We start from the raw sequence: 57,671 nt of genomic DNA, 5'->3' as shown, positions 1-57,671 counted from the left end.
GCTGAAGGAAGGCGTCGTCGAGCAGGTGGGCACGCCGATGGAACTCTATAAACGTCCAGGCAATCTGTTCGTCGCCCAGTTCATCGGCTCGCCGGCGATGAACATATTGCCGGCGAAGATCGAGAAGGCCGGCAATCCGACCGTGGTCAGCCATGTCGGCGGCCGCAAGGCGACGGTGCCGATCGCGACGCCTGCCTCGGCGAATGGCGCCGCGGTCAGCTTCGGCGTGCGGCCGGAGGATCTCGCGATCGCGACCGGCGCGGACTATCTGTTCGAAGGCAAGGTCGACTATATCGAGCAGCTCGGCGAGGTTCAGCTCGTCTATGTCGATATCGGCCGGACCGACCTGCCGCTGGTGGCCAAGCTGCCGGGCAATGTCGAGGTCAAGCGCGGCGAGACGCTGCGGCTCAACGCCGGCGGCGGCGATCTGCACATCTTCGACGCCGACGGCCATTCCTTTACGCTGCATCGCGAGGAAGCGAAGGCCGCCTGACACCTCTCGGATGACTGGCCTTTCCCAGCAAGTAAAAAAGCGGCGGGGCAAAGCCCGCCGCTCCTTCCTTCAAACCACAGTCGACTGGTTACCGGTTGCCGAAGTGGTCCCGGTCGCTACCCTGAGGGGCCGACTTCTGCGCGTCGCGCGACGAGTTCAGCAGCTTGTAGACAGGCGAATCGGTGCCGATCGACGACGTGCGGGTGGTGTCGACAGCCGGGGCCGGCTGGTTGACGCCGCTGTTGCCGTAGTTGTCGCTGCCGGCAAAGGCGGCGCCCGAAACGGCCAGCAAGGCCGCAGTGGCAAGAACAATCTTCTTCATTTTAGTACTCCTGAATTTCAAATCCGACCGATGCGGCGGGTAAGCCCGCCGCCGGTTCAAGGTCGGCTGTTAGTTGTTGCCGAAAAGGTTGTGGTCGGCGCCCGTGGTCGCAGACTGCTGAGTCGCCGGCGCGGACTGGTGGACCGAAGCCGTGTAGGACGAGTCGACCTTGGCGGCCGCCTGATTGGCTTCGTTCGGGTTGTAATGGTCGCTACCAGCGAAGGCGCTGCCGGAAATTGCCAGAAGGGCTGCGGCAGTGAGAACAATCTTTTTCATTTTTTGCTACTCCAGTATCATTATTCAGTCCGTCTAGCGGCGTGTCTTGGGAATGAAATCGCGTCGTTCGGACAACGCTGATTTGGGTGAACCGGCTGCCGGATTCCAATCACGAAGTTTTTCCGTCTGGACCATGATTCCGCATCTTGAAATTTTGATAAGCATGCCTATGACTTTATTTTTATTTAATAAAATCAAACCCTTATGCGCATTCTGCAGTTGGCTCACCAAATGTATCGGAGGCTCGACGTTCACACCTTCCTGCACGCACCGTCAACAGAAACGAACCGTTCAGTTCGATTTTAGAATCTCCTAATAGTCACTTTTCGATACTGTTAATCATCCTACCCCCTGTTTCAAAGGCCGATTCGGCCCGCTGCAGGACCGTGTTCTGGCTGAGAGCCAAGAGCGCGTTCGCGCCGGAAGAGGTTGCAGCCCCTGCTTGTCCATGCTGGAAATCAAGTCTCGATCCGCCAACCAAACCCCAAAATGGTCGAGACGGCGCCGGCACCCCTTGCCTTGCCAAGCAAGGATCGACCGTTTACAGGCGTTGTCCAGGGGTCAGGCAATGATACGACCGGCGCAGCCGGCCGGCTGGAATTGCAGAGCGGGGTCAAGGACATGCCTCTTTCCGACGTCTATGCCGTTGCGAGCAGGGACATCGTCTTCGAATCCTTCGACGGCGAAGCCGTCGTGCTCGACCTCTCCAATGGCAAGTATTTCGGCTTCTCCGATTCCGGCAGCAAGGTGTGGCAGGCGCTGTCCTCGGGTGTTGGCACCGAGGCGCTGATCCGATCCGCGGCGGGCGCTGCCATGATCGACGTCGCAACGCTCGAGTCCTTCATTGGGCAGCTGGTCGAGTTTGGGCTGCTGGCCCCTTCCGACGCAACGCCGCTGCCCTCTTCCGACGATTTGCCGGCGGCGCTGGCGTCGGCGCGCGAGCCGCTCAATGTCAGCGTCCACGACGATCTTGCCGACCTCATCACCGTCGACCCGATCCACGAAGTCGAGGAACCGCTCGGCTGGCCCGCCGTCAAGCAGGTTTCCTGAGCGACCGGCGACGGGCCAGGTCAGGCTGGAACAGACCATGCCACGCGTCACGATCGAGACCCTGCCGGACTACGCCCGCTTTCTCCTCGCCGCCGCCGAAAGCGCGGCCGCGCAATTCCCGGTCCAGCGAACCATCCGCCTGCCCGGGCTGGAACTGATCGCGCACCTCGATTCCGGCACGCTCGCGGATGCCCTTGGCCACGCGTTCGTGGAAGCCGACGGCGGTCGGCGGGACTTGCGCCAATGCCGCATTTTCATCGGCCATCCGGGCGTCGGCGACATGCCGGTGCCGGCAAGCTGGGGCGATGCGCATTTCACCGAACATGGCTTTGCCCAGAAACTCGCCGAGGCGGGGCTGCGCGGCCATCATTTCCACGATCTGGATTTCTGGCAGGTCTATGATCCCGACCGACGGGTCGGCGTCCAGCTGATGCGGTCCGCCGACGCGTTTCCACCCTGGGAGCAGGGGGCGCCATTGCGCGCGTTCCTGCACTGGGAATACGCCGCACGCGGCATGCGCCTGGCCCATGCCGGCACGCTGGGCCTCGACGGCAAGGGCGTGCTGCTGGCCGGCGCCGGGGGCGCGGGAAAATCCGGAACCGTCGTTGCCGGCCTGCTCAACGGGCTGGACAGCGTCGGCGACGACTATGTGCTGATCGACCTCGATAACGGCGTGACCGCGCGGCCGCTGTTTTCAGTCCTGAAGCAGGACCCGCAAGGTTTTGCCCGGCTCGGGTTGGAAAGACGACTGGGCGGAGACCGCCCGATCAACTGGCAAGGCAAGCACGCCTTTCACATTAACGAGATAGCACCTCGGCCAATGCGTGCGACTCTGGACATTTCTGCGTTGATGGTGCCACATGTCAGTGGCGGAAAGACGAGTTCGATCGCACCGATTTCGCGCAAGGATGCCATCATCGCGCTGGCGCCCTCCGGCATTGCCCAGATGCCTGGCGAGCGGGAAAGCGGCTTTCGCTTCTTCAGCGATCTCACACGCTTGCTGCCGTGCTACCGGCTTTTCCTCGGGACGCATCCCGAGGAGATTGCCGGTACGATTGCGAATTTCCTAGCGCGGGCGCCCGATGAAGCTGAGCGTGATCATGCCGGTCTATAACCGCGAGCGCTTCGTCGTCCCGGCCCTGCGCTCGCTGCTGCGGCAGCGCGACGCCGCCGACCTCGACATCATCGTCATCGACGACGGGTCGACGGACGGATCGGCCGAGGCGGTTCGCGCCATGATGGACGAGAACAACTGCATACGCCTGTTCCGGCACGCTCATACGGGTGTTGCCGGCGCCCGCAATGCAGGTCTGCGGCAATTGCCGGCGGATGCCAGCTTCGTGTCCTTCCTCGATTCCGACGACATCTCGCTTCCCGGCCGGTTCAAGGCCGACCTCGTCCATTTCGAAACGCATCCCGCCCTCGACCTGACTTACTCGCTTATGACGCTGGCCGACCGGATCGACGACGAGACATTGGAGCCGGCCGCGAACAGCCGTATCATGACGCTTCGCGGGCTCTCCTTGAGCACCGCCCTGTTCAGCCGGGCGCTTGTCGATCGCATCGGCTGGTTCGACGAGGAGTTCGAATTGTCCGAGGACACAGACTATCTGCTGCGCGTCTTCGAAACGGGCCCCCGTTACGAGCTGCTGGATAGCGTCGCGATCTACTACCGGCGCCATGCGGGAAACGCCACCAGGGAGAATGACGGCAGGTTGCGCGACCACCTGCGGGCGATCCACAAATCGATCAGACGGCGCAGGGCGGATCCTTCGCTGCGCGAGGCTCCGGGAATTTTCGAATTCAAGAGCCCGCCCGACTGGCAGGTCATGTGATGAGCGCCGGGGGGCGAGACAGCGCAAGACCAACGAGGAGCTTCGGATGAAGCTCTCCGTGATCATGCCGGTCCACAATCGCGAGACCTATGTCGGCGCGGCGCTTCGCTCGCTCATCAGGCAGCGCGACGCCGCCGACCTCGACATCATCGTCATCGATGACGGCTCGACCGACGGTTCGGCCGAAGCGGTGCGCTCGATGATGGGCGAAGCATCTTGCATCCGGCTGTTCCGGCAGGAAAACATGGGCGTGACCAGGGCGCGCAACAGCGGGCTCGGGCGGCTCAGGCCGGAGACGGAACTGGTGTCCTTTCTCGATTCGGACGACATCTCGCCAGCCGGGCGCTTCGCGGCGGACCTCGACCTTTTCAGGCGGGATCCCTCGCTCGAGCTCACCTATTCCAGGATGATGTTGGTCGACAGGCTCGACGACGAGACGCTCGAACCAACCCGCGACAGCAACAGCATCACCGTGCGCGGCATCCATCTCTCGGCGGCGATCTTCTCGCGCCGCCTGGTCGACCGGATCGGCAGTTTCGACGAGGACTTCGCCCAGGCCGAGGATACGGACTTCCTGCTGCGCAGCTTCGAGGTCGGCCCCCGATACGTGCTGCCGGACACGCTGGCGCTTTATTACCGGCGGCACGCCGGCAACATGACAAGGCAGGAAGACGTCCAGGCGCGCGAGTTCATGCGCGCCATCTACAAATCGATGAAGCGCCGCAGGGCCGACCCGTCGCTGAAGCCGATCGAAGGCATCTTCGAACTGAAGAAACTCGCGGACTGGCGGTTCATGTGATGAGCGGATACGGCGTCGTCATTCCGGCCTACAACGCCAGCGCCACGATCGCCGAGACGCTGCGGTCGGTAGCGGCGCAGACGGCGCGCCCAGAGCTGGTCGTGGTGGTCGATGACGGCTCGACGGACGATCTCGCCGCCGCGATCGGCGGCATCGACCTGCCGCTCAAGCTTTTGCGCCAGGACAATGCCGGGCCGGGCAGCGCGACCACGCGCGGCATCGCCGCGCTGTCGACGCACTTCATCGCCACGCTCGATGCCGACGACCTTTGGCTGCCCGGAAAGATAGCGGCGCAGCTTGCCCATCTCGAACGGCTTCCGGCGACATCCGGGGTCTTCACCCATATACGCAGTTTCCGCGATGGAGAGCCCGCCGCGATGGCCCCGACCGCGACGCCCGGCTGGTCGCGCTCGACGATGCTGATACGCCGGGCGGCCGCGCAGAGCGTCGGACCGATGGTCGACCCGCCAGGCGGCCGTGGCGAGATGATCGACTGGATCGCCCGTACGCGGGAAAGCGGTTTTATCCTCGACATGATGCCTGACGTCCTGGCGCTGCGGCGCATCAGGCCGGGAAGCCTGTCCTACGGGCGCGATGCGGCACGCGACCGCGGTTACCTGGAAGTGGCACGGCTCGCCATGCTGCGACGGGCGCAAAGCAAGGCCGGCTCCAGCTGATGGCGAAAATCCGCCGCATCGGCAGGCGCTTTCCCGACTATGGCTGGTCGTGGCCGACCGGCTCGCTCGACCAATTGCTCAAGGCAGCGCTTCTGCCCGACGAAGAGGCGGCGCGCCTTTGCGCCGAACGCTGGCTGGACGAGAACGACATCGACCATGTCTCCTTCCGGGAACACCGGTTGCTTGCCGCGATCTCCGACAGGTTCGGACGCAAGCTTGCCGGCCACGCCGCCTATCCGCGCCTGGTCGGCCTGCAGAAGATGCTGTGGACCAAGTCGCGCATGGCCATGCGGGAGGCCGAGCCGGCGCTGAAGGCGATGGTCGATGCCGGTTGCACGGTGATGCTGATCAAAGGCGCCAGCCGCATCGCGCTCGACGCCGCCGCGCAGCGCGGGCGCGTGGCGCATGACATCGATATCCTGGTACGGCCCGACGATATGCAGCCGGCTTTCGACGTGCTGCGCGACCGCGGCTGGCAGATCGCCACCGGCGTTTCCCCGCAATATCTGCGCACAAGGCTGGCGTCGCTGCGCTCGATGAATTTCTTCAAGGGCAATTACGGCGACATCGACCTGCACCAGCTCGCCTATGATGGCTCGCAGCAGAATGCCGAGGACGACCTGGCGATCTGGCACCGCGCGATTGCCGCCAAATTCAGCGACGTCGGCGTGGTCGTGCCCTCGCCCGCCGACCGCATCGCTTTGGCCATCGCGCATGGCGGCCTCGACGCGCATACGCATAGCGACTGGCTGGTCGACTGCGCCGTGGCCATCGAAGGCGGCGATGTCGACTGGGGCATATTCCTCGATGTCATCGCCAGGCGCGGCCTCGCCGTGGCCGCGGCCGTGGCGCTTTCCTACCTTGCGCTGGAGATCGGCATCGCGGTGCCGGAGGCCATCCTGACCAAGGTGGTGGATATGGCCGACCGGCGCGGCGCCGCGCGCCTGTCGTCGGTCCTGCAGGCCAAGCCGCGCACTGATTTCGGCCCGCTGACCTGGCTGTCGCGGGGATTTGCGAAGCAGTTGCGCCTGCGGCGCAAGAAAGGCCGGCTGAAGCAGACCGAGCCGGACATCGTGTGGCGCGGGAAGTCCATGACGGCGAAGGCAACCGGCGCGCCGGCTCCGTTCGTGCTTTCCCAGGCGCTGGATGAGCCGCAGGGCGAAATCAGCGAGATGATGCTCGATCTCGTCGTGCGCATCGTCGTCCCGCCTGTCAGGCGACGCATCGAAATGGAGATCAATGCGGGCGACCGGCACGTGGCGCGGCTGCGCTCGATGATGATCGGTCGTTCCGGTGGGGAGCGGATGTTGCGCTTTCGCGGCAAACTGATGCTTGACCGGACGGGACAGGCCCTGGTGCTGGAGGCACGGCCGTCACGGCAGTTTCGCGTCTGGGACAACGAGCAGGCCGTCGCCACCTATGGCGCGCTGCCATTCCAGCTCGTTTCAGCAAAATTTTCTCCGACCGGATAAGCCCTGGCGGGCCGCTGGCGTTGATTACGGCGTCGGCGGCTCGGCGAGGGCAGCCTGGCAGTTGCTCAGGAGTCTGGAGTGATCAGTTCCAAGGAGGGGAAATAGGTCCGATATCGGCCGACATCGCGGGTCAGAAGCGGGAGGCGGCCGACCGCAGCATGAGCACCGATGAAGAAGTCAGGCAACAGGCTGGTTTTGTGTCCTCCTGACCGGCGGTACTGTGTGAATGCCTTTCCGGCAAGGAAAAGAGCCGCTCTTGGCATGGCAGTCATCTCAAGACCGGCCACATCAAGAAACGCCTCAAGATCCTCGATGCGGGCGTAGCGAACGGCAAGCTCGGCATAGATCACGTCGTTGATCAACAATGGTCCATTGAGACTTGCCGCCTCAAGCTGCGCAACAGACCAATCCGCCCAGTTTGGATCGTCCGAAACGAGGTCGAGCAGAACATTGGTATCGACGAGCGTCACGTTTCGCCGCGCGTCAGAGCCATGATCGCGTCGGTCGTGAGTCCCCCACCAGCATGGCCGCGCAGCTTGGCAAAGCGGCTCACCGGCCGTTTTTTGTCGACACGAGCCAGCACGATGCTTCCATCGGCGGCGCGCCTGAAATCGACCCTGCTTCCGGGAACGATCCCCAGCAGGTCGCGGACCGGTTTGGGGATGGTCACTTGCCCCTTTGCTGTAACGGTGGTGGCCATCTTCGCCCCCTCGGTAATACCAGATACAAGTAAGGTATTACTTTCTGGATCGAATTTCAACGGCTCGCAATTGCAATTCAAACTCCGTAACGCTCGGTACGGATGATTTCCGCCGGAACGCCGGCGCCGATCAGGGCATTGGCGGCGGCCGACACGAACGCGTTCGAGCCGCAGACATAGGCGAGCTTCGGCGCCTTCGGCAGGCGCTCGATAGCCTGCGCCATCATGCGGGCGTCGACGCGCCGGGAATAATCGGACGGCCGCCTCGCCGGTTCGCGGGTCAGCGTCAGCACCAGATCGAACCCGTCGCGGCGATCGTCGAGGCCGATCAGCTCGTCACGGAAAATCACCTCGTCCCAGACCCGCGCCGAGAACACCAGCGCAACGGGCACCGCATTGTTGCGCAGCGTGCGATGGCGCACCATCGCCATCAGCGGCACGACGCCCGAGCCGCCGCCGACCAGGAGGATCGGCCCGCCGTCGCTCTCTTGCCAGATGAAATGGCCGCCGAGCGGCCCGCGCAACTCGATCTCGTCGCCGACGGCGGCCACGTCATGGAAAAAGGGCGAGACCTCGCCGTCGTCTAGCCGCTCGATCGCCAGCTCGATAGCAGCACCTGCTTCCGGCGCCGATGCGATGGAATAGGAGCGGCGCGCCTGATAGCCATCCGGCGCCGTCAGCCTGATGTCGACGTGCTGCCCGGCCAGATGGGCGACGGGCCGCGACGGTCGGAACCAGAAGCTGGTGACGCGCGGCGTGCGCTTTTCGATGCGGGCGATCGTGGCTGCCTGCCAGGGCGATTGCGGCGATGGCTCGACGCTCATCGATTGCTGCTCACGGATCGCTCGAATAGCGCTGCTCGCGCCAGGGGTCACCATACATGTGATAGCCGCGCAGCTCCCAGAAGCCCGGTTCGTCGCGCTCGGTGAACTGCAGCCCGTTCACCCATTTGGCCGATTTCCAGAAATAGAGATGCGGCACCAAAAGCCGCGCCGGCCCACCATGGTCCGATGTGATCGGCTTGCCCTCATAGAGCAGCGCCACCATCGCCTTGCCGGTGACGAGGTCCTTGGTCGGCACATTGGTGGAATAGCCGTCGAAAGACAGCGCCAGCGTGTAGGCAGTCGGCGGCTCGACGCCGGCATCGGCGAGGATGTCGTCGACCATTACGCCTTGCCAGGGCGTGTTGAACTTGGTCCAGGCCGTGACGCAATGGATGTCGCGCGTCATCTTGCTCTGCGGCAGGGCGTTGAACTCTGCCCAGTTCCATTTCTTGATCGGCCGCGGCCCCTGCTTGAGGGTGAAGGACCAGTCCTCGGTGCGCACCCGCGGCGTCGGCCCGGCCGACAGAACCGGGAAACCCTGCTCCAGATACTGGCCGGGCGGAATGCGCGCGTCGGTGTCGGAAGGAGGACGCCGTCCGGAAAAGAAACCACGGGTCACCATCGAGACATCTCCTGCGCCGGCGGAAACGATCGGCGCAGTGTTCTCGAAGATGTCGCCGCGGGCAACAGGAATCGTGGCGACCCGCCAGTATCCGGCGGGTCGCCACGCGCGCTCAGCCGGCGGCGAAGGGCACGGCGACGAATATCTGCGCATCGCCGCGATCGACCAGCAAGAGCACCGACTTCTTGCCGGACTTGCCTGCCTCGGCGATCGCCTGGTTGGCCTGCCGTGCATTCTTCACCGGCGTCTGGTCGACGGCGACGATAAGATCGCCGGGCTGGAGGCCGGCGGCCGAGGCCGCCTTGTCCGGATTGACGCGCGCGACCACCGCGCCGTGCTGGTTGTTGGCAAGATTGAGCTGGTCGCGGATATCGGGCGTGAGGTCGGTCAGGCCGAGGCCGAGCGAAGGAACGCGAAGTCCTTGTTCGGCCGATGGGCTGCGGCCTTCATTGCCGTTCGAGGCGGTCTTCTGATCATCGGCGTTGCGGCCGACATCGGCGGAGATCTGCATCGCCTTGCCCTTGCGCCAGACATCGACGGTTTCCTTGGCGCCCGGCGACACGTCGGCCACGGCGCGCGACAGGTCCTTCGGATCCTTGATCTCCTGGCCGCCGAAGCCGGTGATGACGTCGCCGGTTTCAATACCAGCCTTGGCCGCCGGCGACCCGTCGGTGACCTGGGAAACCAGCGCGCCGGCCGGATGATCGAGGCCGATGGCGCTGGCGACATCCGGGGTGACCGGCTGGATCTGCACGCCGAGATAGCCGTATTCGATGTCGCCGCCCTTCATCAGCTTGGCGACGACCTTCTCAGCCTGGTCCGATGGGATGGCGAAGCCGACGCCGACACTGCCGCCATTGGGCGAATAGATGGCGGTGTTGATGCCGATGACATTGCCGTTGACGTCGACAAGCGGACCGCCGGAATTGCCGTGGTTGATCGGCGCGTCGATCTGGATGAAGTCGTCGAACGGCCCGCTATGCAGGTCGCGGCCGCGCGCCGAAACGATGCCGGCGGTGACCGTGGTGCCGATGCCGAACGGATTGCCGATCGCCAGCACCTGGTCGCCGGTCATCAGTCTGTCGGAATCGCCCCATTTGACGGTCGGCAGCGGCTTGTCGGCCTTGATCTTGAGCACCGCCAGATCGTTCTTGGCGTCGTGGCCGACGAGCTTGGCGGGAAGCTCGGTACCGTCGTCGAGCGTCACCTTGATCGAGCTTGCGCCGTCGACGACGTGGTTGTTGGTGACGATGGTGCCGTCAGCGCCGACGATGAAGCCGGAGCCCAGGGCCTCCTGCCGCTGCGGCTGCTGCTGCGGCGGCGTCTTCGGCATCGGCATGCCCTGGTCGCCGAAGAATTGCTGGAAGAACTGGTCGAAAGGCACATTGCCGCCCATCGGCGAACCATCTTCGGCCTGCGCCTTCATCACCGAAGTGATGGTGACGACGGCCGGCTTGGTAACGGCGATGACCGGCGCAAAAGAGCCGTTCGGGGCCGTGATGCCGGGGACGGGGGTCTGCGTCGTCGCGGCCACGGTGCTGAGGCCGGCATTGCTTTGGGCGAAGGAAACGACGACGGGCGAAATGATCAGCGCGGCGCCCAGCAGGGCGGCGACGCGATGTCTGCGAAGAATGCTTGAGGGTGACATGGTCGTTCTGTCCGGGCGAGAGTTGATCCAGCGTCGCGGGCGCTCCCACGGGATCGTCCGTCGACGTGCCGATGGCCGGATTTGCCTGTCTCGCCGTGCATGGCAGCCGGCCGTCTCGACAGACAAGCATCTAGGTCGTGGAATGGCCCGAATTAGGGTTTTTGGGCGACCTTACGAAGATTTAATTCAGAGGGCGCTTACGAAACGCTCCCGCCGACGCAGGTAGGACGAAGCCATTTCGCGCATGCGGGCGGCATCGAAGCTCGGGCCATGACCGCCATGGCCGATGCGGATCGGCAGGTCGAGCAGGCGCTGCATGGTGCGGCAATAGGCCGTACGATCCGAATCCGGCAGATCGTCGATCAGCATGCCGTCATAGATGGCATCACCGGCGAAGAAGAGGCCGTCGGCTTCGTCGAAAAGCGCGATCGAGTCCGGCGAATGTCCAGGCAGATGCAACACGCGGAATTTTCTGTCGCCGAGATCGACGATATCGCCCTCGTCGAGCGCGCGGGTCAGCGGCGCGGAGGGAATGCGGTAGTCGGCCGCCTTCCAGTCCGGCGCCGGCAGCTTCGAGACGGCGCCGTCGAGATTGTGGAACATGTAGGCGTAGGTGACGGCATCATCCATGTCGTCGAACCGCGCCGCGCTCATCTTCGGCCCCATGCGCAGCGGGAATTCGTGCAGCGAGCCGACATGGTCGAGATGGATGTGCGTGGCGACGACGATGAGCGGCTTGCCGGACGGCGTGTCGATCTCGGGTGCCAGCGGACGGATGCCCATGCCGGTGTCGACCAGCAGGTCGGCGTCGCGACCTTTCAAGTGCCACATGTTGGCACGCACGAAATCATGCACGAAGGGCTCGGTCAGCATCGTCGTGCCGGCATCGACTTTCGCCTTGCCGAACCAGTCGCCAACCTCAAGCTCGGGCATCGGGCCACCGCCCATCAGACGAACGGCTTCCCGACCTTGTATTTTTCCGGCACCAGCCGCTTCAGATAGGCCATGCCGGCTTCCGAAAGCTGGTTGGCGTCCGGCTTCATGAAATCGTCGGGCATATGCCGTGTCTTGCCGGCCACCGCCTTCAGCGGCACCTTCTTCAGCACGGTCTTCGACCCGTCATACTGGATCGCGACCGAGCCGCCGCCTTCACCGGCGACGGCAACCGCGAAGGCGCCGGCATCGAAGGCTTCCCTGGCGTCGACGGCGCTGATCGCGCCGACATAGCCGCGTGGCATGTAGCCCAGCGCGTCGACCCGCGCGCGCTTGCCCGGCAGGCCTTCGGCCAAAGCCCGCTCCAGCGCTGCCGGCAGGTCGCTGCCGGACAGCTTGACATTGCCGTGCTGGTCGCGCTCGAGCTTTTCCGGCGGCACCAGGCTCTCGACCAGCGCCTTGCCGTCGGCGGTGCTGACGCCCTCGGAGACGGCGACGATGCAGCGTTTGTGGCGGTCCAGCTTCTCGCGCACGTCATCGATGAAGCGCTTCGCCGAGAAGGCGCGCTCCGGTACATAGACCAGATGCGGGCCGCTGTCGGGGTCGAGCTGCCAGGCGGCCGCGGCGGCGGTGAGGAAGCCGGCATGCCGGCCCATGACGATGCCGACATAGATGCCGGGCAGCGCGCGGAAATCGAGATCGACCGAGAGGAAGGCGCCGGCGACGAATTCGGCGGCCGAGATGAAGCCCGGCGTATGGTCGTTCTCCTCGAGGTCGTTGTCGATGGTCTTCGGCGCATGCACGAAGGCGATCGAGCCTCCGGCTGCATCGGTCAGGATCTGCTGGGTGCCCGACGTGTCGTTGCCGCCGATATAGATGAAGGCGTCGGCGCCGGCCTTTTTCAAGCCGTTGAGGATGACCTCGCAATAGGCGGCGTCCGGCTTGTCGCGGGTCGAGCCAAGCGCTGCGCTCGGCGTGCCGGCGATCAGCCGCAGCCGGTCCTCCGGGATGCCTGACAAGTCGACATAATTGCCGTCGCGGATGCCGCGCACGCCGTGGATCGAACCCAGCACCTTGGCGCCGGGATGACGCTTGCGGATTTCCAGTGTGGCGCCGACGACCGTCTGGTTGATGACGGCGGTCGGGCCGCCGCCCTGCGCGATGACGAAGGTTCCAGCCATGCTTTTTCTCTCCCTAGAGCATGATGCCGAAAAGTGAGAAGCGGTTTTCGGGCGACATCATGCTCTATCTCTTTGATGTAGAGGCGGATTCAGATTTCAGGTCCATTGGACCTGAAATCATCCGGCTCCAGGCGAAGGTTTTCATGGCACCTTCGCCTGTCTTGCGGCATCGCGCAACGGAAGAAACTCATGCCTGCCGCGCAAAAATGCTCAGCGGTTTTTGGGCGGCACGCGCCAGAAGAGACGACCGACGGCGTGCGTCAGACCACGACGACCGGGTTCTTCTTGGAGACGCGGCTGTAGAGGTCGATGATGTCCTGGTTGATCAGGCGCACGCAGCCCGACGACATCGCCTGGCCGATGCTCCACCATTCGGGCGAACCGTGGATGCGGTAGCCGGTGTCCTTGCCGTTCTGGTAGATGTACAGCGCCCGGGCCCCAAGCGGATTGGTGAGGCCGCCGGGCTGCCCGCCCTGCCATTTCACCAGTTCGGGCTTGCGCTGGATCATTTCCGGCGGCGGCGTCCACACCGGCCATTCGCGGCCGTACTGGATGTTGGCGCGGCCCGACCAGCGGAAGCCATCCTTGCCGATGCCGACGCCGTAGCGGATGGCGTCGCCGCCGGGCTGGACCAGATAGAGCATGCGCTCCTGCAAATGGACGACGATGGTGCCGGGCGCCTCGCCGGTCTTGTCAACGACGATCTGACGGCGAAACTGCGGCTTGACCTTCTGCCACGGCACCTCCGGCACCTGGAAGCCGCCATCGGTGAGCGAGGCGTACATGACATCAGGGCCGGTGATGTTCTTGTCGACGCTGATCGCCGGGCGCATGGGCGGCACGGAACCGGTGACGGTGTTGTCGAGCTGCATTTGCGGCAGGTCGAGCGTGTCGGTGGTGCTGCAGCCGGCCAGGCCGAGCAACGCCATGGCGCCGGCGCCCGAAAGCACGGCGCGGCGGGAGAACTGAATTTCGGTATCGATTGCGGCGCCGTTGGAAGGCGGCGTCAGACGTTGCGGCAACTCGCGCATGCACCAAACCCTACGCTGCCGGCGGGAAGCACGGTCCGGCCGGATCGCAGGCATTTTCGCCACGCATGGTTGAAAAAGGGTGAAAGAGCGGAAGCCGGGCTTAACCCTAACGGATCGTTGCGGCGGCCAGTGGGCCTGCGGCACGGCCCCCGAAGATTTTTCCAACAGGCCCTTTACATTACCGCCGGCCCCAGGATTTATCCTTTTCTTTGCGCTCAAGGAGCAGGGAAATGTCCTTCGAAAACTGGGCCGCCTTCGCCGCCGCCTCTTCCATCCTTCTCGTCATTCCAGGCCCGACGATCCTGCTGGTCGTCTCCTACGCGCTTGGGCAAGGCTGGCGCACCGCGCTGCCGATGGCGGTGGGCGTGGCGCTGGGCGACTTCACCGCCATGACGCTGTCGATGCTCGGCATCGGCGCGCTGCTCGCGGCTTCGGCCACGGTGTTCACCATGCTTAAGGTGATCGGCGCCGGCTATCTCATCTATCTCGGCATAAAGCTGTTCCGGGCCGGCGGCGCGCTGAAGGCGGAGCCGCGCACCGACGCCGTGTCGGCGGCAAAGATGATGGCGCATGCCTGGCTGGTGACGGCGCTCAACCCGAAGAGCATCACCTTTTTTGTCGCCTTCCTGCCGCAGTTCCTCGACCGGCACGCCGACTTCTGGTCGCAGATGCTGATCTTCGAGACGACGTTCCTGACCTTGGCCTTCGCCAACGCGTTCGGCTACGCGCTGATCGCATCGAGGGCCCGCGCGATCGTGCGCAACCCAAAGGCGATCCGCATCTTCAACCGCACCGGCGGCACGCTGCTGGTCGGCGCCGGCATCGCTACGGTGGCGATGCGGTCGGCCAACTGACGCTATGAAGGACGCATTCGGCCTCACCTATTCGGGCGCGACCGAAGCCGGGTTTTCGTCCTACGCCCGGGCCGTGCATGAACTGCAATGCTTCATCGGCGATCCGGTCGGCTCGATCGACCGCGCCATCGCCGACGATCCCGGCTTCGTGATGGCGCATGTGTTCAAAGGCTATCTGTTCGGCCTAGCCACGGAGAGGGAGGCGATGGCCGTCGTGCGATCCTGTCATGTGGCGGCGCAGCCGCTGGCCGGCACCACGCGCGAACAGGCGCATGTCGCGGCGCTCGGCCATCTCGCCGAAGGGCGTTGGCATGAGGCCGCGCGCATCCTCGAGGATATCGCGATCGACAGTCCGCACGATGCGCTGGCTTTGCAGGTGGGGCATCAGATCGATTTCTTCACCGGCAACGCCCGCATGCTGCGCGACCGCATCGGTCGGGCGCTGCCGGCCTGGCAAAAGGATATGCCGGGCTACCACGCCATTCTCGGCATGCAGGCCTTTGGGCTGGAGGAAATGGGCGACTATGGGCGCGCCGAATCGCTTGGACGGCAGGCCGTCGAGATCGAGCCGCGCGACGGCTGGGCGCAACACGCGGTAGCCCACGTCATGGAAATGCAAAGCCGGCAACAAGACGGCATCGCCTGGATGCGGGCCAATCCCAACGCGTGGTCGAAGGACAGCTTCCTCAAAATCCACAATTGGTGGCATCTGGCGCTGTTCCATTACGATCTCGGCGAAACCGACGAGGTGCTCAAGCTCTATGACGGGCCGATCTATGGCGACCGCTCGACCTTGGCGCTCAACATGGTCGATGCCTCGGCGATCCTGTGGCGCCTCAGCCTCGGCGACGTCGATGTCGGCGACCGCTGGGCGACGCTTGCCGCCAACTGGATCCCGAAAGCCGCCGCCGGCAATTACGCCTTCAACGACGCGCATGCGATGATGGCCTTTGTCGGCGCGGGGCTGGAGGCGCCAGCCAGGACGCTGCTCGAGGCGCAGCGCGAAGCGATGCGCGGCAGCGACGACAATGCCGCCTTCACGCGCGATGTCGGCCATCCGCTGACGCTTGCGATCAAGGCCTTCGGCGAGGGCAAGCACGACGAGGCGGCACGGCTGATCCGGCCGATCCGCTCGATCGCGCATCGTTTCGGCGGCAGCCACGCGCAACGCGACGTGATCGACCTGACGCTGATCGAGGCCGCTCTGCGCGCCGGCGATACCGCGCTCGCGCGGGCATTGACCGCCGAACGGCAACTGGCCCGGCCGGACAGCCCGCTGTCGGCGCTGTTCTCGAGGCGCGCCGCCGATTTGTCAGAGAATTGACCCGGGACGGATCTTGCCCTAAAAACTGGCCAAGCCAGATTTTTTCGAGATCCGAAAAAATTAACGGCATTGGGAGGAAATCATGTATCTCGGCCTCGACCTGGGCACTTCGGGCGTCAAGGCGCTGCTGATCGACGACGGCCAGAAGGTCATCGGCTCCGGCCATGGATCGCTCGACGTCTCGCGGCCGCATCCGGGCTGGTCGGAGCAGGATCCGGCGCATTGGATCGAGGCCTGCGAGACGGCCATTGCCGAACTCAAGGCTTCTCATCCGAAAGAGCTGGCCGCGGTCAAGGGCATCGGCCTTTCCGGCCAGATGCATGGCGCTACCCTGCTCGATGCATCGGACAAGGTGCTGCGCCCCTGCATCCTGTGGAACGACACGCGCAGCCATGTCGAGGCGGCCGCGCTCGATGCCGATCCGCGTTTCCGCCAGCTCACCGGCAACATCGTTTTCCCGGGCTTCACCGCGCCGAAGCTTGCCTGGGTGAAGGAACACGAAGCCAGGATCTTTGCCGCTGTCGCCAAGGTGCTGCTGCCCAAGGACTACCTGCGGCTCTGGCTGACTGGCGAGCACATGTCCGAAATGTCGGATTCGGCCGGCACCTCGTGGCTCGATGTCGGCAAGCGCCGCTGGTCGCCCGAACTGCTTGCAGCGACGTCGCTCGACGAAAAGCACATGCCCTCGCTGGTCGAAGGCACTGAGAAGGCCGGCGGCTTGCGCGGCGAGCTCGCCTCGAAATGGGGCATCGCGGCGGGCATTCCAATTGCCGGCGGCGCCGGCGACAACGCGGCTTCGGCCTGCGGCATGGGCACTGTCGGCGCCGGCCACGCCTTCGTCTCGCTCGGGACGTCGGGCGTGCTCTTCGCCGCCAACGCCTCCTATCTGCCCAATCCGGAAAGCGCGGTGCACACGTTCTGCCATGCGCTGCCCAGCACATGGCACCAGATGGGCGTGATCCTGTCGGCCACCGATTCGCTCAACTGGCTATCGGAAATCACCGGAAAGAGTGCAGGCGACCTGACCGGCGAGCTCGGCGATACGCTGAAGGCGCCGACGGGCGTCACTTTCCTGCCTTATCTTTCGGGCGAGCGGACGCCGCACAATGATTCCGCCATCCGCGGCTCCTTCACCGGGCTGGCGCATGAATCGAGCCGGGCCGTGCTGACGCAGGCGGTGCTGGAAGGCGTCGCCTTCGCCTTCCGCGACAGTCTGGAAGCGCTGAAGACAGCCGGCACGACGCTGACACGGGTGACCGCGATCGGCGGCGGCTCGCGCTCGCGCTACTGGCTGAAGGCGATCGCCACCGCGCTGCAGGTTCCGGTCGACATTCCCGCCGACGGCGATTTTGGAGCCGCGTTCGGGGCGGCGCGGCTCGGCCTGATTGCCGCGACCGGCGCCGATCCGCTCGGCGTGTGCACCGCGACGGCGACAGACGCCACGATCGAGCCGGATGCGGGGCTTGGTGGGGCTTTCGCGGATGCCTATCAGAGGTATCGCGCGCTTTATCCGGCGGTAAGGTCGGTAACTGCGTGACTATGCGCGAGGCCCCCCTCTCTGCCCTGCCGGGCATCTCCCCCTCAAGGGGGGAGATTGGCAGCTTCAGCGCCGCCTCCTTTTGTTCGACGTTGGTGGTTGGCGAAGGCCTGCGTGACGATCAATCTCCCCCCTTGAGGGGGAGATGGCCGGCAGGCCAGAGAGGGGGGCCTCACGCCTACCTTAACGGCAAAGCCTCACTGCGCCGGCACCTTGTCCAAAAATCCGGTGACGCTCTTCAACCGGCCGTTCTCGATGACGCCGATATCGGTGCCTTCGATGACGGACTCGACACCCTCCGGCCCCAGGTTCCACGAGAAGCGGATTTGGTCGGCAAAACCGTCCGGCTCACCCTTCAGCGAGAAACGGAAGCCGGCAAAGCGCTGCTGCACGCCGTCGATAAGCGCCGCGACGCCGGCATGGCCGTCGCCCTGCATGACCGGGTCGCGGTAGCTGACATCCTCGGTGAAGGCCGCTTCGAGCAGCGCCTTGCGGCGCGTCGCATCGCTCTCGTTCCAGGCGGCGATGTAGTTGCGGGCGATCGTGGTGAGGTCGGTCATGGTCTTGGTCCTTCGTTGGATCGTTTCGACATGACGCTTTTCGCGCCCCGCAAGAGCGAAACCAATTACGCCTGAGGTAATCGGGCGAAGCCATCTTGGAGAGGAAGGAAACCATGAGCAGCGGATTTTTCGGCGACATCGAGACAATCAAATATGAGGGGCCGGATTCGACCAATCCGCTGGCCTATCGCTATTACAACCCTGATGAGGTGGTGGCCGGCAAGCGGCTGGAAGACCATCTGCGCTTCGCCGTCGCCTACTGGCATTCCTTCGCCTGGCCGGGCGGCGACCCGTTCGGCGGCCAGACCTTCGACCGGCCCTGGTTCGCCAAGCCGGGCGGCGTCGACACGATGGAACTGGCCAAGCTCAAGGCCGACGTCGCCTTCGAGATGTTCTCGCTGCTTGGCGCGCCCTATTTCTGCTTCCACGACGCCGACGTGCGCCCGGAGGGCAAGGATTTTTCGGAGAGCGCCGCGCGGCTCGACGAGATCACCGACTATTTCTCAACCAAGATGAAGCAGACCGGCGTCAAGCTGCTCTGGGGCACGGCAAACCTCTTCTCGCACCGCCGCTTCATGTCGGGCGCGGCCACCAATCCCGATCCGGATGTGTTCGCCTATGCGGCGGCGACGGTGAAGAGCTGCATCGACGTCACCAAGAAGCTCAAGGGCGAGAACTATGTGCTGTGGGGCGGGCGCGAGGGCTATGAGACCTTGCTCAACACCGACCTTGCGCGTGAGCAGGAGCAGGCCGGCCGTTTCCTCAACATGGTCGTCGATTACAAGCACAAGATCGGCTTCAAGGGCACGATCCTGATCGAGCCGAAGCCGCAGGAGCCGACCAAGCACCAGTACGACTACGACGTCGCCACGGTTTACGGCTTCCTCAAGCGCTTCGGGCTGGAGAAGGAAGTCAAGCTCAACATCGAGCAGGGCCACGCGATTCTCGCCGGCCATTCCTTCGAGCATGAGCTGGCCCTGGCCAATGCGCTTGGCGTCTTCGGCTCGATCGACATGAACCGCAACGACTACCAGTCGGGCTGGGACACCGACCAGTTCCCCAACAACGTGCCGGAAATGGCTTTGGCCTATTACCAGGTCCTGCAGGGCGGCGGCTTCAAGACCGGCGGCACCAATTTCGATGCCAAGCTCCGGCGCCAGTCGCTCGACCCGGACGATCTCCTGATCGGCCATATCGGCGGCATGGACGCCTGCGCTCGCGGTCTCAAGGCCGCCGCCAAGATGATCGAGGACAAGGCGCTGTCCGGCCCGCTCGCCGAACGCTACGCCGGCTGGAACACGGCCGAAGGCAAGGCGATGCTGTCCGGCAAGCGCACGCTTGAGGAGATCGCCGAACGCGTGGTGAAGAAGAAGATCGAGCCGCAGCCGCGCTCCGGCCGGCAGGAATTGCTCGAAAACATCGTCAACAGGTATGTCTAAACAACGGCAGGCCGCCTCGCGCCCGAGCAATCGGGACGCGGGGCAGGCCTGAAAATTGCATTCGCGAGGGCGGAATCACGCGACAAAACTTTGCCCCGCCCTGCCCCTCAATCGCCTCGCTCTTGCCTTCAAACAGCCGTCACGGAACTCGTATAAAAGAGGCTCCTGTGGCGGGTGAAGAAGAAGGAGGCGAACCGATATGCAGCACGAACGCGAAATCGACGCTCTGCTCTCGCCCGGCGAGACTGGTTCGATCATCGATCGGCTGATGGCGCTGCCCCATTCGAACGACGGCGCCCGCAAGACAAATGAATGGGACCGCGCGGTCGCCGCGCGGCTGGAGACGGCACTGGCCAGGAGCATGCGCTCACACATTGTCGGTGAAGGCCGCGACGCCGCCTGACTCTTCCATGGCCTGATTCTTCAGTGACCTGGTTCTTCCTTGGTTTGACGAAGGGAGACTGTTTCTCCATCCTGCATTGATGATACGCGCGGTGCTGCTCGATCTTCTGGGTGTCGTCTACAACGGCGACACCCCGGTTCCCGGCGCTGCCGCAGCTATCGAGCGTCTGCGAAACGCAGGCTTGCCACTGCGTTTCGTCAGCAACACGACGCGCTCGCCGCGTGACGTGATCATCGCTCAGCTGGCCGGGCTGGGCATCAAGGTAGAGGACGAGGAATTGCTAACGCCGGCGCGCGCCGCCGTCGAATGGCTGCGCAAGCATGACCGCCAGCCACATCTGCTCGTTCATCCCGATCTCGAGGTCGAGTTCTCCGGCCTTGAAGGCGGAAGCGGCCGCGCCGTCGTCGTCGGCGATGCCGGCGAGGCCTTCGACCATGCCAGCCTCAACCGCGCCTTCCGTGAACTGGTCGCCGGCGCTGATTTCCTGGCGCTTGCCGTCAACCGCACCTTCAAGGACGCCGATGGCCTGCTCAGCCTCGACACCGGCGCCTTCGTCGCGGCACTGGAATTCGCCAGCGGCCGCAGCCCTGTCGTGCTCGGCAAGCCGTCGCCGGATTTCTTCCTGTCGGCGCTTACCGGTTTGAACTGCCCGGCGGCCGATGCGGTGATGGTCGGCGATGATGCGGAGAGCGACGTCGCCGGTGCGCTGCGCGCCGGGCTCGGTGCGGCACTGCTCGTGCGGACCGGCAAGTACCGCCCGGGCGACGAAACGCGCTTCGATCCGGCGCCTACCGCTGTGGTCGACGATCTTGCGGCAGCGACCGACTGGATACTTAAAGCACGTCGCGCTGAAGCGGATTCAGGCGACGTGCTTTAAGCCTTTGTTTGATGCATGTCGTTGTCCCAAAACCGCTTCGCACTTTTGGGCGACATGCATTAGCCGCGCCGCAGCCTGACCGGCGCTTCGCCGAACGCTCTTGAAAATGCCCTGGAAAATGCCGCGGCGGACGAAAAGCCGGTACGCCCGGCAATATCCGCCATGGCGATACGCGTATCCACCACCAGGCGGCGGGCGGCGGCGAGGCGCAGCCTCTGATAATAGGCGCCAGGCGTTTCGCCGATCGACTTGCGGAAAATGCTTTCCAGCGTCCGCGCCGTCACGCCGGCGCGTTTCGCCACGGCGTCGATGGTGAGCGGCTGGTCGACATGCGCTTCCATCAGCCGGATCGCCTGGGCGAGCCTTGGATCGTAGCCGTCGAGCCGGCCGAGCGAGACCAGCGGCTGCGCGTCGGTCGCGGCGCGCGCCTGGTCGTAGATGAAGACGCTCGCTACATCGAGCGCAGCGGCCATGCCGAGCCGGGTGCGGACCAGATGCAGCATCAGGTCGAAGGTCGGCGAGGCGCCGCCGGAGGTGAAGACCGGCCCGTCGATGACATAGCGGTCCGGCCGCACGTCGACGCCCGGGAAGGCGGCGGAAAAATCCTCCATGTCCTCCCAATGCGTGGTGGCGCTGCGGCCTTCGAGCAGGCCGGCGCGCGCCACCAGCCAGGTGCCCGCCTCGACGCCGCCGCAGGCGCGGGCCGCGCGCGCCGCCCTGCGCAGGCCCGCAAGCAGCGCCGACGTGGCGTAGTTCTGCGTACCGAAGCCGGCGACGACCACCAGCATGTCGGTCGGCTCGGCGGCATCGAAGCGGCCGCTGACCGCCACCGGCAGGCCGCACGTGGTCACCGGCGCCTCGCCGGTGACCGAGACCAGCTTGAAATCGAACAGCGTCTCGCCCGAAATGCGGTTGGCGGCGCGCAACGGGTCGACAGCGGAAGCGACGCACATGATCGACGAGCCCGAGAACACCAGGAACGTCACCTTGAGTGTTTCGCGTTCGGATCGAAAGATGGTCGGTTTTTCGCTTTTGATCATGAGGCCTTCGTAAAACGCAAAACAGTTTCCGGCAAGTCGGGCATTCTTGATGAATTCCTGTGCATGCCGTGCCGTTGTCGGCTCCCGCTTCTGGGTGGCATGCTTGGCCGATCGAATCTGGGAGGATCAAGATGCCGCTTGCGATGAACCGCGAGGTCTTCATTACCTGTGCCGTGACCGGCTCCGGCGGCACGCAGGACCGCAGCCCGCATGTGCCGCGCTCGCCCAAGCAGATCGCCGATTCGGCGATCGACGCGGCCAAGGCTGGCGCCGCGATCGTCCACTGCCACGTGCGCGACCCGGAGACCGGCAAGCCCAGGCGCGACGTGCATCTCTACCGCGAGGTGACCGAGCGCATCCGCGAGGCGAATGTCGACGTGGTGCTGAACCTCACCGCCGGCATGGGCGGCGACATGGTGTTCGGCTCGACGGAAGCGCCGCTGCCGCTGAACGAAAAAGGCACCGACATGGGCGGCGCCACCAACCGCATCGAGCATGTGCGCCAGTGCCTGCCGGAGATCTGCACGCTGGATTGCGGCACGATGAATTTCAACGAGGCCGACTATGTGATGACCAACACGCCCGGCATGCTGCGCGCCATGGGCGGCATGATGACGGCGCTGGGCGTCAAGCCGGAGATCGAGGCCTTCGACACTGGACATCTGTGGTTCGCCAAGCAGCTGGTCGAGGAAAAGGTACTCAACCCGGATGCGCTGGTGCAGCTTTGCATGGGTGTGCCGTGGGGCGCGCCGGACGACCTCAACACCTTCATGGCGATGGTCAACAACGTGCCCTCGACCTGGAACTGGTCGGCCTTCTCGATCGGCCGCAACCAGATGGCCTATGCGGCGGCGGCCGTGCTTGCCGGCGGCAATGTCCGCGTCGGGCTGGAAGACAATCTGTGGCTCGACAAGGGCGTGCTGGCGACCAACGCGCAGCTGGTCGAACGCGCGGCCAGCATCGTCACCAATCTCGGCGCCCGCATCCTCGGGCCGGAGGAAGTGCGCAAGAAGCTCAACCTCACCAAACGGGCGCCCCTAGCTGTCGCGGCTTGAGCGGGAGCTGAGAATGGCTACCGTCAAATTCACCGCGATGAAGGACGGCGACAAGGAAGACTACGAATTCCTGACCGCCCATGAGATCGACTACGCCGCCAAGACCGGCGATCGGCTGCTCGATGCGCTCGTGCAGCTGGACGAGGGTCTTTCCGGCTACAAGATCACCCGTCTCGGCCATTCGCTGCAGGCGGCGACGCGCGCCTGGCAGGACGGCGCCGACACCGACTGGATCGTCTCAGCGCTGCTGCATGACATCGGCGACATCTACGCGCCCTACAATCACGACGAATATGCGGCTGCGATCCTGAAACCCTTCGTGCGCGAGCAATGCACCTGGGTGGTGGAAAAGCACGGCGACTTCCAGCGCCTCTATTACGCGCACCACCTGGGCGGCAACCGGCACGCGCGCGAGCGCTTCGCCGGCCATCCTTATTTCGACGACTGCGACCGGTTCTGCGAGCGCTGGGACCAGTCGAGCTTCGATCCCGACTACGAGACTCTGCCGGTCGAGTTCTTCCGGCCCTTCGTGCTCGAAGTCTTCGCCCGCAAGGCCTACGACCCGGCGGTGATCCGCGCCGGCGAGCGCGTGGCCCTCACCAACCTCGATACAGCCAAGATCAGAACCGGAGCCTGACAAGCATGAGCATCATCAACAAGGCGGCCGCCATCGGCGGCGGTGTCATCGGCGCCGGCTGGGTGGCGCGGCTGCTCTTGAACGGCATCGACGTATCGATCTTCGATCCCGATCCGGAAGCGTCGCGCAAAGTAGGCGAGGTGATGAAGGGCGCGCGCCGCGCCTATAAGCAGATGCTGCCCGGCGGCCTGCCCAAGGAAGGCAAGCTCACCTACGCCAAGACCATCGCCGAGGCGGTGGCCGATGCCGATTTCATCCAGGAAAGCGTGCCGGAGCGGCTCGACCTCAAGCACAGGGTGCTGGCCGAGATCGACGCGCATGCGCCGGCCAATGCCATTGTCGGCTCCTCGACCTCGGGCATCAAGCCGACCGACATGCAGGTGGCGATGAAGAAACATCCGGAGCGGCTGGTGGTCGGCCATCCGTTCAATCCGGTCTATCTGCTGCCGCTGGTCGAGATCGTCGGCGGCGAACAGACCTTCCCGGAGGCGATCGAGGTCGCCAAGGAGCTCTATGCCTCGATCGGCATGAAGCCGGTGGTGGTGCGCAAGGAGATCGAGGCCTTCGTCGGCGACCGCCTGCTCGAAGCCGCCTGGCGCGAGGCGCTGTGGCTGGTCAAGGACGGCATCTGCACTGTCGAGGAACTCGACGACATCATGCGCTATTCCTTCGGCCTGCGCTGGGCGCAGATGGGCATGTTCCAGGTCTATCGCGTCGCCGGCGGCGAGGCCGGCATGCGCCACTTCATGGCGCAGTTCGGGCCGTGCCTGAAATGGCCGTGGACCAAGCTGATGGACGTGCCGGAGTTCAACGACGAGCTGGTCGACCTGATCGCCACCCAGTCGGACGAGCAGGCGCACGGCCTGTCGATCCGCGAGCTGGAGAAGATCCGCGACGACAATCTGGTCGCGATCATGGAAGCGCTGTCGAAGCAGAACAAGGGCAAGGGCTGGGGCGCCGGCGCGCTGCACAAGGACTATACCAGGCAGCTCGCCAAGCTGGCGGCGAAGAAAGCCCCCGCCACGGCTCCCGCAAAGACCAAGGCGACCAAGCCGGCGAAGAAAGCCGCAAAGCCGGCAAAGGCTGAAAAACCCGCCAAGGCCGACAAGGCGAAGAAGAGCAAGAAGAAGGGTTGAGGCGATGGATTTCGGTCTTTCGGAAGAACAGAAGCTCATCGTCGAGACGACACGGGCCTTCGTCGAGAACGAGCTTTACCCGCATGAGCGCGAGGTGGAGCGCACCGGCGAACTGCGCCGCGAGCTGATCGACGAATTGAAGGCCAAGGCGATCGAAGCCGGGCTCTACGCCGCCAACATGCCGGCCGATGTCGGCGGCGCGGGCCTCGATACGGTAAGCTGGCTGCTCTATGAGAAGGAGCTCGGCCGCGCCAATTACGCGCTGCACTGGACCTGCGTGGCGCGCCCCTCCAACATCCTGCTCGCCGGCACGCCGGAGCAGCGCGAAAAATACCTCTTCCCCTGCATCCGCGGCGAGAAGTGGGACTGCCTGGCGATGACCGAGCCGGGCGCCGGCTCCGACCTGCGCGGCATGAAGGCGACCGCGGTGCAGGACGGGTCCGACTGGGTGCTCAACGGCACCAAACACTTCATCTCCCATGCCGACATCGCCGACTTCGCCATCGTGTTCATGGCCTCGGGCGAGGAGGATTCGCCGCGCGGCAAGCGCAAGAAGATCACCGCCTTCTTCGTCGACAAGGGCAGCAAGGGTTTTTCGGTGCGCGACGGCTACCGCAATGTCTCGCATCGCGGCTACACCAACTCGATTCTGGAGTTCGACGACTGTCGGCTGCCGGCTTCACAGGTGCTCGGCGAAGTGCACAAGGGCTTCGACGTCGCTAATTCCTGGCTCGGCGCCACGCGGCTGCAGGTCGGCGCGACCTGCCTCGGCCGCGCCGAGCGCGCACTGTCGCACGCCATCGAATATGCCGCGCAGCGCCAGCAGTTCGGCCAGCAGATCGGCAAGTTCCAGGGCGTTTCGTTCAAGCTCGCCGACATGGCGACGGAACTGAAGGCCGCCGACCTGATGGTCTTCGAAGCCGGCTGGAAGTACGATCAGGGCACCGTCACCGACCAGGACATGGCGATGGCCAAGCTGAAGGCCACCGAGATGCTGGCCTTCGTCGCCGACGAAGCCATCCAGATCCATGGCGGCATGGGGCTGATGGACGACCTGCCGCTGGAGCGCATCTGGCGCGATGCGCGCGTCGAGCGAATCTGGGAAGGCACCTCGGAGATTCAGCGACATATTATTTCGCGGGCGCTGCTGCGTCCGTTCGGAGCCTAGGGCATGATGCGCCAAAGCCAGGATCCGGCTTTGGACAGGATCGTGCTCAAACGAAAAGATGGCCATGCATAAACTCGAACGTCTCCTGCGCCCGAAATCGATCGCCGTGTTCGGCGGGGCGCAGGCCGCCGCCGTCGTGGCGCAATCGATCAAGATGGGCTTTGCCGGCGAAATCTGGCCGGTGCATCCGACCAAGGACGAGGTCGCCGGACGCAAGGCGTACCGCTCCGTCGCCGATCTGCCCGGAGCGCCGGACGCCGCCTTTGTTGGCGTCAACCGGCATCTCACCATCGAGGTGATCAAGGCGCTGGCCGAACGCGGCGCCGGCGGCGCCGTCTGCTTTGCCGCGGGCTTCCTCGAGACCGAGGCCTATGACGAGGATGGCGAGCGGCTGCAGGCGGAGCTCGTCACTGCTGCCGGCGATATGCCGATCATCGGCCCGAACTGCTACGGCCTCATCAATTACGCCGACGGCGCGCTTTTGTGGCCCGACCAGCATGGCGGGATCAGGCTGCCGGAGGGCGGCAAGGGTGTGGCCATCATCACCCAGTCGTCCAACATCGCCATCAACATGACGATGCAAAAGCGCGGCCTGCCGATCGCCTTCCTGATGACGGCCGGCAACCAGGCGCAGACCGGCCTTTCGGAAATGGCGTTGGGCCTGATCGAGGACGAGCGCGTCACCTCGCTCGGCCTGCATATCGAGGCCTTCGACTCGGTAGCCGGCTTCGAGAGGCTGGCGGCGCGGGCACGCGAGCTGAAGAAGCCGATCATCGCCATGAAGGTCGGGCGGTCCGAACAGGCGCGACAGGCGACGGTGTCGCACACCGCCTCGCTCGCCGGCTCGGACGCCGCCTCCGGTGCGTTCCTGAAGCGGCTCGGCATCGCGCGTGTCGATTCCATTCCGGCCTTCATCGAGGCGCTGAAACTCCTGCACATCACCGGTCCGTTGCCCGGCTACAGGCTGTCGTCGATGAGTTGCTCGGGCGGCGAGGCCTCCGTGATGGCCGACAGCGCCGAAGGGCGCTGGGTGCATTTCCCGGCGCTCACCGATCAGCACCGCGCGCATGTCAAATCGACGCTCGGGCCGCTGGTCGCGGTCGCCAATCCGCTCGACTACCACACCTTCATCTGGAACAACGAGCCGGCGATGACGGCCACCTTCACCGCCATGGTGTCGGGCGGTTTCGACCTCAACATGCTGGTGCTCGACTTTCCGCGCCCGGATCGCTGCTCGGACGTCGACTGGTGGGCGACGCTGCGCGCCTTCGAGGCGGCGCTGAAGACCAACGAGGCGCAAGGCGCGATCGTCTCCTCGCTGCCGGAAAACCTGCCCGAGGAATACACCGCCGGGCTGATGGCGCGCGGCATGGTACCATTGTTCGGCATCTCGGAGGCGATGGATGCCGCCGGAGCTGCGGCCTTTATTGGCTGGGCCTGGGCTGAACCGCAGGCGCAGCCGGTCGACACCACGGCGGCGGGTGCGGCCGAAGCCAAGCGTGTCACGCCGGACGAGGCCGAGGCCAAGGAAAGGCTGATCAAGGCCGGCCTGCCGGTGCCGAAGGGCGAGCGCGCTTCCAACGCGGTCGAGGCGGTGATCTCGTCCATGGCGCTGGGTTTCCCGGTGGCGCTGAAGGCGCTCGGCGTGACGCACAAGTCGGAGGTCGGCGCGGTCAGGCTGAACCTCAAGGACGCCGAATCCGTCAGCACCGCGGCGCACGACCTTCTGCCGCTCGGCACCGGGCTCTATGCCGAGCGCATGGTGCGCGACGGCGTCGCCGAGCTGATCGTCGGCTTCACCCGCGACCCGATGTTTGGCGCCGTCATGACGCTTGGCACCGGCGGCGTGCTGGTCGAGCTCCTGCGTGACAGCGTCACCCTGATGCTGCCGGCGACGCGCGACGACATCGAGGCGGCATTGCGTGGGCTTAAGCTCTATCCCTTGCTCGAAGGCTATCGCGGCCGGCCGAAGGCCGACGTCAACGCCGCCATCGACGCCATCGCCGGCATTGCCGACTTCGTGCAGAAGAACGAAGGCGAGATCGAGGAACTAGACATCAACCCGCTGATCGTCTGCGCCGAAGGCAAGGGCGCCTGGATCGCGGACGCCCTGCTGGTGCTTGGAGAAAAGAAGAATGGCTGACGTCATCACCACCCGCCGCGAAGGCACGATCCTGGAGGTCACGCTCGACCGGCCGAAGGCCAACGCCATCGACCTCAAGACCTCGCGGCTGATGGGCGAGACGTTCAAGGCATTCCGCGATGATCCCGACCTGCGCGTCGCCATCGTCAAGACGGCCGGCGACAAGTTCTTCAGCGCCGGCTGGGACCTGAAGGCGGCCGCCGCCGGCGACGCCGTCGACGGCGACTATGGCGTCGGCGGTTTTGCCGGATTGCAGGAATTGCGCGACCTCAACAAGCCGGTGATCGCCTGCGTCAACGGCATGGCGGTGGGCGGCGGCTTCGAGCTCGCGCTGTCCTGCGACCTCATCTATGCCTCGGACCATTCCTCCTTCGCGCTGCCCGAGATCCGCGCCGGCACGCTGGCCGACGCAGCCACCATCAAGCTGCCGAAGCGCATTCCCTACCACATCGCCATGGACCTCCTGTTCACCGGCCGCTGGATGGATGTCGCCGAGGCGCATCGCTGGGGCCTGGTCAACGAAGTGCTGCCCAAGGACAAGCTCGAGGAGCGTGTCTGGGAGATCGCAAGATTGCTCGCCGGCGGCCCGCCGCTGGTTTTCGCGTCGATCAAGGAGACGGCGCGCGTGGCCGAGGCACTGACCTTCCAGGACGCCATGAACAAGGTGACGCGCCGGCAGTTGCCGACGGTCGATATCCTCTATGGGTCGGAAGACAACATGGAGGGGTTCCGAGCGTTCGCGGAGAAGCGCGACCCGGTGTGGAAGGGTCGATAACGTCGGAGATGACGGCGCCAGGCCCCCCTCTCTGCCCTGCCGGGCATCTCCCCCTCAAGGGGGGAGATTGGCAGCTTCTGACCCGGCGCATTTCCTGGGACGTAGGAGATTGGCGAAAGCCTTGGCGACATCTGATCTCCCCCCTTGAGGGGGAGATGTCCGGCAGGACAGAGAGGGGGGCCTGGGCGCCGTCATCTAGAGTTGGCCACCCTTCATGACCGACTACAAAACCCTGATCGACGCCGAGACCTGGGCCTTCATCGAGAAGACCAATTCCTATTATCCGCCTGATACGATCGACTACACGATCGCCCAGCAGCGTGCCATCTACGACCGGATGTGCCGGGAGTTCTTTGCCGGCTATCCGCAAGGCGTGAGCGCCGAGACAACGACCATCGCCGACGGCGTGCCGGTCCGCATCTACCGCAACGCGGCGCCGAACAAAGCCGCGATGGTGCTCTACATCCATGGCGGCGGCTTCATCCTTGGCGGGCTGGACAGCCATGACGATGTCTGCGCCGAGCTTTGCGCGCGCACCGGCTATGAGGTGGTCTCGGTCGACTACCGGCTGGCGCCGGAGCATCTGCATCCGGCCGCTTTCGACGACGCGATGGACGCCTTCGAATGGGCCGCCAGGACCTATGACTGCGCGATCGTGCTTTGCGGCGACAGCGCCGGCGGCAATCTCTGCGCCGCGGTCGCTCACGCCACGCGCGGCCATGTGAAGAAGCCGGCCGGCCAGGTGCTGATCTATCCCGGCCTCGGCGGCGACCATTCGCGCGGCTCAGGAGATCGCTCTCGCGACTCCTACGTCACGCATGCCGAGGCACCGATGCTGACGGTGCGCGAACTCGACTTCTACAAGCATGTCCGCACCGGCGGCGTTGACCGTACCGGCGACATCACGCTCTACCCGCTCGCCGACGCCGATTTCGCCTACCTGCCGCCGACGGTGCTGATCACCGCGCAGTGCGACCCACTGTCGTCCGACGGCGAGGCCTATCGCGACCGCATCGTCGCAGCCGGCGGACACGCCACCTGGTTCGAGGAGCCGGGCCTGGTGCATGGCTACCTCAGAGCCCGGCACATGGTCGGCCGGGCACGGACGAGCTTCACCCGCATCGTCGAGGCGGTATCGGCCCTCGGCCGGGGCGGCTGGATCTGGTAACGCCGCTAGAGCTTTTCACCGTTTCACGGAAACGGCGAACCGCTCTATCTCCTTTTGGCGCAATTTCGGACGGAAAACCGCTCACACTTTTCCTGAAATTGCTCTAGCGGCCGGGAACGCGTTCCGCTCCGCTATCCTGACGTGAACCTTTCCACGCCGGCCGGCGACTGATGGCCAGGCGCCGCAATGATGCGGCCCGGAAAGGGAAAGCCCCATGACCAGAAACCCAGAGACTCCACGGTCTCCGGGAACAACGGGAGCCCAGCGCGATCACCGCCTTCGGGACGGGGTCGACGCGCTGGGCTTTCGGCTGATTCCGTTGACCCTGCCCAGGAGCAGGCGTATCGTTACGCGGAGGAAAGCAGACAATTCGATCGGGGAAGAACGTGCCGCAACGCCGCGCCTTGCCCTGGTTGGCGCGGTAGGGCGGGACGTCCCTCCCAGCGGCTTCGGGGGGAGTTCAATGTCTTGCTCGTTCGTGCCCACGCGCGCATCCCGTTTGCGCCGCGCAATCAAGGCAACCAGCGGAATTCTTGCTTTGGCATTGAGCGCCGGCCTCTGGTTCGGCAGCGCCGCCCAGGCGCAGGAAACCCAGATCATCTATCCCGGCTCGATGGCGGTCACCGGCTTCCCGGGCACCGTTATCCCCGGTTTCGACCAAGGCCTGCCGCCCGGCGTCGACCCGGTTGATGAAACGTTTATCGACACATCGCGCGCGACGTTGCGCGTTTTCGACGTCTCGCATCTGGGCGGCCCGGCCTCGGGCCAGCTCGTCAACACGCCGCCGCCCTTCGAGGTGACGGCCGGCCAGATCGGCGAGGTGTTCGGCCTCACCTATGACGACGGCGTGCGCGATGGCGTGCCGTCGGGCATCCCCAACCTTTATGCCGCCGCGACCTCGTTGCATGGCGTCGAGATCGTCACGCCCGACGCCGACGATGACGGGCGTCCGGAGCGGCAGCGTCGCGGCACCGCGGGCGCTGCCTTCATGGACGGCCAGTTCGGCACCGAGAATGGCGGCGGACCAGGCACGATCTGGAAGATCGACGGCATCACCGGCGCCGTCTCGAAATTCGCCGACATCGACACCAACAGCGGGCCGGGCATCGGCAACCTCGCCTTCGACCCGATCCACCGCCAATTCTTCGCCTCGGACCTCGACACCGGCCTCATCCACCGCATCGACGCCAACGGCCATCTGATCGACACGTTCGACCATGGTGTCGCCGGCCGCCCGGCGCATGGGCTTGGTCCCGTCGCCGACGACGGCGCCGTCATGGACATCCAGGGCGCCGCCTTCGACACCGAAGATCCCGAGACCTGGGGCTATACGCAGGACGAGCGCCGCGTCTGGGCGGTCTCCTATCATGGCGGCCGGCTCTATTATTCGGTCGGCGAAAAGTCCGAGATCTGGTCGGTCGGCATCGCGCGCGACGGCACGTTCGCCGGCGATCCGCGCTGGGAACTGACGGTCAAGGCCGACAAGGACTATGCCGTCACCGACATCGCCTTCGACAACAAGGGCTTCATGTATCTGGCCCAGCGCGGCCCGGTCGAAAACCGTTACGATTACAGCCGCTTCGCCGATTCCGGCAAAGGCGAGCTGATCCGCTACTGGCGCGAGGACCCGGATGATCCGGCGACGGAATCGGCCTGGGTCGAGGTGCCGCAGGAATATGCGGTCGGCTTCCCGCAAGGCAACCGCCAGTCGGCCGGCGGGGTCGATCTGCAATATGGCTATGACGCCGAAGGCAATCTCGACACCTCCGTCTGTACCGACACCGTCGTCAACACCGGCGACAAGCTGCGCGACAACCCCGAGCTTGCCGAGCGGCTCGCCGCCGGCGGGCCGCTTGCCGTGCATGGCGTGCAGCTGACGCCGAGCGCGCTGGTCAAGCCGGCCAACGTGCCGCCCTTCGGCTCGTGGTTCGTCGATTTCGACGGCTATTTCGAAGACCCTGAGGTCGAAGGCCATGTCGGCGACGTCAGGGTCTGGCGCCCCTGCGAGGGCCGCGCCGGCTACTATGAGGAAATCCCGGGCGGCTATCTGCCTCCCTTCTACCCGCCGGACTTCCCACCGCCCGGCAACCTGCCACCCTGCGTGGATGTCGAGGACGTGCACTATTACTGCACGCCGCGCGGACTCCAGGCCGATCTCTATCTCCATGACCATGCCGGCTTTGGCGGCGATTCGATCAAGGCGCAGTCCGGGACGCCCGGCGTCGGGGTGACAACCCCCATGTCGCATGTTCCGGGCAGGCCCTACACGATCGATATCACCGGCCATTATCCTGGCGACACCGTCAATGTCGGGCTTTGCTTCTATCGCAAGTCCGACCAGGACAAGGGTGGCTACTACCCTTGCTGCAAGATGACGCTGCCGCTCAGAACGCCAGCCGTCAGCTGCGAACGTTGAGGGAGGGACAGATGGACAATCTCGCCCTTTCCCGCCTCGCCTCACGCAAAACCGTCATGGAGACGATCATGAAACCCCTGTCATACGCCAGGCGCGGCGCGCGCTGGCTGATGGCGGCCGGTATCGCGGTCGCCATGATGCCGGCCCTGCCGGCGCTTGCCGACGACACCGCGCCGGCCAAGCTTGTGGAAGTTGCCGGGCCGGAGCCCAGGCTCGACCTGGACAACCCGCGCATCGTCAACCCCGAACCCGGCCGCATCGTGCCCTTCTTCACCAAGACGGGCGGCCAGCGAAGCTGCGACTATGTTTCCTACACGCTGACTTTCGGTCTGCGCGGCAGCGAACAGGCTTTCGCCAATCCGGCTTTGGTCAACGCGTTGAAGAACGCCAAGATCGAGTTCAAGGACCAGCTACCGCATGGCCTGAAGATCGTCAGCGTGCATGTGACGGGCGACGGCACGGACGGCTCCGGCGGCGCGCTGCCGGCGGCCACGATCAGCAGCTCGGCCAATCCGGATGACACGGCGACGGTTTCCGACTTCCGGATCTCCGCCTCCGATCTCGACGGCTTGGGCGCGCCGAACGAACGCGTCATCACCTTCCAGATCCTGGCCAAGATCGACCAGGCGGCGTTTCCCGCGCCGGCCAATGTCGACAACCAGGGTCAGATCAAGGTGTCGATGCGAGGTGGCCCGGGGACCATCATCCCGTCGCAGGACCCGAGCAAGCCCGATGACGGCAACATCCTGACCGGCGCCAAGACGACGATCCATATCGACGTCACCAAGTGCAACCCGCCGCCTCCACCCCCCGGCAAGGAATGCTTCAAGGTCGAGCACGGCACGGTCGACTGCGTGCCCGGCGGGGGCGCCTTCATCTACCACATGCCGGTCGGTCCCGAGATCGGCGGCAAATGGGTGCAGGTGTCGACGACGACGCCCGGCATCACCATCGTGCCCGCCATGCAGAAAGTGCCGGTCGGCGGCGGCGTGCTGAACTGGAAGATCATCGGCGCTTCGCCCGGCGAGGCCATCCACCTCATCGTCACCGGCATAGAGGGTTACGCCGGACCGAAAGAAGGCTGGGGGCTCTGCTGCACGCAGGTGATAGACATCGTCATCCCGCGCGACCTGAGGTGCCCGCCGAAGGACAAGGAGCCGGACCTCAAGGTCGAGAAGCATGCCGACGTGCCGCGATGCACGATGGCCGGCGGCTGCGACTTCACCATCACTGTCACCAATGTCGGCGACGCGCCCTATAACGGCAAGATCGTGCTCGACGAGGTGACGCTGCCGGCAGGCTCCGTGCTGACCTCCGGGCCGAATGCGCCCTGGGTCTGCGTGCCCGGCACGACGCCGATGACCTGCACCTATCCGGTGACGACGCTCAACCCCGGCGCCTCCGTCAACCTCAAGCTCGGCTTCAAGCCGGCAGGCGGATGGCAGGGCAGCGTGCTGCGCAACTGCGCCGCCTATGACTACGACGCCAGCGGCAAGCCGCTGTTCGGCAGCCAGCTCAACGACCGCGGCTGCGCCTCGATCCCGATCTGCCGCCGTGGCGACCGCGATCCGCAGTGCAACCCGGTCGAAAAGAAGGTGGACCTGATCCTGAAGAAGCGCGCCCGCATCCCGGTCTGCACGGCCGACGGCGTCTGCTACTTTGTGATCGACATCATCAACAACGGCACCAACACCTATAACGGGCCGCTGACGGTGATCGACAACTACCCCGGCGGCGCACCCACCTCGTCGACCTTCGGGCCGAGCCCGCCATGGACCTGCGGACCGAATGGGCCTGGACAGTTCCGTTGCGACAATGCGGGCATCTCGCTGCCTCCGGGCGCCTCGACGCCGATCGTCGTCAAGGCGGTGATGCCGGCAAACTACCGGCCGGATACGGTGGAGAACTGCGCCGAGGTGAAGGCCATTCCCGGCGAGGTCGACCTCGCCAACAACAAGGCCTGCGCCACCGAGCGCATCCGCCATCCGAATGGCGGCCGGCCCGGCCTGCGCATCACCAAGGAATGCGGCGGCGATCGACTCATTGCCGCCGGGCGGGTCTCTTGCCGCATCACCGTCACCAATGCCGGCACCGCGGCCCCCACCGGACCGGTGCGGGTCAATGACGCCGCGACGCTGGTGTCGGGGGGTGCTCCGGTGCAAATCCAGACCGTGGCCCCCGACGGCGCGGAGTGGAGCTGCGGACCAGTGCCTGCCAACACGCTGTCGTGCCAGATTCCAGGCGCCGTGATGACGCCCGGAACCTCCAGGCACTTCGACGTGACGGTAAGCGGCAACGGCGCGTTCGAGAACTGCGCGCGCGGCTCCTACGGGCCGGCGCCGGGCGACGACATCGTCTACCCGATCGGCCAGGCTTGCGCGAAGGGCGGCGGCGCCTCGACCATCCGGGTCGAGAAGACCGGCGATGCCGAGTGCCAGCCCGGCCAACCATGCTCGTTCGAGATCACCATCACGAATGACGGGCCGAATCCCTTCTCCGGTCCGGTCCGCATCGGCGATGCGATCGGCGTGGAGGGCCTCGGCCGACTGGAAGGCGTTGAGATCAGCTCGATCGATCCGCCGTTCGGCTGCTCGCCGGAACCGACGACGCTGCCGGCATCCTGCATCGCCAACCTGACGCTGGGGGCCGGCGAGAGCCACACCCACCACGTCACCGTGATCCTTCCCGAGGACGGGCGCCTCGCCAATCTGCAGGGAACGGTCAACGGGCAGAACTGCGTCGGCGTGCTGCCCCCGAACACACCGGTGCAGGGCGGCGGCGAGGTGCTGTCGCGCGACCTAACCACCAACCAGGGCGATCGCGGCAAGGCCTATGCGTGCCACCCCTTCACCATCAGGCACGAGGTGAAGAACCAGTGCTCGTTTGGGCTGGTGCTGAACTCGGCCGGCCGCTGCGTCTGCCCGGAAGGTACTATCTTCCGCAACGGCCAATGTTCGGGTGTTGGGGGCACGGGTGGCGGCACCAAGCTCCTGCCTCTCCCGCCACCACCGCGCTGCGTCCTGCTGCAGGGCCAGATCCGGACCGAGGACGGACGCTGCGTCTGCCCGCGCGGCACGGAGCTGGAAAACGGCAAATGCGTGCGGGGCGAACAGCCGCAGGAGCCGCAGTGCACGCTGCGTCCCGGCCAGTACCGCGACCAGGACGGCAACTGCGTGTGCCGCCGTGGCGAGCTGGTGGACGGCATCTGCCAGGTCGTTCCGCCGAAATGCACGGTGCGCGGCGCGGTGCCGACTTCGGACGGCAATGGCTGCACTTGCCCGGACGGCACGCATCTCGACCGGGTAGCCAAGGCCTGCGTACCCGACAGGCAGCCGCCCGCCCAGTGCCGCATCCGCGGTCAGTCCCGCAATGCCGATGGCGATTGCGTCTGCCCGAGCCGCATGGAAGTCCGTGATGGCGCCTGCCGGCCGATCGTGTCGAGGCAATGCCCGATACGCGGCGAGGTGCGCGACGCCAACGGCAACTGCGCCTGCCCGGACGGCCTGGAGGTGCAGGGCAAAGCCTGCAGGCCGCCAAGGCCGAAGCAGGAGCAGTGCACCATTCGCGGTCAGGTCCACAACAAGCGGGGCGACTGCGTCTGCCCGCGCGGGACCGAAATCCGCGACGGCGCCTGCCGCAAGCCGCAGCAGGAATGCGCGCCGGGCTCGCGCGTTGTCGACGGCCAGTGCCAGCCGATACTGACCAGGCGGCGCTGCCCGGTCGGGACGACCGGACTATTCCCGGACTGCACGCCGATCCGCAGGCGGCCGGGCGTCGAGATCAACCCCGGCATCCTGCTCAACCCGAACGTGCTGCAGCAACTGGTGCCGCAGCGCCAGCCGCGGCGCGTGCTGCAGGATCCGGCGGGCGCCAACATCCAGAACTTCAAGCCGTAATCTTGTGGCTCAAGACCCAGACCCGCCGGAGCGATCCGGCGGGTTTTTCTTGCCCGCTGCTTTCCCTTTCCGGCATCCTCCTCTAGGAAGTCTTCAAATTGCGTCTGGAGGAAGGGTGAGACCGTCATGAGCAACAAAACCCTGATCGCGCCGTCAGTGCTGGCGTCGGACTTCTCCAAGCTCGGCGACGAGGTCGAGGCTGTCGCGGCGGCCGGCGCCGACTGGATCCATCTCGACGTGATGGATGGCCATTTCGTGCCCAACATCACCTTCGGCCCGCCGGTGATCAAGGCGATCCGCAACCGCACCAAGGCGTTCTTCGACTGCCATCTGATGATTGCGCCGGCCGATCCTTACCTGGCGGCCTTTGCGGAAGCCGGCTGCGACGGCATGACGGTGCACGCCGAGGCTGGGCCGCATCTGGACCGCTCGCTGCAGACCATCAAGAGCCTTGGCAAGAAGGCCGGCGTCTCGCTCAACCCGGCGACGCCGGAAACGACGATCGAATATGTGCTCGACCGGCTGGACCTCATCCTGATCATGACCGTCAATCCGGGCTTCGGCGGACAGGCCTTCATCCCGGCGATCGTCGACAAGGTGAAACGGGTCAAGGCGCTGATCGGCAGCCGGCCGATCCATATCGAGATCGACGGCGGCGTTTCAGCCGAAACGGCGCCGCTGGTGACCGCGGCCGGCGCCAATGTGCTGGTGGCGGGCGCCGCCGTCTTCAAGGGCGGCAGCGCCGAAGCCTATAGGGCAAATATCGAAGCAATTCGAACGGCCGCCGACAGAGCCGCCGGTTAAACGTATAATCGTCCGACCTCTAGCGGAAGTTGCACAATCGCGGGTCGATTGAACGACTGTTCAATATACGAAGCGGCGCAGGAATATCGGCTTTTCACCGAGAATCTACTTCATCCGATAAATAGACGGTCCGCCTCGTCTTAAAGTCGAATATCGTCATCTTCCGCTTTGAGGCGTCGTTGCCCGGCTGTATGATATATGTAGGGGAATTGCTTCGCCGCGGAGCCCTGGCAAACCAGGGGCAAAGCAACAGGAGCTCGATTGACAAACGGAAGTACCGAGCCGGGTGAGAGCAAGGGCGGCAAAAGCACGCTTGCCAGTTCGGTCTACCAGCAACTCCGCGACGACTTGCTGCGCGGGGCCTTGGAGTCCGAGACGAAACTGCGTGTCGAGTGGGTCGTTTCCCGCTATGGCGCCGGCGCCTCGCCGGTGCGAGAGGCGTTAAACCGCCTGGCCGCCGAGGGCCTGCTCGGCCGCCACGACCAACGCGGCTTCTTCCTGATGCCGGTCAGCGCCGTGGAGCTGGAGGAGTTGACGCGCACGCGCTGCTGGCTGGAGGAGCGGGCGCTGCGCGAATCCATTGCCCACCGCACCGCCGAATGGGAAGAGCAGCTGGTGCTTGCCCTGCACCGCCTTGCGCGCGCCGAGCGCCGCCTGCCGGACGACCCGGCAACCAACAATCCGGAATGGGAGAAGCTGCACCGCGCTTTTCATCATGCGCTGATCGCGGCGTGCCGGTCGCACTGGCTGATCGGCTTTTGCGATCAGCTTTCCGATCAGGCGTCGCGCTACCGCCTGATCTCGCAAACCGCGCCGGGGATGGGACGCGACGATCTCAGCGAGCACCGCATCATTGCCGAACGCACGCTGGATGGGGACGCCAACGGCGCGGTCGAGGCGCTTCTCAATCATTACCGCCTCACCGCGGCGATGTGCATGGAACGCTTCGCACAGGGCTATGACCCGAGGGCCGGCGTCAGCAAGCCACGCCGCAGATAGCGACGGAAAACTGCCACGCAGTGTTTGCTCCGCCGCCAATCTGTATTCGGTCAGGCGAGCGCAACGCATGTGCCATTCGGCATGCGCCTAGAGCGGTTCACCGTTTCACGAAAACGGCGAACCGCTCTATCTCCTTGTCTTGAGGCAATTCCGGACGGAAAACCGCATACACTTTTCCTGGAATTGCTCTAGAGGACATTCATGACCAACCATCTGTTCGATGCTTTCCGTTCCCGCATGCCGGCGCCCGACAGGCTGCTGATGGAGGCGGATGACGGCCGTTCGATCACCTATGGCGACATGCTGGCGAAGTCGGCGCAACTGGCGCATGCGCTGGCGCAGGCCGGCGTCGAGCCCGGCGACCGTGTCGCCGTCCAGGTCGAGAAGAGCCCGGAGGCGGCGCTGCTCTATCTCGCTTCGTTACGCGCCGGCGCGGTCTTCCTGCCGCTCAACACCGCCTACACGCTGCCGGAGCTCGATTATTTCTTCCGCGACGCCGAGCCGAGGCTGATCGTTTGCGATCCGGACCGTCTTTCGGGCGTCGAGCCGCTTGCCGCGGCGATCGGCGCGACGGTGCTCACGCTCGGCCGCGACGGGCAGGGAACGCTGGCCAGCCAGGCTTCGAGGCAGGCGACGGACTTCAGCGATGTCGGGCGCGGGCCGGACGATCTTGCCGCCATCCTCTACACGTCCGGCACGACCGGCCGTTCGAAGGGCGCGATGCTCAGCCACGAGAACCTTGCTTCCAATGCCCGCGTGCTGGTCGAGCAGTGGCGCTTCGGCGTCGACGACGTGCTGATCCACGCGCTGCCGATCTTCCACACGCACGGTCTGTTCGTCGCCACCAACGTCATCCTGATGGCCGGCGCGACAATGTTCTTCGAGCGGAAATTCGACCCCGCGCGCGTCCTGTCGCTGATGCCGCGCGCGACCGCGCTGATGGGCGTGCCGACCTTCTATGTGCGGCTGTTGCAGCAGGACGGCCTGACGCGCGAGGCGGCCAGCGCCATGCGGGTCTTCATCTCCGGCTCGGCGCCGCTGCTGGCCGAGACGCACAAGGCCTGGCGCGACCGGACCGGCCACGCCATCCTCGAGCGCTACGGCATGACCGAGACCAACATGAACACGTCCAACCCCTATGACGGCGAGCGGCGCGCCGGCACGGTCGGATTCCCCTTGCCCGGCGTCTCGCTGCGCGTCACCGAGCCCGAGACGGCCAAGCCGCTGGCCCAGGGCGAGATCGGCATGATCGAGGTCAAGGGCCCGAACGTCTTTGCCGGCTATTGGCGCATGCCCGAGAAGACCAGGGCCGAATTTCGCGACGACGGCTTCTTCATCACCGGCGATCTCGGCCTCGTCGACGCCGACGGCTACGTCCATATCGTCGGGCGCGGCAAGGACCTGATCATCTCGGGCGGCTACAACGTCTATCCGAAGGAGATCGAGAGCGAGATCGACGCGCTCGACGGCGTCAGCGAAAGCGCGGTGATCGGCGTCGCCCACCCAGATTTCGGCGAAGGCGTCACCGCGGTCGTGGTGCGCAAGCCAGGCTCGGCGATCGATGCTGCCGACATTGCGGACGCCATCGCCGGCCGGTTGGCGAAATACAAGCATCCGAAGCAAGTGATCTTCGTCGACGAACTGCCGCGCAACACGATGGGCAAGGTGCAGAAGAATGTGCTGCGCGATGCGTACAAGGATATCTATTCTAAAGCCGGCTAATGGATAACCGGTTGGCCGAATCTGGACTGGCTTGCCGGGAGAGCATCGCGGACGTGGGAGATTAGCTAAGACGCCTGACATCGTCATTCTAGGGCGGAGCAAGGAGCGCAGCGACGCGCGCAGACCCTAGAATCCATGCCGTGACCTGCGAGCGTCACAGCGGTGCGAACAATGGCACCGGAACGACGGCGTCGACAGTCTTCTTCTGCATCGCTGCAGTCTTCGGCCGGCGTCACGGCATGGATCCTCGGGTCTTCGCTCCGCTTCGCGTCGCTACGCCCAAGGATGACGACCGAAAGGCCTAAGCCCCAAACACTTTCTTGCCACCGATCCAGACATTCCGGACATCCAGGTCGTTCGACAGCCCAACAATATCAGCGGCTGTGCCGTTGGCGAAACGGCCAAGCCGGTGCGCCTGGCTGATTGCCTCGGCCGGATAGAGCGAGGCCATGCGCAGGGCCTCGTCGAGATCGAGGCCGACGACGCGGTGGACGAAGCGGACGGCGGAGATCATGTCGAGATCGGCGCCGGCCAGCGTGCCGTCGGCGAGTCTGAGGCTGCCATCCTTACGGTAGATGGTACGGCCGTTGAGCGTGAACGACGTCATGTCGGTGCCGATCGTCGCCATGGCGTCGGTGACCAGCACGATCTTGCCCGGCCCCTGCTTGCCGCGCAGCGCGAGGATCATCGTGGCGGGATGGACATGGATGCCGTCGGCGATGATGCCGGCATACAAGCCGCCGGTGTCGATCGCAGCACCCGCCAGGCCCGGCTCGCGGTTGCCGATCTGGCTCATGGCGTTGAACAGATGCGTCACCACCGTGGCGCCCGCCTCGGCAAAGGCGCTGGCTGTCGCGTAATCGGTATCGCTGTGGCCGAGGCTGACGACGACGCCGGCCTTGGCCAGCGCCGCGACGCGAGACGGTTCGACCGATTCCGGCGCGACCGTGGTGAGCAGCACGGGAAGCTCTTTGCGCGCGGCGATGAGCGCGGCCTGATCGGCATCGGCCATCGGCCGGATCAGCGCCGGATCATGCGCGCCCTTGCGGGCTATGGAAAGATGCGGCCCTTCCAGATGCAGGCCAAGGAAGCCCGGCGCCTTCTGCCTGGTGGCCTCGGCGCCGGCGGCGATGGCGGCGGCGGTGATCGCCGGCGTGTCGGTGATCAGCGTCACCAGCAGCGCCGTGGTGCCGAAAGGCGCATGCGCCCGGCAGATGGTCTCGATCGAGGCGACGTCGGGATGGTCGTTGAGCATGACGCCGCCGCCACCATTGACCTGGATGTCGACGAAGCCGGGCACCAGCAGGCCGCCACCGGTCTCGACCGCCGGAACGCCGGACGGAACCGCGCCTTCGGGCAGGATGGCCTCGACCGCGTCGCCCTTGACGACAAGGGCGGCGTTGTCATGCCAGTCGGCGCCGTCGAAGATGCGGGCGCCGGTGAGTGCGAAACGGTCGCTCATACGGTTTCCGTCACCTTGCGCAGGTTGCGCGGCGTGTCTGGGTCGAGGCCGCGATGGCGTGCGAAGGCCTCGACGAAGCCGTAGAAAGACACGATAAGCGGCAGCGGATCGGTCAGCGGGTGGCCGGTGGCGACATACGGCAGAAGCCTCGCGGCCTTCGCCTTGTCGGAGGTGATGAAGGTGGCGGCGCCCTTGGCCGTCAGGCCGTCAGCCGCCTCGGCGACCGAGAGTTCGGACGCATCGCGCGCGGCAAGCGCCAGAACCGGGAAACCTGGGCCGACCAGCGCCAGCGGCCCGTGCATGACCTCGGCGGCGCTGTAGGCTTCGGCGTGCATGGCGCAGGTTTCCTTGAACTTCAGCGCCGCCTCGCTGGCGATCGCGAAGGACGGGCCGCGGCCGAGGATGAACAGCGACTGCGGATTTTCCAGCGCGCCGGCGAGCGCCATCCAGTCGCAGGCGATCGCCTTCTCGAAATGGCCGGGCAGGCCGGCGAGCGCCTGAAGCAACGGCTTGTCGTCGGTGGCGTGCGCCATCAGCGCAAGGCCGGCGACGGCCGAATTGACGAAGGTCTTGGTGGCCGCGACGGAGCGCTCCGGTCCCGCCAGAATGTCGATGGCATAGTCGGAGGCGCGCGCCAGCGGCGAGTCGGCCGTGTTGGTGATGGCGACGGTCAGCGCTCCTCCTGCCCTTGCCGTTTCGGCCATGGCGACGATGTCGGGGCTCTTGCCCGACTGCGAGACCGCCAGGCAGGCGGAGCCGCGCAGCCTGAGCTTCGCGCCATAAATGGACGCGATCGAAGGGCCAACCGAAGCGACCGCAAGGCCGGCGGTCAGCTCGACGGCATATTTCATGAAGGTCGCGGCGTGGTCGGACGAGCCGCGCGCCACGGTGACGACGAAATGCGGGTCGCGTTCGCGCAGGCCGCGACCCGCCTCGGCCAGCGCCACGGCCGAACCGTCGAGAAGGCGGGCGGCGGCTTCGGGGATCTCATCGATTTCGCGCCGCATATGGGTGATGTTTGCCATCATGGCCGGATCTCCTCTCCCGGCCCGGTCAGCCGGAGTTCCGCGACGAAATCATAGGCGTCGCCCCTGTAGACCGAGCGGGTGAACTCTATCACCTTGCCGCTCGCCAGATAGGAAATGCGCTCGATCTGCAGGCCGGCAACCCCCGGCGGCACTTCCAGCAGGCGCGCATCGGCGTCGCCAAGATTGGTGGCCGAGATACGTTGCACGGCGCGGACCGGCCGATTGCCAGTCGTGCCCAGCGCCGCATAGAGCGAGGAGCCTATCGCCTCGGGATCGGGCAGCACGCTGGCCGAGAGCGCCGCGCGCTCGATCGCCAGCGGCGTGTCGTTGGCGATGCGCAGGCGCGCGACACGCGCGACCAGCTCGGTCGAGGACAGGCCAAGCACCATCATCTCGTCCGGCGACGGCGCATAGAGGCCGCGGTCGAGCCAGACGGAGCGCACGTTCATGCCGCGGCGCGCCATATCCTCGGTAAAGGAGGTGAGCCGCGACAGCGACTGCTCGACGCGCTCCATGCGCGGCGCGACGAAGGTGCCCGAGCCATGGCGCTGGACGAGGATGCCGCCCTTGACCAGGTCCTGCACAGCCTTGCGCACGGTGACGCGCGAGATATCGGCTTTGCTGGCGATGTCGCGCTCGGACGGCAACGCATCGCCGGGGCCGATGAGGCCGCGATTGACCGCTTCCTCGATGCTTCTCCTCAGCTGCAAATAGAGCGGCGCGCCGCTCTGCGAAGATTCCCGCAGCATGGCGAAGATCTGGTCGGCAGCGCTCATCGGCCGGCCTCCGAACCCCTGGCGAAGATGCGCAGGGCCATCTGCACGGCGCCGCCGAGCGCATCGTCGAGCGGGGCTTTCAGCAGCGCCTGGTAACGCGCCGACAGGCGCGGCGCGTAGAGCGGCGCCAGACCGCCGAGCAGACAGAGCGGAGCATCGTCGGCAAGATCGAGCGCGCCGAGCGAAGCCTCGACATCGGCCACCGCCTTGGCGAGGATCCAATTGGCGATGAGATCGCCCTTTTCGGCATGCTCGAAGACCTTTGGCGCGAAGCCGCCGAAATCGCCCGGCTTGGCGTTGGTGGTGAATTCGACCACGTCTTCGGGATTGTTGCGGAAGACAGCGAGCATGGCGTCCGTCAAGGGCGAGCCCGGACGGATGCCGTCATAGGCAAGCAGCGTCTGCTCCAGCAGGTCGCGGCCGATGCGGGCGCCGCTGCCCTGGTCGCCGACCTGGAAACCCCAGCCGCCGATGGCGCGCGACTTGCCATTCTTGCGCGCCATATAGGCGGTGCCGGTACCCAAAATGGCCATGGCGCCATCGCCTGCACCGACCGCGCCCTCGAGCGCGATCTCGGCGTCGGTTTCGACGCGGCTTTTGCTGAAAGGCAGGATCGCTTCGAGCTGCTGCCGGTAGGTGCCGACATTGGCGCCGGCGAGGCCGAGAATGGCCGGCGTGCGCGGGATCAGCTCCGGACCATGGCCGGCGGCGAGGAATGCCTGCCTGGCCGCTTCGACGATGTTGGCACGCGCGCCGGTGAGGTCGGTGCGGATGTTGGCGGCGCCGCTCTTGGCGCGGCCGACGACGGCGCCGTCGACGGTCGCAAGGGCCGCCCTGCAGCTGGTGCCGCCGCCATCGATACCAAGCACAAATTTCACGCAATTTTCTCCTCGGCCGAGATAATACCAATAAAATACCAATAGCCAAGAGTTAATTTCGGTTCAAAAAAGATTAAGCCGTATTTTATTGAAAACCCACGGTAATTTGCCGGCAAGCGAGTTCCCCCGCCTGAAGTTCGTTAATGCGTATGGACAAGTGGTATTTTTTTGGTATTGTTCGCTCAGTTGGAGGAAAACGGATGGCCGAGACGCGCACGGAAGCGCTCCACCAGAATGCCGAGGGGCTGGATGTCCAGACCCCGGAAGCCATCCTTGCGTTCCTCGCCAATGCCCAGATCGAGGCCAGCAAGGCCGTCCATGGCGCCATTCCGGCGATCGCCGTCGCCGCCGAACTCATCGCGAAGCAATTGAAGAGCGGCGGCAAGCTCGCCTATGCGGCCGCCGGCAGCTCCGGCCTGATGGCGGTTGCCGACGCGCTGGAACTGCCCGGCACCTTCGGCATCGCACGCGACCGCATCGCCCTCCTGATCGCCGGCGGCGACGAGGCCTTCCGCACGCTGGCCGGCGGCCCGGAGGACGACACCGAGGAAGCGGCGGCGGCCGTCGCCGCGGCCGATATCGGCAAGGGCGACTGCCTGATCGCCATTTCCGCCAGCGGCTCGACCCCTTATGCTGTCCAGGCGCTGCAGGACGCCCGACGCCGGGGCGCCGCTACCATCGCCATCGCCAACAACCGGGGCGCGGCGCTGTTCAGCCGAGCCGATGTCGCCATCCTGCTCGAAACGCCGCCGGAGCTGATCGCCGGCTCGACGCGCATGGGCGCGGGCACCGCGCAGAAGATCGCGCTCAACATGCTTTCGACGCTCACCGCCATCCATCTCGGCCATGTCCATGACGGCTACATGGTCAACCTGACCGCCGACAACATCAAGCTGCGCGACCGCGCCGTGCGCATGGTCGCCGCCATCAGCGGCAAGAGCCGCGACGACGCCGCCCGCCTGCTCGAGGAAAGCGGCGGAGTCGTCAAGACAGCCATTCTGCTCGCCGCCGGCGCTGCCAACGCCGACGCGGCCGAGAAGATACTGGAAGGAACCGGCCAGAAGCTCAGGCCGGCGCTTTCCGCGATCGAGGGGAGCAAGGGGCGCTGAGCCTCTGTCCTCAAAACGGAACCTGAAAAAGGTCAACAGGGAGACTGAAGATGAAGACCAAACTACTGACGGCCCTTCTGCTCGGCACAAGCATCCTCGGCACGACCGGGATGGCGCTGGCCGAGGACGTGACGCTCAACATCGAAAGCTGGCGCGGCGACGACCTGACCATCTGGAAGGACAAGCTGATCCCGGCTTTCGAAGCCAAGAACCCTGGCATCAAGGTGGTGTTCGCGCCTTCGGCTCCGACCGAGTATGACGCGGCGCTGGGCGCCAAGCTCGCCGCCGGCTCGGCGGGCGACCTGATCACCTGCCGCCCCTTCGACAAGTCGCTCGAGCTGTTCAAGAAGGGCAACCTCGCCGACCTGAGCTCGCTGCCGGGCATGGAGAACTTCTCGCCCGTCGCCAAGTCCGCCTGGCAGACCGATGACGGCAAGTCGAGCTTCTGCGTGCCGATGGCCTCGGTCATCCACGGCTTCATCTACAACAAGGATGCCTTCGACAAGCTCGGCCTCAAGGTGCCGACGACCCGCGACGAGTTCTTCGCCGTGCTCGACAAGATCAAGGCCGACGGCACCTACATTCCGATGGCCATGGGCACCAAGGACCTCTGGGAAGCCGCGACCATGGGCTACCAGAACATCGGCCCGAACTACTGGAAGGGCGAGGAAGGCCGCGCTGCCCTGATCAAGGGCGAGCAGAAGCTCACCGATGCTCAGTGGGTCGAACCCTTCAAGGAACTGGCGAAGTGGAAACCCTATCTCGGCGACGGCTTCGAGGCACAGACCTATCCGGACAGCCAGAACCTGTTCACGCTCGGCCGCGCCGCCATCTATCCGGCCGGCTCGTGGGAAATCGGGCTGTTCAACACCCAGGCGCAGTTCAAGATGGGCGCCTTCCCGCCGCCGGTCGAGAAGGCCGGCGACACCTGCTACATCTCCGACCATACCGACATCGGCATGGGCCTGAATGCAGCGTCGAAGCATGCGGATGCGGCCAAGAAATTCCTGTCCTGGGTGGCCTCGCCGGACTTCGCCACCATCTACGCCAACGCGCTGCCGGGCTTCTTCAGCCTGAACTCCGCGCCGGTGAAAATGGAAGACCCGCTGGCTCAGGAATTCGTCTCCTGGCGCGGCAAGTGCAAGTCGACGATCCGTTCGACCTACCAGATCCTGTCGCGCGGCACGCCGAACCTCGAGAACGAGACCTGGGTTGAATCGGCCAATGTGATCAACGGCACCGATACGCCGGAAGCCGCGGCCAAGAAGCTGCAGACCGGCCTCGACAGCTGGTACAAGCCGGCGAAGTAAGAGATCAGGCAACGGACCGGCCGGGCGCATGCCCGGCCGGCATTCAAACAGTTCCAGATAGCGATTGTCGGCGCAGCCTCCCGGTCTTACCCTCACCTTGCGGGGAAGACGGAGCCGATCTGTCGCTGGCCTTGTCTTACCCTCACAGGGGACAAGCGGGCCGTGCATCGAGGCATCAGCTAGCATCGACTGAACTGGAACCCAGAGACGGCGGGGAACCGAACTCATGGCTACCGAGACTATGGCTGCAGAAACGCGAGCGAAAAGACCGATCCGCTGGCATGTCGGCGTCTTCCTGGCGCCGGCGGTGCTGGTCTACACCGCATTCATGATCCTGCCGCTGGTCGGCACGCTCCAGCTGTCCTTGTTCCGCAACATCGAGCAGTCCCAGGTCTTTGTGGGCTTTAGCAATTTCCGCACGCTGTTCGGAGATCCGAACTGGTCGGTGAATTTCTGGAATGCGCTCAGGAACAATGTCTGGTTCTTCATCATCCACATGCTGGTGCAGAACCCGATCGGCATCCTCCTGGCGGCGCTGCTTTCCAGTCCCAGGCTGCGCTTCACCGCGTTCTACCGCACGGCGATCTTCGTGCCGACGATCCTCTCCTTCGTCATCGTCGGCTTCGCATGGAAGCTGATCCTGTCGCCGATCTGGGGCGTGGCGCCGCATCTGATGGATTTCGTCGGACTGAAGAGCTTCTTCACGCCGTGGCTCGGCAAGGAGCAATATGCGCTCACCGCGCTCAGCCTGGTCTCGGTGTGGCAGTTCGTCGGCATCCCGATGATGCTGATCTATGCCGCACTTCTGTCGATCCCCGACGAGGTGATCGAGGCCGCCGAATGCGACGGCGTCACCGGCATGGCGCAGTTCTGGAAGATCAAGCTGCCGCTGATCCTGCCCTCGATCGGCATCATCTCGATCCTCACCTTTGTCGGCAATTTCAACGCCTTCGACCTGATCTACACCGCGCAGGGCGCGCTCGCCGGACCGAACTATTCGACCGATATCCTCGGCACCTTCCTCTACCGCGCCTTCTTCGGCTTCCAGTTGCAGGTCGGCGATCCCAACATGGGCGCCGCGATCGCCACGATCATGTTTCTGATCATCCTCGCCGGCGTCTGCGTCTACCTGTTCCTCGTGCAGACGCGTCTGCGTCGCTATCAGTTCTGAGGCACGCCATGAGCACAGCCACCCATTCGCTCCCCCGCACCATCGGCGCGCATGCGATCCTTCTGACCTACACGGCGATCGCGCTGTTTCCGGTGATCCTTGTCGTCATGAACTCGTTCAAGTCCCGCGCGGGCATCTTCGGCGCGCCGCTGACGCCGCCGACGACGAAAACCTTCGACCTGATCGGCTACACCACGGTGATCGGCCAGGGCGATTTCTTCCACTATTTCCAGAACAGCCTCGTCGTCACCGTCGCCTCGCTGTTCTTCGTGCTGTTGTTCGGCGCGATGGCCGCCTTCGCGCTGTCGGAATACCGCTTCCGCGGCAACACGCTGATGGGGCTTTACCTTGCGCTCGGCATCATGATCCCGATCAGGCTCGGCACCGTCGCCATCCTGCAATTGATGGTGGCGAGCGGGCTGGTCAACACGCTGACGGCGCTGATCCTGGTCTACACCGCGCAGGGGCTGCCGCTGGCGATCTTCATCCTGTCGGAATTCATGAAGCAGGTGTCCAACGACCTGAAGAACGCCGGGCGCATCGACGGGCTGTCGGAATACACGATCTTCTTCCGCCTGGTGCTGCCGCTGGTGCGGCCGGCGATGGCGACGGTCGCCGTCTTCACCATGATCCCGATCTGGAACGACCTGTGGTTCCCACTGATCCTGGCGCCGTCGGAAGAGACCAAGACCGTGACGCTCGGCGCCCAGCTCTTCCTTGGCCAGTTCGTCACCAACTGGAACGCGATCCTGGCGGCGCTGTCGCTGGCCATCCTGCCGGTGCTGATCCTCTATGTCATCTTCTCGCGGCAACTGATCCGCGGCATCACATCGGGAGCCGTCAAGTGAGCCCAGAGAGACCCCTTCGCGTTGTGGTCGCCGGCCTCGGCAATATGGGCCGCAGCCATGCGCTGGCCTATCACACCAATCCGGGCTTCGAGATCGCGGCGCTGATCAACCGCTCCGACGTGCCGCTGCCGGAGGGGCTTGGGCGTTACGGCATCAGGCGCTCCTTCGAGGATGCGCTGCGCGACGAGAAGCCGGACGTCGCCGCGATCGCTACCTATTCCGACAGCCATGCCGACTATGCGGTGCGGGCCTTCGAGGCCGGCTGCCATGTCTTCGTCGAGAAGCCGCTGGCGACGACGGTTGCCGACGCACAGCGCGTCGTCGATGCGGCCAAGGCCAACGGCAGGAAGCTGGTGATCGGCTATATCCTGCGCCACCACCCGTCCTGGATCCGGCTGATCGCCGAGGCGCGCAAGCTTGGCGGCCCTTACGTCTTCCGCATGAACCTCAACCAGCAGTCCTCCGGCCATACCTGGGGCACGCACAAGCAGCTGATGCAGACCACATCGCCGATCGTCGACTGCGGCGTGCATTACCTCGACGTGATGCTGCAGATCACCGACGCCAGGCCGGTCGAGGTGCGCGGCATGGGCGTGCGGCTGAGCAATGAGGTTTCGCCCTCGATGTACAATTACGGGCACCTGCAAGTGCTGTTCGAGGACGGCTCGGTCGGCTGGTATGAAGCCGGCTGGGGGCCGATGATCTCGGAGACGGCCTTCTTCGTGAAGGACGTGATGTCGCCAAAGGGCTGCGTGTCGATCGTGATGAAGGAGGGCGTGAAGTCCGACGACATCGACACCCACACCAAGACCTCGACGATCCGCCTGCATAGTGCCGAGACGGGCCCTGACGGTAAATTCGCCAGGGAAGACCAATTGCTGTCGATGGAAGGCGAGCCGGGCCACCAGGAGCTCTGCGACCTCGAGCAGGCCTTCCTGCTCAAGGCCATCCGCGAGGATATCGACCTCACCCGCCACATGGACGATGCCGTGAAGTCGCTCGCCGTCTGCCTTGCCGCGGATGAGAGCGTGCGCAGCGGCAAGGCGGTGCGGCTATGAAAAAGGAATTGTCATCAGGGGTTGCGCTCTACGGCGCCCCCCTCTGGCCTGCCGGCCATCTCCCCCTCAAGGGGGGAGATCAGATGTCGCCACGGCCTTCGCAACTTGTCAGCGCCGCAGAGTGGCGCGAGGCCTCGAAGCTGCCAATCTCCCCCCTTGAGGGGGAGATGTCCGGCAGGACAGAGGGGGGTGCCTTGGCGCCTGCTCATCAATTTGGAGGACTGCCGTGGGCTCGCTGAAGATCGAGAATGTGAAGAAGGCTTTCGGGCCGGTCGAGGTGCTGAAGGGCATCGACCTTCAGGTCAATGACGGCGAATTCGTCGTCTTCGTCGGCCCGTCGGGCTGCGGAAAATCGACGCTGCTGCGCGTGATCGCCGGCCTGGAGGATTCAACCTCCGGCCGCGTGCTGATCGACGGCGCGGACGTTTCGGTCACGCCGCCGGCGAAGCGCGGCATCGCCATGGTGTTCCAGACCTACGCGCTCTATCCACATCTGACGGTGAAGAACAACATGGCGCTGGGCCTCAAGCAGGCCGGCACGCCAGCGGCCGAGATCGAGCGGCGCATCAAGATCGCTTCCGCGATGCTGTCGCTCGAACCCTATCTCGAGCGCCGGCCGGCGGAATTGTCGGGCGGCCAGCGCCAGCGCGTCGCCATCGGGCGCGCCGTGGTGCGCGAGCCGAAGCTCTTCCTCTTCGACGAGCCGCTGTCGAACCTCGACGCGGCGCTGCGCGTCAACACCAGGCTTGAGATCGCGCAGCTGCACCGGCGGCTTAAGGCGACGATGATCTATGTCACCCACGACCAGGTCGAGGCGATGACGCTGGCCGACAAGATCGTCGTGCTCAATGCCGGCCGGATCGAGCAGATCGGCAGCCCGATGGAGCTCTACAATTCGCCGGCCAACGAATTCGTCGCCGGCTTCATCGGCTCGCCGAAGATGAATTTCATTGACGGCGCGCAGCTGGGCGAGACGGCGAAGACCATCGGCGTGCGGCCGGAGCACCTGACGGTCGACACGAAGTCCGGCGCCTGGAAAGGCACGGTGGTGCATGCCGAGCATCTCGGCGCCGACACCAACCTCTATCTCGATTGCGAGAAGGCCGGGCTGATCACGGTGCGCATCTTCGGCGTCTACAATGCCGAGCCGGGCGCGACGCTTTATGCAACGCCGGATGCGGCGAAGACGTACCGGTTCGGGGCGGATGGGAAGGTGTTGAAGTAGTTGGCGCGACGTTCCCTTCTCCCCTTGTGGGAGAAGGTGGCCGCGAAGCGGCCGGATGAGGGGTGTTGGAAGGATCGCGACGCAGCAGAAATAAGCGCGCGGGATTCCTTCGATCTTGAAGGTCGCACTCCGCTGGAGCACCCCTCATCCGTCTCGGCGCTGCGCGCCGATCCACCTTCTCCCACAAGGGGAGAAGGCCAGGTCTGCCCTACACGTCCGCCTTGAACGTCTGCTTCTGCTGACCGAGCCCTTCGATGCCGAGCTCGACAACGTCGCCGGCCTTCAGGAACACCGGCGGCTTCATGCCGAGGCCAACGCCGGGCGGGGTGCCGGTGGAGATGATGTCGCCGGGATGCAGCGACATGAACTGGCTGAGGTATGACACCAGATACTTCACGCCGTAGACCATGGTCTTGGTCGAGCCGTTCTGCATGGTCTTGCCATTGACGGTCAGCCACATCTTCAGGTTCTGCGGGTCGGCGACCTCGTCCTTGGTGACCAGCCACGGGCCGGTCGGGCCGAACGTGTCGCAGGACTTGCCCTTGGTCCACTGCCCCTGGCGCTCGGCCTGGAAGGCGCGCTCGGACACGTCATGCGCGACGGCGTAGCCGGCAACATAATCCAGCGCGTCGTCCTCCGAGACGTATTTCGCGGTCTTGCCGATAACGACGGCGAGCTCGACTTCCCAATCGGTCTTTTCCGAACCGCGCGGGATCAAAACGTCGTCATCCGGCCCGACGATCGCCGAGCTTGCCTTCATGAAGATGATCGGCTCCGGCGGCACGGTGGCGCCGGTCTCGGCGGCGTGGTCGGAATAGTTGAGGCCGATGCAGATGAACTTGCCGGTGCCGGCGACGCAGGCGCCCAGGCGCGGCTTGCCGGAGACCGCCGGCAGCGACTTCGGATCGAGATTGGAGAGCATCTCCAGCGAGGCCGGATGAAGCGTCGTGCCGGCGATATCGGCGACATGAGCGGAAAGGTCGCGGATCGTCCCATCCGCATCGAGCAGGCCGGGCTTCTCGCTGCCGACTTCGCCATAGCGCAACAACTTCATCTCAACTTCTCCACCATGCGGCCAATGGCCGTTTTCACAAATTCCGTCAAAGCCAGCGGACCGTAGTCGCCGACCCCGCCGGCGGCAAGCTTGCCATCTGTTCGTGCCGGCGAACCGGGAGGATTTTCAGACGCTTCGATCCACCCAGACACAGGATCGGCTCCGATCCTCGCCGACAATCCTTCCGAGCCTTTCGTCAGATCGACCAGCCACCGTCGATGTTATAGGCCTGCCCCGACGTGTAGGTGGCGCCGGCAAGGTAGACCGCCAGATCGGCGATTTCCTCCGGCGTGCCAAGCCTGCCCATGGGCTGGCGGGCGATGAAAGCCGCGCGCGCCGCCTCATAGTCGCCTTGCGCATGCATGCGGTCCTGCAGCGACGGGCTTTCGACCGTGCCCGGGCAGATGGCGTTGCAGCGGATGCCCTTGGCGACATAGTCCGCGGCGACCGCCTTGGTGAGGCCGACCACCGCTGCCTTGGTCAAGCCGTAGGCGAAGCGGTTCGGCACGCCCTTTTGCGAGCTTGCCAGCGACGCCATGTTGATGATCGAGCCGTCGCCGCGCTCCAGCATGCCGGGCAGCACGGCGCGGATGGTGCGGATCATCGAACGGACGTTGAGGTTGAGAGCGAAGTCGAGATCCTCGTCCTTCATTTCGAGGATGGAGCCCGCATGGACGAAGCCGGCGCAGTTGAACAGCACGTCGACGCGACCGATCTCGGCGAAGGCTGAAGCGACGGCCGCATCGTTCAGCACATCCAGTTTTCGCGTCGCAATGCCGGGGGTCTTGCCAAGTTCGGCCAGGGCCGCCTCGTTGATGTCGGTGGCGTGAACGGTCGCGCCAGCCTTGGCGAAGGCCAGCGCGCTCGCCCGGCCGATGCCTTGCGCCGCCGCGGTGATCACAACCACCTTGCCCGTCAGATCCGCCATGCTTTTCTCCTGCCTGCCTGATGCGTCCGCCTTATCCATGGCCGGCCTCGGCGTCGTGTGCCAGACAGCCGGGCATCATGCGGTCAGATTTTCCGCTTCACAGATAAAGATGTTTTTTCTCGTTAAAGAACACACGCACAAGCGTCAAGCCCGAACGCCACAACCTTCGCCACTGCAGCCAAAATGGCGCCGGCGCGCGGCGTGCGTCAGGCAAGAGGCATCAGTCGCCGTAGGGAACCCAGACGTTCTTGACCTCGACGGCGCGGCGCAGGAAGGCCCCGCCGGCGGCCTCCTCCGACGACCAGTCGAGCGTTCGGCCATTGCCGGTCCAGACGCGCTTCAAGTTGCCGATGGAGTCGGCTTCCGCCTTGGCGCAGGTGTCGGCATCGGCAAACACCCAGAGCCCGTCGACATCGTCATGCTTGGCCAGCACGCCGGCGAGCTCGGCGCTGCGGCCGGTGACGATGTTGATGGCACCGGCCGGAATGTCAGAATATTCGATCACCTGGTAGAGGTCGGTGGCCAAAAGCGGGTGCCGCTCCGACGGGACCGCAACCACGGTGTTGCCCATGGCGAGCGCCGGAGCCACCAGCGAGATGAAGCCCAACAGCGGCTGGTTGTCCGGCGCGACGATGCCGACGACGCCGACGGGCTCATGCAGGGCAAGTGTCACGACGCGGGCCGGCGGCTGATGGACGCGGCCCTCGAACTTGTCGGCGAGGCCGGCATAGAGGAACAGCCGCCCGATCGACTGCTCGACCTCCTCGCGCGCGGCCTTGGCGGCAACGCCGGTCAGCAGGCCAAGGCGCGCGGCGAACTCGTCGGCGCGGCCGGACAGGTTTTCGGCGAGATAATAGAGCACCTGGCTGCGGTTGTAGGCCGTCGCGTCCGGCCAGGCCTTGCAGGCGCGCGCGGCGGCGACGGCGTCACGGATATCCTTGCGGTTGCCGAGGCCGACTTCGCCGGCCAGCTTGCCCTTGGCAGTGGCGACGGCCAGCGAGTAATTGCCGTCCGGCCGCACCTGCTTGCCGCCGATGAACAGCTTTGCCGTGCGATCGATGGCCGTGCCGTCGGCCTGTTCGACCGGCTGGGTCGGGCCGGCCGCGGCCGGCTTGATGGCCGGGGCGACCGGCAGTTTTACCGCCAGATATTCGAACATGCCCTCGCGACCGCCCTCACGGCCAAAGCCGCTTTCGCGATAACCGCCGAAGCCGCAGGCGGCGTCGAACATGTTGGTGCCGTTGACCCAGACGACACCAGCTTTCAGCTGGGGCGCGACATGCAGCGCAAGGTTGATGTTCTCGCTCCACACCGAGGCGGCAAGGCCATAGCGCGTGTTGTTGGCGAGCTCGATTGCTTCCTCGGTGTTGCGGAAGCTCATCGTCGCCAGCACCGGACCGAAGACCTCTTCCTGCGCCAGAATGTTAGCCGGCGAAACAGCTGTCGCCAGCGTCGGCAGATGATAGTAGCCGGAGGATGGCAAGGTGGCGTCCGGCTGCCAGCAGACGGCGCCCTGTTTCGCGCCCTCGGCAATCAGCCCCTTGACGCGGTCGAGCTGGGTGCGGTCGACGAGCGGGCCGATATCGGTGTTCTTGTCGAGCGGGCTGCCGACCCGCAACCGGCTCATCCTGACCTTGACCTTGGCGATGAGGGCTTCGGCGATACCTTCCTGGACCAGGAGGCGCGAGCCGGCGCAGCAGACCTGGCCCTGGTTGAACCAGATGCCGTCGACCAGACCCTCGACGGCGCTGTCGAGGTCGGCATCCTCGAAGACGATGAAGGCCGACTTGCCGCCGAGCTCCAGCGACAGCTTCTTGCCGGAGCCGGCCGTCGCCTTGCGGATGATCTTGCCGACTTCCGAGGAGCCGGTGAAGGCGATCTTCTGGACACCGGGATGATTGACGATGGCAGCGCCCGCCTCAGGGCCGCCCTGGACGATGTTGACGACGCCTTTCGGCACGCCGGCACGCTCGCAGATCTCGGCGAACAGGATGGCGGTGAGCGGCGTGAATTCGGCCGGCTTCAGCACCACGGTGCAGCCGGCGGCCAGGGCCGGCGCGATCTTCCAGGCCAGCATCAGCAGCGGGAAATTCCACGGAATGACCTGGCCGACGACGCCGACCGGCTTGTGGTCGGGAAAATCCTTTTCGAGCGTCTGTGCCCAACCGGCGTGATGGATGAAATGGCGGATCGCCAGCGGCACGTCGATGTCGCGGCTCTCACGGATCGGCTTGCCATTGTCGATCGATTCCAGCACCGCGAACAGGCGCTGATGGCGCTGCATGGCCCGGCCAACGGCGTAGAGCACCTTGGCTCTGGCATAGCCTGAACTGGCGCTCCATTTCGGCAGCGCCTTGGCCGCCGCCGCCACCGCGGCGTCGATATCGGCGGCGCCCGCATCCGAGATCTTGGCGAGCAGCTTGCCGGAGGACGGCTCGCTGGTGTCGAAAGTCTTGCCGCTGGCCGCCGATTTCCAAGCGCCGTCGATGAACAAAGACTTGGAGAAATCGCGTGTGGCGAGCCAGGCATCGGCCTCGTTGCGGGCTTCCGGTGCCGGGCCGTATTCCATGGCGTGATAACGTTCGAGGATATTCATGGGGCGCACTCGCAAGAGAGGATTTTTAGCGAAGCCGGCGAAGGAACTCGGCGTTCAAGGCCTTCACTCGCCTCACGCCATCGCGTGGCGATGGTTGGCCGAATAATGGCCGGTCAAATGATGTTCGAGCTGGCGTTCGATGTCGGTGAGCAGGCTGGAGGCGCCGAAGCGGAACAGGTCCGGCTCGAGCCAGGGCCGGCCAAGCTCTTCCTTCATCAGCACCAGCCAGTCGAGCGAGACCTTGGCGGTGGAGATGCCGCCGGCCGGCTTGAAACCGATGAGGTAGCCCGTCTCCTCGAAATAGGCGCGGATGGCGCGCACCATGGCAAGGCCGACGGGAAGCGTGGCGTTGACGCTTTCCTTGCCGGTCGACGTTTTGATGAAATCGGCGCCCGCCATCATCGCCACCATGGAGGCGAGCATCACGTTGCGCAAAGTGGCAAGATCGCCGGTGCCGAGGATGACCTTGAGATGCGCCTCGCCGCAGGCGGCGCGCATGGCGACGATCTCGTTGAACAGTTCGCGCCATTTGGCGCCGTAGACCAGGCCACGCGGAATGACGACGTCGATCTCGTCGGCGCCGTCCTTCACCGAGGCCTCGATCTCCTGCAGGCGGGTCGACAGCGGGGCAAGGCCGTGCGGAAAGGCGGTGGAGACTGCAGCGACATGGATACCGGTGCCGCGTATGGCATCGACCGCGGTGGCGACGAAGGGATGGTAGACACAGACGGCCGCCGGACGGATAGTTTCGCCCGATATGCCGAGCCCTTCGACGATATCGCGGCGCAGCGGGTTGATCGCCTTGGCGCAGAGCCGGCGCACGCGCTCGTCCGTGTCGTTGGAGTTCAGCGTGGTCAGGTCCATGCAGGCGATGGCCCGCAGCAGCCAGGCGGCCTGGTTGTCGGCCTTGATCGAGCGGCGCTTGGTGAGCGTGACGACACGGCGCTCCAGCGCCGAGCGGTTGACGCTGCGCACCGATTCCAGGAAGCCGAGATCGAGCTTCATACCGGGGTTGCGGGCAATGCCGTGTTCCAGCGGCAGCGGCGTGTTGGCGGCGGCGCGCGCCGGCAGCGGCATCACCTTGGACGCGCCGGCGCCTGCGCCGGCCTCGCGGATCGTGCTCATCTCCTGCCCTTTCACTCAGCGACCTCAGCCGAAGATAACCCGCGAAGTTGTCCTTCACGAGTCCTTCAGTGGGTCATAGCGGAAAAAGGCGGCGGAAGCAGCCTGTTTTTGACCATATGGTCAAAGCAGCATGCTGGGTAGGCGCCGGCGTCGGAGATTGGCCGAAACGCCCATTCCTTCGTCATACTCGGGCTTGACCCGAGTATCCATGCCGTGAACTCTGCCGCAGAGCGCAACGGTGCAGAATTCTGTAACCGTCGCAACGCCTTAGCGTAACGGCATGGATTCCAGGGTCTGCGCGCGTCGCTCCGCTCCTTGCTTCGCCCTAGAACGACGAAGCGCGAATGTCGTCGCTAATCTCAGACGCTTCAACAGAGCTGGCTGGCGGCGCGCCTCAGCCGACGAAGGCGCGCTCGACGACGAAGCTGGCGGGATGGCTCAAGGAGCCTTCCTGGAAGCCAAGGCTCTCGGCGAGTTCCTTGACGTCCTTCAGCATATGCATCGAGCCGCAGATCATGATGCGGTCGGTCTCGGGATTGAGCTTGTCGATGCCGAGGTCGGAATAGAACTTGCCCGAGCCGATCAGCGCGGTGATGCGGCCCATGCGCGCCGACTCTTCCCGCGTCGTCGAATTGTAAAGCGTGACGCGGCCGCCGGTCAGCTCGCCGATCAGCGGATCGCTCTCCAGCGCCGCGACCAGCTCCTGGCCGTAGGTGAGCTCGGCATTGTCGCGGCAGGTGTGGGTGAGGATGACCTCGTCGAACTTCTCGTAGGTGTCGGGGTCGCGCAGCAGGCTGGCGAAGGGCGCGATGCCGGTGCCGGTCGAGATCATGACCACGCGCTTGGCGGGCGTCAGCGCGTCGAGCACCAGCGTGCCGGTCGACTTCTGGCGCATGATGACGGTATCGCCGACCTGGATCTTTTGCAGCTCGGAGGTCAGCGGACCGTCCGGCACCTTGATCGAGAAGAATTCAAGCTCGTCGTCCCAGGAGGGGCTGGCGACGGAGTAGGCGCGGAAGATCGGCTTTTCGGCATTGGGCAGGCCGATCATGACAAACTCGCCGGAGCGGAAGCGCAGCGACTGCGGCCGGGTGATGCGGAAGGAAAACAGCCGGTCGGTGTAATGCTTCACCGACACCACGGTCTCGGCATAGACATTGGCCGGGATCGGGAACTGCAGCGGCTTCGAGCCGGCGACGTTCAACGCGGATGTCGTGTTCATTCCAACCCAACTTTCCGGCCCAGATGGAACGCACCGGGCGCCAAACTTTTCCTGCGCGCCCGAAC

52 protein-coding genes (1 of these 52 only partly in view) are annotated in these 57,671 nt (G+C 65.2%); 31 read left to right on the top strand and 21 right to left on the bottom strand.

The window, feature by feature from the left end:
* Window positions 1-493, top strand: partial view of an ABC transporter ATP-binding protein gene (locus RFM52_RS01890; protein WP_320294153.1) — the end only. It extends 620 nt beyond the left edge of the window; 493 of the gene's 1,113 nt are visible here — the last part of the coding sequence; its start codon lies beyond the left edge, outside the window; the stop codon is at window positions 491-493.
* An 88-nt stretch (window positions 494-581) separates the two neighbouring features.
* Here RFM52_RS01890 and RFM52_RS01885 read toward each other — a convergent pair whose 3' ends face one another.
* Complete coding sequence (locus tag RFM52_RS01885; protein WP_320294152.1) at window positions 582-815, bottom strand: DUF680 domain-containing protein; 234 nt, start codon at window positions 813-815, stop codon at window positions 582-584.
* A gap of 69 nt (window positions 816-884) precedes the next feature.
* Window positions 885-1,091, bottom strand: coding sequence for a DUF680 domain-containing protein (locus RFM52_RS01880; protein ID WP_320294151.1), 207 nt, complete (start codon window positions 1,089-1,091; stop codon window positions 885-887).
* Between the two features lie 621 nt (window positions 1,092-1,712).
* On the opposite strand from RFM52_RS01880, the gene RFM52_RS01875 reads away from it, so the two are divergent.
* Genes RFM52_RS01875 through RFM52_RS01850 form a run of 6 tightly spaced genes read left to right on the top strand, consistent with a single transcriptional unit; the run spans window position 1,713 to window position 6,924 of the window.
* Window positions 1,713-2,141, top strand: a complete 429-nt coding sequence (locus RFM52_RS01875) for a PqqD family protein (protein WP_320294150.1) — start codon at window positions 1,713-1,715, stop codon at window positions 2,139-2,141.
* 37 nt (window positions 2,142-2,178) lie between these two features.
* On the top strand, window positions 2,179-3,255 hold the full coding sequence (locus tag RFM52_RS01870) for a serine kinase (protein ID WP_320294149.1): 1,077 nt from the start codon (window positions 2,179-2,181) through the stop codon (window positions 3,253-3,255).
* On the top strand, window positions 3,224-3,976 hold the full coding sequence (locus tag RFM52_RS01865; protein ID WP_320294148.1) for a glycosyltransferase family 2 protein: 753 nt from the start codon (window positions 3,224-3,226) through the stop codon (window positions 3,974-3,976). The genes RFM52_RS01870 and RFM52_RS01865 overlap by 32 nt, the downstream gene beginning before the upstream one ends.
* A 46-nt stretch (window positions 3,977-4,022) precedes the next feature.
* Entirely contained in the window at window positions 4,023-4,775 is a 753-nt protein-coding gene (locus RFM52_RS01860; protein ID WP_320294147.1) for a glycosyltransferase family 2 protein, read from the top strand.
* The gene (locus tag RFM52_RS01855; RefSeq protein WP_320294146.1) at window positions 4,775-5,452 is read left to right on the top strand and encodes a glycosyltransferase family 2 protein; all 678 of its coding nucleotides are present in this window, start codon (window positions 4,775-4,777) and stop codon (window positions 5,450-5,452) included. The genes RFM52_RS01860 and RFM52_RS01855 overlap by 1 nt, the downstream gene beginning before the upstream one ends.
* A complete protein-coding gene (locus RFM52_RS01850) occupies window positions 5,452-6,924 on the top strand; it encodes a nucleotidyltransferase family protein (RefSeq protein ID WP_320294145.1) in 1,473 nt (490 codons plus the stop codon). The genes RFM52_RS01855 and RFM52_RS01850 overlap by 1 nt, the downstream gene beginning before the upstream one ends.
* Before the next feature lie 65 nt (window positions 6,925-6,989).
* Here the strand turns inward: RFM52_RS01850 and RFM52_RS01845 are convergent, their stop codons facing one another.
* The 8 genes from RFM52_RS01845 to RFM52_RS01810 form a co-directional block, all read right to left on the bottom strand.
* Window positions 6,990-7,394 carry a type II toxin-antitoxin system VapC family toxin gene (locus RFM52_RS01845; RefSeq protein WP_320294144.1) on the bottom strand — a complete coding sequence of 135 codons (405 nt, stop codon included), beginning with the start codon at window positions 7,392-7,394 and terminating at the stop codon, window positions 6,990-6,992.
* A complete protein-coding gene (locus tag RFM52_RS01840) occupies window positions 7,391-7,624 on the bottom strand; it encodes an AbrB/MazE/SpoVT family DNA-binding domain-containing protein (RefSeq protein WP_320294143.1) in 234 nt (77 codons plus the stop codon). Before RFM52_RS01840 ends, RFM52_RS01845 begins: the two co-directional genes overlap by 4 nt.
* A 77-nt stretch (window positions 7,625-7,701) precedes the next feature.
* Window positions 7,702-8,448 carry a ferredoxin reductase gene (locus RFM52_RS01835; protein WP_320294142.1) on the bottom strand — a complete coding sequence of 249 codons (747 nt, stop codon included), beginning with the start codon at window positions 8,446-8,448 and terminating at the stop codon, window positions 7,702-7,704.
* 10 nt (window positions 8,449-8,458) lie between these two features.
* Complete coding sequence (locus RFM52_RS01830; protein ID WP_320294141.1) at window positions 8,459-9,070, bottom strand: molybdopterin-dependent oxidoreductase; 612 nt, start codon at window positions 9,068-9,070, stop codon at window positions 8,459-8,461.
* Between the two features lie 112 nt (window positions 9,071-9,182).
* Window positions 9,183-10,718 carry a DegQ family serine endoprotease gene (locus tag RFM52_RS01825; protein ID WP_320294140.1) on the bottom strand — a complete coding sequence of 512 codons (1,536 nt, stop codon included), beginning with the start codon at window positions 10,716-10,718 and terminating at the stop codon, window positions 9,183-9,185.
* Window positions 10,719-10,904: 186 nt separating this feature from the next.
* A complete protein-coding gene (locus tag RFM52_RS01820) occupies window positions 10,905-11,651 on the bottom strand; it encodes an MBL fold metallo-hydrolase (protein WP_320294139.1) in 747 nt (248 codons plus the stop codon).
* 14 nt (window positions 11,652-11,665) lie between these two features.
* A complete protein-coding gene (locus RFM52_RS01815) occupies window positions 11,666-12,832 on the bottom strand; it encodes a diphosphate--fructose-6-phosphate 1-phosphotransferase (protein WP_320294138.1) in 1,167 nt (388 codons plus the stop codon).
* 260 nt (window positions 12,833-13,092) lie between these two features.
* Complete coding sequence (locus RFM52_RS01810; protein ID WP_224610225.1) at window positions 13,093-13,761, bottom strand: L,D-transpeptidase; 669 nt, start codon at window positions 13,759-13,761, stop codon at window positions 13,093-13,095.
* Between the two features lie 332 nt (window positions 13,762-14,093).
* Here RFM52_RS01810 and RFM52_RS01805 point away from each other — a divergent pair, with 332 nt between their 5' ends.
* The 3 genes from RFM52_RS01805 to xylB all read left to right on the top strand — a co-directional run bounded on the left by RFM52_RS01805 (window position 14,094) and on the right by xylB (window position 17,578).
* The gene (locus RFM52_RS01805) at window positions 14,094-14,717 is read left to right on the top strand and encodes a LysE family translocator (RefSeq protein ID WP_320294137.1); all 624 of its coding nucleotides are present in this window, start codon (window positions 14,094-14,096) and stop codon (window positions 14,715-14,717) included.
* Between the two features lie 4 nt (window positions 14,718-14,721).
* Window positions 14,722-16,041, top strand: coding sequence for a tetratricopeptide repeat protein (locus tag RFM52_RS01800; RefSeq protein WP_320294136.1), 1,320 nt, complete (start codon window positions 14,722-14,724; stop codon window positions 16,039-16,041).
* An 82-nt stretch (window positions 16,042-16,123) separates the two neighbouring features.
* Complete coding sequence (gene xylB, locus RFM52_RS01795; RefSeq protein ID WP_320294135.1) at window positions 16,124-17,578, top strand: xylulokinase; 1,455 nt, start codon at window positions 16,124-16,126, stop codon at window positions 17,576-17,578.
* Between the two features lie 197 nt (window positions 17,579-17,775).
* On the opposite strand, the gene RFM52_RS01790 is transcribed toward xylB, so the two are convergent.
* Window positions 17,776-18,138 (bottom strand): nuclear transport factor 2 family protein, encoded by a 363-nt coding sequence (locus RFM52_RS01790; protein WP_320294134.1) that lies wholly within the window; start codon window positions 18,136-18,138, stop codon window positions 17,776-17,778.
* A gap of 113 nt (window positions 18,139-18,251) precedes the next feature.
* Between RFM52_RS01790 and xylA the strand changes: the two genes are divergently transcribed.
* From xylA to RFM52_RS01775, 3 genes are all read left to right on the top strand, one after another.
* Entirely contained in the window at window positions 18,252-19,577 is a 1,326-nt protein-coding gene (gene xylA, locus RFM52_RS01785; RefSeq protein WP_320294133.1) for a xylose isomerase, read from the top strand.
* Window positions 19,578-19,776: 199 nt separating this feature from the next.
* Complete coding sequence (locus RFM52_RS01780) at window positions 19,777-19,980, top strand: hypothetical protein (protein WP_320294132.1); 204 nt, start codon at window positions 19,777-19,779, stop codon at window positions 19,978-19,980.
* Between the two features lie 91 nt (window positions 19,981-20,071).
* Complete coding sequence (locus RFM52_RS01775; RefSeq protein WP_320294131.1) at window positions 20,072-20,857, top strand: TIGR01458 family HAD-type hydrolase; 786 nt, start codon at window positions 20,072-20,074, stop codon at window positions 20,855-20,857.
* 59 nt (window positions 20,858-20,916) lie between these two features.
* Here RFM52_RS01775 and RFM52_RS01770 read toward each other — a convergent pair whose 3' ends face one another.
* A complete protein-coding gene (locus tag RFM52_RS01770) occupies window positions 20,917-21,897 on the bottom strand; it encodes a GlxA family transcriptional regulator (protein ID WP_320294130.1) in 981 nt (326 codons plus the stop codon).
* 131 nt (window positions 21,898-22,028) lie between these two features.
* On the opposite strand from RFM52_RS01770, the gene bcoG reads away from it, so the two are divergent.
* From bcoG to RFM52_RS01710, 12 genes are all read left to right on the top strand, one after another.
* Window positions 22,029-22,952 carry a 3-dehydrocarnitine:acetyl-CoA trimethylamine transferase BcoG gene (gene bcoG / locus RFM52_RS01765; protein WP_320294129.1) on the top strand — a complete coding sequence of 308 codons (924 nt, stop codon included), beginning with the start codon at window positions 22,029-22,031 and terminating at the stop codon, window positions 22,950-22,952.
* Between the two features lie 13 nt (window positions 22,953-22,965).
* Window positions 22,966-23,589 carry an HD domain-containing protein gene (locus RFM52_RS01760; RefSeq protein WP_320294128.1) on the top strand — a complete coding sequence of 208 codons (624 nt, stop codon included), beginning with the start codon at window positions 22,966-22,968 and terminating at the stop codon, window positions 23,587-23,589.
* Window positions 23,590-23,594: 5 nt separating this feature from the next.
* Entirely contained in the window at window positions 23,595-24,725 is a 1,131-nt protein-coding gene (locus RFM52_RS01755; RefSeq protein WP_320294127.1) for a carnitine 3-dehydrogenase, read from the top strand.
* A gap of 4 nt (window positions 24,726-24,729) precedes the next feature.
* Complete coding sequence (locus RFM52_RS01750) at window positions 24,730-25,893, top strand: acyl-CoA dehydrogenase family protein (RefSeq protein WP_320294126.1); 1,164 nt, start codon at window positions 24,730-24,732, stop codon at window positions 25,891-25,893.
* 64 nt (window positions 25,894-25,957) lie between these two features.
* The gene (locus RFM52_RS01745) at window positions 25,958-28,036 is read left to right on the top strand and encodes an acetate--CoA ligase family protein (RefSeq protein ID WP_320294125.1); all 2,079 of its coding nucleotides are present in this window, start codon (window positions 25,958-25,960) and stop codon (window positions 28,034-28,036) included.
* Window positions 28,029-28,811, top strand: coding sequence for a carnitinyl-CoA dehydratase (locus tag RFM52_RS01740; protein WP_320294124.1), 783 nt, complete (start codon window positions 28,029-28,031; stop codon window positions 28,809-28,811). Before RFM52_RS01745 ends, RFM52_RS01740 begins: the two co-directional genes overlap by 8 nt.
* A gap of 214 nt (window positions 28,812-29,025) precedes the next feature.
* Window positions 29,026-29,979 (top strand): alpha/beta hydrolase, encoded by a 954-nt coding sequence (locus RFM52_RS01735; protein ID WP_320294123.1) that lies wholly within the window; start codon window positions 29,026-29,028, stop codon window positions 29,977-29,979.
* A 463-nt stretch (window positions 29,980-30,442) separates the two neighbouring features.
* Entirely contained in the window at window positions 30,443-32,395 is a 1,953-nt protein-coding gene (locus tag RFM52_RS01730) for a hypothetical protein (RefSeq protein ID WP_430699225.1), read from the top strand.
* An 11-nt stretch (window positions 32,396-32,406) separates the two neighbouring features.
* Window positions 32,407-36,291, top strand: a complete 3,885-nt coding sequence (locus tag RFM52_RS01725; RefSeq protein WP_320294121.1) for a DUF7929 domain-containing protein — start codon at window positions 32,407-32,409, stop codon at window positions 36,289-36,291.
* A 126-nt stretch (window positions 36,292-36,417) separates the two neighbouring features.
* Entirely contained in the window at window positions 36,418-37,095 is a 678-nt protein-coding gene (rpe, locus tag RFM52_RS01720; protein ID WP_320294120.1) for a ribulose-phosphate 3-epimerase, read from the top strand.
* 261 nt (window positions 37,096-37,356) lie between these two features.
* Window positions 37,357-38,094, top strand: a complete 738-nt coding sequence (locus RFM52_RS01715; RefSeq protein WP_320294119.1) for a GntR family transcriptional regulator — start codon at window positions 37,357-37,359, stop codon at window positions 38,092-38,094.
* 201 nt (window positions 38,095-38,295) lie between these two features.
* Entirely contained in the window at window positions 38,296-39,816 is a 1,521-nt protein-coding gene (locus RFM52_RS01710) for a malonate--CoA ligase (RefSeq protein ID WP_320294118.1), read from the top strand.
* 301 nt (window positions 39,817-40,117) lie between these two features.
* Here the strand turns inward: RFM52_RS01710 and nagA are convergent, their stop codons facing one another.
* Genes nagA through RFM52_RS01690 form a run of 4 tightly spaced genes read right to left on the bottom strand, consistent with a single transcriptional unit; the run spans window position 40,118 to window position 43,960 of the window.
* On the bottom strand, window positions 40,118-41,278 hold the full coding sequence (gene nagA, locus RFM52_RS01705; RefSeq protein ID WP_320294117.1) for an N-acetylglucosamine-6-phosphate deacetylase: 1,161 nt from the start codon (window positions 41,276-41,278) through the stop codon (window positions 40,118-40,120).
* Window positions 41,275-42,306, bottom strand: a complete 1,032-nt coding sequence (locus tag RFM52_RS01700) for an SIS domain-containing protein (protein WP_320294116.1) — start codon at window positions 42,304-42,306, stop codon at window positions 41,275-41,277. Before RFM52_RS01700 ends, nagA begins: the two co-directional genes overlap by 4 nt.
* Window positions 42,303-43,082, bottom strand: coding sequence for a GntR family transcriptional regulator (locus RFM52_RS01695; protein ID WP_040979934.1), 780 nt, complete (start codon window positions 43,080-43,082; stop codon window positions 42,303-42,305). Before RFM52_RS01695 ends, RFM52_RS01700 begins: the two co-directional genes overlap by 4 nt.
* Entirely contained in the window at window positions 43,079-43,960 is an 882-nt protein-coding gene (locus RFM52_RS01690) for a glucosamine kinase nucleotide-binding domain-containing protein (protein WP_320294115.1), read from the bottom strand. Before RFM52_RS01690 ends, RFM52_RS01695 begins: the two co-directional genes overlap by 4 nt.
* 200 nt (window positions 43,961-44,160) lie before the next feature.
* Between RFM52_RS01690 and RFM52_RS01685 the strand changes: the two genes are divergently transcribed.
* The 6 genes from RFM52_RS01685 (at window position 44,161) to RFM52_RS01660 (ending at window position 50,681) form a co-directional block, all read left to right on the top strand.
* Window positions 44,161-45,069, top strand: coding sequence for an N-acetylmuramic acid 6-phosphate etherase (locus RFM52_RS01685; protein WP_320294114.1), 909 nt, complete (start codon window positions 44,161-44,163; stop codon window positions 45,067-45,069).
* A gap of 50 nt (window positions 45,070-45,119) precedes the next feature.
* Window positions 45,120-46,379 (top strand): ABC transporter substrate-binding protein, encoded by a 1,260-nt coding sequence (locus RFM52_RS01680; protein WP_320294113.1) that lies wholly within the window; start codon window positions 45,120-45,122, stop codon window positions 46,377-46,379.
* Between the two features lie 241 nt (window positions 46,380-46,620).
* The gene (locus tag RFM52_RS01675; protein WP_320294460.1) at window positions 46,621-47,550 is read left to right on the top strand and encodes a carbohydrate ABC transporter permease; all 930 of its coding nucleotides are present in this window, start codon (window positions 46,621-46,623) and stop codon (window positions 47,548-47,550) included.
* Between the two features lie 8 nt (window positions 47,551-47,558).
* A complete protein-coding gene (locus RFM52_RS01670; protein ID WP_320294112.1) occupies window positions 47,559-48,398 on the top strand; it encodes a carbohydrate ABC transporter permease in 840 nt (279 codons plus the stop codon).
* Window positions 48,395-49,456: a Gfo/Idh/MocA family protein gene (locus RFM52_RS01665; RefSeq protein WP_320294111.1), complete on the top strand. Its 1,062-nt coding sequence runs from the start codon at window positions 48,395-48,397 to the stop codon at window positions 49,454-49,456. Before RFM52_RS01670 ends, RFM52_RS01665 begins: the two co-directional genes overlap by 4 nt.
* A 226-nt stretch (window positions 49,457-49,682) precedes the next feature.
* Window positions 49,683-50,681 carry an ABC transporter ATP-binding protein gene (locus RFM52_RS01660; protein ID WP_320294110.1) on the top strand — a complete coding sequence of 333 codons (999 nt, stop codon included), beginning with the start codon at window positions 49,683-49,685 and terminating at the stop codon, window positions 50,679-50,681.
* 208 nt (window positions 50,682-50,889) lie between these two features.
* On the opposite strand, the gene RFM52_RS01655 is transcribed toward RFM52_RS01660, so the two are convergent.
* The 5 genes from RFM52_RS01655 to RFM52_RS01635 all read right to left on the bottom strand — a co-directional run bounded on the left by RFM52_RS01655 (window position 50,890) and on the right by RFM52_RS01635 (window position 57,606).
* Entirely contained in the window at window positions 50,890-51,735 is an 846-nt protein-coding gene (locus RFM52_RS01655) for a fumarylacetoacetate hydrolase family protein (protein WP_320294109.1), read from the bottom strand.
* 196 nt (window positions 51,736-51,931) lie between these two features.
* Window positions 51,932-52,663, bottom strand: a complete 732-nt coding sequence (locus RFM52_RS01650; protein ID WP_320294108.1) for an SDR family oxidoreductase — start codon at window positions 52,661-52,663, stop codon at window positions 51,932-51,934.
* 220 nt (window positions 52,664-52,883) lie between these two features.
* On the bottom strand, window positions 52,884-55,259 hold the full coding sequence (locus tag RFM52_RS01645) for an aldehyde dehydrogenase family protein (protein WP_320294107.1): 2,376 nt from the start codon (window positions 55,257-55,259) through the stop codon (window positions 52,884-52,886).
* 72 nt (window positions 55,260-55,331) lie between these two features.
* Window positions 55,332-56,384, bottom strand: a complete 1,053-nt coding sequence (gene deoC, locus RFM52_RS01640) for a deoxyribose-phosphate aldolase (RefSeq protein ID WP_320294106.1) — start codon at window positions 56,382-56,384, stop codon at window positions 55,332-55,334.
* A 394-nt stretch (window positions 56,385-56,778) separates the two neighbouring features.
* Window positions 56,779-57,606, bottom strand: a complete 828-nt coding sequence (locus tag RFM52_RS01635; RefSeq protein ID WP_320294105.1) for a ferredoxin--NADP reductase — start codon at window positions 57,604-57,606, stop codon at window positions 56,779-56,781.
* Window positions 57,607-57,671 lie beyond the last annotated feature (65 nt).

This window comes from Mesorhizobium humile (assembly GCF_033977215.1).
GTDB classification, from domain to species: Bacteria; Pseudomonadota; Alphaproteobacteria; order Rhizobiales; family Rhizobiaceae; genus Mesorhizobium; species Mesorhizobium humile.
Note: the sequence above shows the minus strand (reverse complement) of the source record. Positions and strands in the feature narration are given on the sequence as shown.

Coding starts and splice junctions, on each gene's coding strand:
- RFM52_RS01885 (WP_320294152.1), bottom strand. CDS start 815: ATGAAGAAGATTGTTCTTGCCACTGCGGCCTTGCTGGCCGTTTCGGGC.
- RFM52_RS01880 (WP_320294151.1), bottom strand. CDS start 1,091: ATGAAAAAGATTGTTCTCACTGCCGCAGCCCTTCTGGCAATTTCCGGC.
- RFM52_RS01875 (WP_320294150.1), top strand. CDS start 1,713: ATGCCTCTTTCCGACGTCTATGCCGTTGCGAGCAGGGACATCGTCTTC.
- RFM52_RS01870 (WP_320294149.1), top strand. CDS start 2,179: ATGCCACGCGTCACGATCGAGACCCTGCCGGACTACGCCCGCTTTCTC.
- RFM52_RS01865 (WP_320294148.1), top strand. CDS start 3,224: ATGAAGCTGAGCGTGATCATGCCGGTCTATAACCGCGAGCGCTTCGTC.
- RFM52_RS01860 (WP_320294147.1), top strand. CDS start 4,023: ATGAAGCTCTCCGTGATCATGCCGGTCCACAATCGCGAGACCTATGTC.
- RFM52_RS01855 (WP_320294146.1), top strand. CDS start 4,775: ATGAGCGGATACGGCGTCGTCATTCCGGCCTACAACGCCAGCGCCACG.
- RFM52_RS01850 (WP_320294145.1), top strand. CDS start 5,452: ATGGCGAAAATCCGCCGCATCGGCAGGCGCTTTCCCGACTATGGCTGG.
- RFM52_RS01840 (WP_320294143.1), bottom strand. CDS start 7,624: ATGGCCACCACCGTTACAGCAAAGGGGCAAGTGACCATCCCCAAACCG.
- RFM52_RS01835 (WP_320294142.1), bottom strand. CDS start 8,448: ATGAGCGTCGAGCCATCGCCGCAATCGCCCTGGCAGGCAGCCACGATC.
- RFM52_RS01830 (WP_320294141.1), bottom strand. CDS start 9,070: ATGGTGACCCGTGGTTTCTTTTCCGGACGGCGTCCTCCTTCCGACACC.
- RFM52_RS01825 (WP_320294140.1), bottom strand. CDS start 10,718: ATGTCACCCTCAAGCATTCTTCGCAGACATCGCGTCGCCGCCCTGCTG.
- RFM52_RS01820 (WP_320294139.1), bottom strand. CDS start 11,651: ATGCCCGAGCTTGAGGTTGGCGACTGGTTCGGCAAGGCGAAAGTCGAT.
- RFM52_RS01815 (WP_320294138.1), bottom strand. CDS start 12,832: ATGGCTGGAACCTTCGTCATCGCGCAGGGCGGCGGCCCGACCGCCGTC.
- RFM52_RS01810 (WP_224610225.1), bottom strand. CDS start 13,761: ATGGCGTTGCTCGGCCTGGCCGGCTGCAGCACCACCGACACGCTCGAC.
- RFM52_RS01805 (WP_320294137.1), top strand. CDS start 14,094: ATGTCCTTCGAAAACTGGGCCGCCTTCGCCGCCGCCTCTTCCATCCTT.
- RFM52_RS01800 (WP_320294136.1), top strand. CDS start 14,722: ATGAAGGACGCATTCGGCCTCACCTATTCGGGCGCGACCGAAGCCGGG.
- xylB (WP_320294135.1), top strand. CDS start 16,124: ATGTATCTCGGCCTCGACCTGGGCACTTCGGGCGTCAAGGCGCTGCTG.
- RFM52_RS01790 (WP_320294134.1), bottom strand. CDS start 18,138: ATGACCGACCTCACCACGATCGCCCGCAACTACATCGCCGCCTGGAAC.
- xylA (WP_320294133.1), top strand. CDS start 18,252: ATGAGCAGCGGATTTTTCGGCGACATCGAGACAATCAAATATGAGGGG.
- RFM52_RS01780 (WP_320294132.1), top strand. CDS start 19,777: ATGCAGCACGAACGCGAAATCGACGCTCTGCTCTCGCCCGGCGAGACT.
- RFM52_RS01770 (WP_320294130.1), bottom strand. CDS start 21,897: ATGATCAAAAGCGAAAAACCGACCATCTTTCGATCCGAACGCGAAACA.
- bcoG (WP_320294129.1), top strand. CDS start 22,029: ATGCCGCTTGCGATGAACCGCGAGGTCTTCATTACCTGTGCCGTGACC.
- RFM52_RS01760 (WP_320294128.1), top strand. CDS start 22,966: ATGGCTACCGTCAAATTCACCGCGATGAAGGACGGCGACAAGGAAGAC.
- RFM52_RS01755 (WP_320294127.1), top strand. CDS start 23,595: ATGAGCATCATCAACAAGGCGGCCGCCATCGGCGGCGGTGTCATCGGC.
- RFM52_RS01750 (WP_320294126.1), top strand. CDS start 24,730: ATGGATTTCGGTCTTTCGGAAGAACAGAAGCTCATCGTCGAGACGACA.
- RFM52_RS01745 (WP_320294125.1), top strand. CDS start 25,958: ATGCATAAACTCGAACGTCTCCTGCGCCCGAAATCGATCGCCGTGTTC.
- RFM52_RS01740 (WP_320294124.1), top strand. CDS start 28,029: ATGGCTGACGTCATCACCACCCGCCGCGAAGGCACGATCCTGGAGGTC.
- RFM52_RS01735 (WP_320294123.1), top strand. CDS start 29,026: ATGACCGACTACAAAACCCTGATCGACGCCGAGACCTGGGCCTTCATC.
- RFM52_RS01730 (WP_430699225.1), top strand. CDS start 30,443: ATGTCTTGCTCGTTCGTGCCCACGCGCGCATCCCGTTTGCGCCGCGCA.
- RFM52_RS01725 (WP_320294121.1), top strand. CDS start 32,407: ATGGACAATCTCGCCCTTTCCCGCCTCGCCTCACGCAAAACCGTCATG.
- rpe (WP_320294120.1), top strand. CDS start 36,418: ATGAGCAACAAAACCCTGATCGCGCCGTCAGTGCTGGCGTCGGACTTC.
- RFM52_RS01710 (WP_320294118.1), top strand. CDS start 38,296: ATGACCAACCATCTGTTCGATGCTTTCCGTTCCCGCATGCCGGCGCCC.
- nagA (WP_320294117.1), bottom strand. CDS start 41,278: ATGAGCGACCGTTTCGCACTCACCGGCGCCCGCATCTTCGACGGCGCC.
- RFM52_RS01700 (WP_320294116.1), bottom strand. CDS start 42,306: ATGATGGCAAACATCACCCATATGCGGCGCGAAATCGATGAGATCCCC.
- RFM52_RS01695 (WP_040979934.1), bottom strand. CDS start 43,082: ATGAGCGCTGCCGACCAGATCTTCGCCATGCTGCGGGAATCTTCGCAG.
- RFM52_RS01685 (WP_320294114.1), top strand. CDS start 44,161: ATGGCCGAGACGCGCACGGAAGCGCTCCACCAGAATGCCGAGGGGCTG.
- RFM52_RS01680 (WP_320294113.1), top strand. CDS start 45,120: ATGAAGACCAAACTACTGACGGCCCTTCTGCTCGGCACAAGCATCCTC.
- RFM52_RS01675 (WP_320294460.1), top strand. CDS start 46,621: ATGGCTGCAGAAACGCGAGCGAAAAGACCGATCCGCTGGCATGTCGGC.
- RFM52_RS01670 (WP_320294112.1), top strand. CDS start 47,559: ATGAGCACAGCCACCCATTCGCTCCCCCGCACCATCGGCGCGCATGCG.
- RFM52_RS01655 (WP_320294109.1), bottom strand. CDS start 51,735: ATGAAGTTGTTGCGCTATGGCGAAGTCGGCAGCGAGAAGCCCGGCCTG.
- RFM52_RS01650 (WP_320294108.1), bottom strand. CDS start 52,663: ATGGCGGATCTGACGGGCAAGGTGGTTGTGATCACCGCGGCGGCGCAA.
- RFM52_RS01645 (WP_320294107.1), bottom strand. CDS start 55,259: ATGAATATCCTCGAACGTTATCACGCCATGGAATACGGCCCGGCACCG.
- deoC (WP_320294106.1), bottom strand. CDS start 56,384: ATGAGCACGATCCGCGAGGCCGGCGCAGGCGCCGGCGCGTCCAAGGTG.
- RFM52_RS01635 (WP_320294105.1), bottom strand. CDS start 57,606: ATGAACACGACATCCGCGTTGAACGTCGCCGGCTCGAAGCCGCTGCAG.